The sequence below is a fragment of the Gammaproteobacteria bacterium genome, assembly GCA_028819075.1.
Classification (GTDB): Bacteria; Gemmatimonadota; Gemmatimonadetes; order Longimicrobiales; family Gaopeijiaceae; genus BD2-11.
In genome coordinates this window covers 115,343-173,013 of record JAPPMM010000028.1, presented here as the reverse complement: position 1 = coordinate 173,013, position 57,671 = coordinate 115,343, and the positions used below count along the sequence as shown (strand labels likewise).

The 57,671-nt window shown below is 69.6% G+C and carries 36 protein-coding genes (2 of these 36 running past the window's edge); 19 read left to right on the top strand and 17 right to left on the bottom strand.

The window, feature by feature from the left end; genetic code table 11:
* On the bottom strand, nt 1-1,541 hold the 5' portion of the coding sequence (locus tag OXU32_06925; GenBank protein MDE0073699.1) for a response regulator. It extends 790 nt beyond the left edge of the window; the window shows 1,541 of its 2,331 coding nt (coding positions 1-1,541); its start codon is at nt 1,539-1,541; the stop codon falls past the left edge of the window.
* A gap of 219 nt (nt 1,542-1,760) precedes the next feature.
* On the opposite strand from OXU32_06925, the gene OXU32_06920 reads away from it, so the two are divergent.
* On the top strand, nt 1,761-2,912 hold the full coding sequence (locus OXU32_06920; protein MDE0073698.1) for a helix-turn-helix transcriptional regulator: 1,152 nt from the start codon (nt 1,761-1,763) through the stop codon (nt 2,910-2,912).
* Between the two features lie 43 nt (nt 2,913-2,955).
* Here OXU32_06920 and OXU32_06915 read toward each other — a convergent pair whose 3' ends face one another.
* Both OXU32_06915 and OXU32_06910 read right to left on the bottom strand, forming a co-directional pair.
* The gene (locus tag OXU32_06915) at nt 2,956-4,002 is read right to left on the bottom strand and encodes a transposase (protein MDE0073697.1); all 1,047 of its coding nucleotides are present in this window, start codon (nt 4,000-4,002) and stop codon (nt 2,956-2,958) included.
* A complete protein-coding gene (locus OXU32_06910) occupies nt 3,999-4,766 on the bottom strand; it encodes a hypothetical protein (protein ID MDE0073696.1) in 768 nt (255 codons plus the stop codon). The genes OXU32_06915 and OXU32_06910 overlap by 4 nt, the downstream gene beginning before the upstream one ends.
* A gap of 543 nt (nt 4,767-5,309) precedes the next feature.
* Between OXU32_06910 and OXU32_06905 the strand changes: the two genes are divergently transcribed.
* From OXU32_06905 to OXU32_06890, 4 genes are all read left to right on the top strand, one after another.
* On the top strand, nt 5,310-10,034 hold the full coding sequence (locus tag OXU32_06905) for a hypothetical protein (GenBank protein ID MDE0073695.1): 4,725 nt from the start codon (nt 5,310-5,312) through the stop codon (nt 10,032-10,034).
* A gap of 225 nt (nt 10,035-10,259) precedes the next feature.
* Nucleotides 10,260-13,844: an Ig-like domain-containing protein gene (locus tag OXU32_06900; GenBank protein MDE0073694.1), complete on the top strand. Its 3,585-nt coding sequence runs from the start codon at nt 10,260-10,262 to the stop codon at nt 13,842-13,844.
* A gap of 103 nt (nt 13,845-13,947) precedes the next feature.
* The gene (locus tag OXU32_06895; GenBank protein MDE0073693.1) at nt 13,948-18,150 is read left to right on the top strand and encodes a fibronectin type III domain-containing protein; all 4,203 of its coding nucleotides are present in this window, start codon (nt 13,948-13,950) and stop codon (nt 18,148-18,150) included.
* 388 nt (nt 18,151-18,538) lie between these two features.
* Complete coding sequence (locus tag OXU32_06890; protein ID MDE0073692.1) at nt 18,539-18,733, top strand: hypothetical protein; 195 nt, start codon at nt 18,539-18,541, stop codon at nt 18,731-18,733.
* Nucleotides 18,734-18,820: 87 nt separating this feature from the next.
* On the opposite strand, the gene OXU32_06885 is transcribed toward OXU32_06890, so the two are convergent.
* Complete coding sequence (locus tag OXU32_06885) at nt 18,821-19,990, bottom strand: Ig-like domain-containing protein (protein MDE0073691.1); 1,170 nt, start codon at nt 19,988-19,990, stop codon at nt 18,821-18,823.
* A 130-nt stretch (nt 19,991-20,120) separates the two neighbouring features.
* On the opposite strand from OXU32_06885, the gene OXU32_06880 reads away from it, so the two are divergent.
* Nucleotides 20,121-20,873: an ATP-binding cassette domain-containing protein gene (locus tag OXU32_06880; GenBank protein ID MDE0073690.1), complete on the top strand. Its 753-nt coding sequence runs from the start codon at nt 20,121-20,123 to the stop codon at nt 20,871-20,873.
* Nucleotides 20,870-21,988 carry an ABC transporter permease subunit gene (locus OXU32_06875; protein ID MDE0073689.1) on the top strand — a complete coding sequence of 373 codons (1,119 nt, stop codon included), beginning with the start codon at nt 20,870-20,872 and terminating at the stop codon, nt 21,986-21,988. Before OXU32_06880 ends, OXU32_06875 begins: the two co-directional genes overlap by 4 nt.
* A 22-nt stretch (nt 21,989-22,010) precedes the next feature.
* Here the strand turns inward: OXU32_06875 and OXU32_06870 are convergent, their stop codons facing one another.
* From OXU32_06870 to OXU32_06860, 3 genes are all read right to left on the bottom strand, one after another.
* A complete protein-coding gene (locus OXU32_06870) occupies nt 22,011-23,159 on the bottom strand; it encodes an NAD-dependent epimerase/dehydratase family protein (GenBank protein ID MDE0073688.1) in 1,149 nt (382 codons plus the stop codon).
* An 11-nt stretch (nt 23,160-23,170) separates the two neighbouring features.
* Nucleotides 23,171-25,015 (bottom strand): M28 family metallopeptidase, encoded by a 1,845-nt coding sequence (locus OXU32_06865; GenBank protein MDE0073687.1) that lies wholly within the window; start codon nt 25,013-25,015, stop codon nt 23,171-23,173.
* 92 nt (nt 25,016-25,107) lie between these two features.
* On the bottom strand, nt 25,108-25,677 hold the full coding sequence (locus OXU32_06860; GenBank protein ID MDE0073686.1) for a hypothetical protein: 570 nt from the start codon (nt 25,675-25,677) through the stop codon (nt 25,108-25,110).
* A gap of 190 nt (nt 25,678-25,867) precedes the next feature.
* On the opposite strand from OXU32_06860, the gene OXU32_06855 reads away from it, so the two are divergent.
* A complete protein-coding gene (locus OXU32_06855) occupies nt 25,868-26,677 on the top strand; it encodes a cyclase family protein (GenBank protein ID MDE0073685.1) in 810 nt (269 codons plus the stop codon).
* A gap of 38 nt (nt 26,678-26,715) precedes the next feature.
* Here OXU32_06855 and OXU32_06850 read toward each other — a convergent pair whose 3' ends face one another.
* The 5 genes from OXU32_06850 to OXU32_06830 are packed head-to-tail and all read right to left on the bottom strand — an operon-like array spanning nt 26,716 to nt 32,558.
* Nucleotides 26,716-28,455 carry a D-aminoacylase gene (locus OXU32_06850; protein ID MDE0073684.1) on the bottom strand — a complete coding sequence of 580 codons (1,740 nt, stop codon included), beginning with the start codon at nt 28,453-28,455 and terminating at the stop codon, nt 26,716-26,718.
* The gene (locus OXU32_06845; GenBank protein ID MDE0073683.1) at nt 28,452-30,173 is read right to left on the bottom strand and encodes a cation acetate symporter; all 1,722 of its coding nucleotides are present in this window, start codon (nt 30,171-30,173) and stop codon (nt 28,452-28,454) included. The genes OXU32_06850 and OXU32_06845 overlap by 4 nt, the downstream gene beginning before the upstream one ends.
* Nucleotides 30,174-30,186: 13 nt before the next feature.
* A complete protein-coding gene (locus OXU32_06840) occupies nt 30,187-30,456 on the bottom strand; it encodes a DUF4212 domain-containing protein (GenBank protein ID MDE0073682.1) in 270 nt (89 codons plus the stop codon).
* A 29-nt stretch (nt 30,457-30,485) separates the two neighbouring features.
* Complete coding sequence (locus tag OXU32_06835; GenBank protein ID MDE0073681.1) at nt 30,486-31,427, bottom strand: type II CAAX endopeptidase family protein; 942 nt, start codon at nt 31,425-31,427, stop codon at nt 30,486-30,488.
* Between the two features lie 6 nt (nt 31,428-31,433).
* A complete protein-coding gene (locus OXU32_06830) occupies nt 31,434-32,558 on the bottom strand; it encodes an aminotransferase class I/II-fold pyridoxal phosphate-dependent enzyme (GenBank protein MDE0073680.1) in 1,125 nt (374 codons plus the stop codon).
* Between the two features lie 224 nt (nt 32,559-32,782).
* Here OXU32_06830 and OXU32_06825 point away from each other — a divergent pair, with 224 nt between their 5' ends.
* The 6 genes from OXU32_06825 to tyrS all read left to right on the top strand — a co-directional run bounded on the left by OXU32_06825 (nt 32,783) and on the right by tyrS (nt 40,802).
* Nucleotides 32,783-34,162, top strand: a complete 1,380-nt coding sequence (locus tag OXU32_06825; protein ID MDE0073679.1) for an isochorismate synthase — start codon at nt 32,783-32,785, stop codon at nt 34,160-34,162.
* A 13-nt stretch (nt 34,163-34,175) separates the two neighbouring features.
* Nucleotides 34,176-35,999 (top strand): 2-succinyl-5-enolpyruvyl-6-hydroxy-3-cyclohexene-1-carboxylic-acid synthase, encoded by a 1,824-nt coding sequence (gene menD / locus OXU32_06820; protein ID MDE0073678.1) that lies wholly within the window; start codon nt 34,176-34,178, stop codon nt 35,997-35,999.
* A 120-nt stretch (nt 36,000-36,119) separates the two neighbouring features.
* Nucleotides 36,120-36,956, top strand: a complete 837-nt coding sequence (gene menB, locus OXU32_06815; protein MDE0073677.1) for a 1,4-dihydroxy-2-naphthoyl-CoA synthase — start codon at nt 36,120-36,122, stop codon at nt 36,954-36,956.
* Between the two features lie 10 nt (nt 36,957-36,966).
* Nucleotides 36,967-37,863 (top strand): 1,4-dihydroxy-2-naphthoate polyprenyltransferase, encoded by an 897-nt coding sequence (locus OXU32_06810; GenBank protein ID MDE0073676.1) that lies wholly within the window; start codon nt 36,967-36,969, stop codon nt 37,861-37,863.
* Nucleotides 37,864-37,888: 25 nt separating this feature from the next.
* Nucleotides 37,889-39,406 carry a class I adenylate-forming enzyme family protein gene (locus tag OXU32_06805; GenBank protein ID MDE0073675.1) on the top strand — a complete coding sequence of 506 codons (1,518 nt, stop codon included), beginning with the start codon at nt 37,889-37,891 and terminating at the stop codon, nt 39,404-39,406.
* Between the two features lie 115 nt (nt 39,407-39,521).
* The gene (gene tyrS / locus OXU32_06800; GenBank protein MDE0073674.1) at nt 39,522-40,802 is read left to right on the top strand and encodes a tyrosine--tRNA ligase; all 1,281 of its coding nucleotides are present in this window, start codon (nt 39,522-39,524) and stop codon (nt 40,800-40,802) included.
* A 47-nt stretch (nt 40,803-40,849) separates the two neighbouring features.
* Here the strand turns inward: tyrS and OXU32_06795 are convergent, their stop codons facing one another.
* Nucleotides 40,850-41,263: a hypothetical protein gene (locus tag OXU32_06795; protein MDE0073673.1), complete on the bottom strand. Its 414-nt coding sequence runs from the start codon at nt 41,261-41,263 to the stop codon at nt 40,850-40,852.
* 168 nt (nt 41,264-41,431) lie between these two features.
* On the opposite strand from OXU32_06795, the gene purE reads away from it, so the two are divergent.
* The 5 genes from purE (at nt 41,432) to OXU32_06770 (ending at nt 45,634) form a co-directional block, all read left to right on the top strand.
* Complete coding sequence (gene purE, locus OXU32_06790) at nt 41,432-41,929, top strand: 5-(carboxyamino)imidazole ribonucleotide mutase (GenBank protein ID MDE0073672.1); 498 nt, start codon at nt 41,432-41,434, stop codon at nt 41,927-41,929.
* Nucleotides 41,930-41,971: 42 nt separating this feature from the next.
* Nucleotides 41,972-42,451, top strand: coding sequence for a GreA/GreB family elongation factor (locus OXU32_06785; GenBank protein ID MDE0073671.1), 480 nt, complete (start codon nt 41,972-41,974; stop codon nt 42,449-42,451).
* A complete protein-coding gene (locus tag OXU32_06780; protein ID MDE0073670.1) occupies nt 42,451-44,283 on the top strand; it encodes a hypothetical protein in 1,833 nt (610 codons plus the stop codon). The genes OXU32_06785 and OXU32_06780 overlap by 1 nt, the downstream gene beginning before the upstream one ends.
* Nucleotides 44,284-44,399: 116 nt before the next feature.
* Nucleotides 44,400-44,624 carry an acyl carrier protein gene (locus tag OXU32_06775; protein ID MDE0073669.1) on the top strand — a complete coding sequence of 75 codons (225 nt, stop codon included), beginning with the start codon at nt 44,400-44,402 and terminating at the stop codon, nt 44,622-44,624.
* Between the two features lie 89 nt (nt 44,625-44,713).
* Nucleotides 44,714-45,634 carry an alpha/beta hydrolase gene (locus tag OXU32_06770; GenBank protein MDE0073668.1) on the top strand — a complete coding sequence of 307 codons (921 nt, stop codon included), beginning with the start codon at nt 44,714-44,716 and terminating at the stop codon, nt 45,632-45,634.
* 1 nt (nt 45,635) lies between these two features.
* Here OXU32_06770 and OXU32_06765 read toward each other — a convergent pair whose 3' ends face one another.
* From OXU32_06765 to OXU32_06750, 4 genes are all read right to left on the bottom strand, one after another.
* Entirely contained in the window at nt 45,636-46,070 is a 435-nt protein-coding gene (locus OXU32_06765; GenBank protein MDE0073667.1) for a DUF1761 domain-containing protein, read from the bottom strand.
* Nucleotides 46,071-46,158: 88 nt separating this feature from the next.
* Nucleotides 46,159-47,922 carry a hypothetical protein gene (locus tag OXU32_06760; protein ID MDE0073666.1) on the bottom strand — a complete coding sequence of 588 codons (1,764 nt, stop codon included), beginning with the start codon at nt 47,920-47,922 and terminating at the stop codon, nt 46,159-46,161.
* Nucleotides 47,919-48,407: a hypothetical protein gene (locus OXU32_06755; GenBank protein ID MDE0073665.1), complete on the bottom strand. Its 489-nt coding sequence runs from the start codon at nt 48,405-48,407 to the stop codon at nt 47,919-47,921. Before OXU32_06755 ends, OXU32_06760 begins: the two co-directional genes overlap by 4 nt.
* A gap of 60 nt (nt 48,408-48,467) precedes the next feature.
* A protein-coding gene (locus tag OXU32_06750) for an SDR family NAD(P)-dependent oxidoreductase (protein MDE0073664.1) crosses the window boundary here: on the bottom strand, nt 48,468-57,671 show its 3' portion. 567 nt of this gene lie beyond the right edge of the window; 9,204 of the gene's 9,771 nt are visible here — the last part of the coding sequence; its start codon lies off the right edge, out of view; it ends in the stop codon at nt 48,468-48,470.

The window sequence follows — 57,671 nt, the reverse complement described above, 5'->3', positions numbered from 1 at the left end:
CCCTCGCTCTCGGCGCGGATGCGGCCGCCGTGCGCCTCGACGAGCCCCTTCGCGATCGCGAGCCCGAGCCCCGTGTGGCCTCCGGGGCCGGGACGCGCCTTGCGGAACAGGCGCGGAAGCTGTTCGGGCGGGATGCCGCCGCCCTGGTCGGAGACCGAAATGGCCACGTGGGCACCGTCGCGTACTGCCTCGACCCGGATCGGCGACGAGGAGGGCGCGTGCCGCGCGGCGTTGGCGAACAGGTTGTTCAGCACCTGTGCAATGCGCTCCCGATCGGCCATCGCGAGCGGCAGGCCCGGCGGGAGCTCGACGAGCACGGGGTGCCGGATCCCGCCGCTCAGGAACGTGGTCCGCGCCCGATCCACGAGCGCAGCCACGCTCGTGGGCTCGGGCGCCACGGTGAGCGTACCCGCCTCGATGCTGCCCGCGTCCAGCAGGTTTGCGACCAGGCCCCGCATGTGGCTGGCCTGCGCGTCGATGAGCCGGAAGAACTCAATCATCTCCGCCCGGGACGCGCGGCCGGTGGCCTCGAGCACCGTTCCGGCCGAGCCCTTGATCGACGCGAGCGGAGCACGAAGCTCGTGGCTCACCAGCCTCAGGAAACCTGCCCGTTGCCGCTCGAGCTCCTCGAACGGCGCCAGGTCCTGCATCGTCACGACGACCGAGACGAGCTGTCCCTCGTCCCCGGAACGGATCGGCGTCACGTTGATCAGCGTCCGCACGCTCCGCCCGTCCGGCACCGACAGCTCGACCTCCTCGGCCCGCAGCGGGGCGGCGCCCTCGAGCAGGCCGACCAACGGAAGATCCGCGAGCGCAAACTCACGCCCGTCGGACAGGCGGCACGTCATCACTTCCAGGAGCTGCTCGGTCACCGAGCCCGCCGTGCGGATCCCTTCGACGATGCGCAACGCCTCCCGGTTCACCGACGCCACCCGCGCGCTGCCGGCCTCCAGCACCACCACGCCCACCGGCGACGTCTCGACCAGCGCCTCGAGATCGGCCCGCGCCCGCGCAACCTCACGGTGCGTCCGCGCGTTCACGATCGCGGCGGCCGCCTGCGAGGCGAACAGCATCAGGATCTCCTCGTCCTCCGGCGTGAACGCCTCGCCGTTCGCCTTGTCGCCGACGAAAAAGGTGCCGACATGCTCGTCCCGGTGGCGCATCGGAGCGCCCTGCATCGTGCGCGCGGACCACGGGCCCGGAGGAAAGCCGAGCGACTCGAAGTAGCCCGTGAGGTCCGCCAGCCGGAACGGGTGCCCGATGTCGCGCAGCCGCTCGAAGAGCCGCGGCCCGTCGGGCCACGCCATCAGCGCCCCTACCTCCTCCTCGGACATGCCCGACGTCACGAAATCCACGAGCCGCCCGTCCGCGTCCACCGTCGTCATAATGCCCTGGGTGGCGCCCGTCAGCGCACGGGCACTGTCGACCACCTCCCGGAGCACCGTGTCCAGATCCAGGCTCGAGTTGACGCGCAGCACCGTGCCGCTCAGCCGCGCGAAGCGGTCCCTGAGCGACCGGATTTCCCGCCTCAGTTCGCGCACGTCGTTCAATGGTCCTCTATCCGTTTTCGTGGCTGGATCCGCGAATACATCGTATCGACATGAGAATAGCGATGGTTTATACGTCTTGTCCATGAAAAACGCGTTAGATTTAACACCGTGCGGGGGGTTGACAATCGATGCAGAGCTGGGGGAGACCCCAGACGGGGAAGATCGTCGAGCGAAGGCGCGTTCAGGTGACGCGCGTTTGGGGCGAATGCCATGAACCCACAGGATCTATTCGAGCGCGGCGTGGTGTCGCTACAAGAGGCCGCGCTCGGCAAAGGGCGCTGGCTGGAGGCGGCGTTGCTGATCAACGAGATCAGCGGCACGAGGGGCAACGCCCTGGCGTTCGCCGACGGCCGCGCCCAGGCTGACGCGCACTTCTACTTCATGCGGCTGTGCCACGATGGCGAGCGCCGCGAGGACCTCGAGAGGGAATACTTCAGCGAATACTGGGAACGGGATGAGAGCGTTCCCCGCGTCGGCCATCTGACCAATGGGGCGTTGGTGCCCACCGCCGAGTTGTACACCGACCGGGAGAAGACGACATCGCCGGCGTACACCGAGGCTCGGCGCAAGACGGGGATGCAGAACGGCCTCAACGTGCGGCTGGATGGGCCGGGGGGATCGAACATCGTGCTGTGTCTCGCGGACTCCCTGGAACCGGGAGGCTGGAGTTCGACTCAGGTCGCTGCGGTCGGGCGCCTGCTACCGCACGTGCGCCAGTTCGTGCGAGTGCGCCAGACGCTGACCGATGCGGGGGCGGTGGGACTCTCGCTCTTCGGGTTACTCGACAAGAGCCGCTGCGGCGTCATCCAACTCGACCGGAACGCACGGATCGTTGCGGCGAACGACCGGGCCTGCAGTCTGCTGCGACAGGCCGAAGGGCTGTCGGACCGGGACGGGTTCCTGAGTGCCACGACGCCTCGAGACAACGGCGAGTTGCAGCAATTGCTGGCTCAGGCGCTGCCGCGGCTCGGCGGACCCGGATCGTCCGGCTCCATGATGATCGAGCGCTCGTCATCCCGCACAAACCTGGTGGTGCACGTCACCCCCGTGTCCGTCCACCGGCGGGACTTGCGCGCGAGACAGGTCGCCACACTCGTCCTGGTTGCCGACCCGGAGAGCCGGCCCAGGATCGATGCCCGCCTCGTGCAGGCGGCGCTCGACCTGACCCCGGCCGAGAGCAAGCTGGCGGTCATGGTGGCCGCCGGGCAACACGCGCGTGACATCGCCGCGCGCACGGGACGCACCGAACGCACGGTGCGCTGGCACATAGAGAACATCTTCCGCAAACAGGGCATCTCGGTTCAGGCGGACCTTGTACGGCGCGTATTGTCACTGGAAGGCTTTCCCGACTTCCGCCCCTGACGCTCCTTCGCATCCCCTGATTCGTTCCGGCCTTCGCAGACGGCTACAGGGCTTTCGGCCTTCGCGTCCGCGATTCGCGTTTCAGCGACCGGCTCCCCGGTCTCGGCGCGCGTCGGGGCTTGCCAGTCCCCGGTTTCGGCGGGCCTCGCCGTACCTTCAGTTGGCGGCCGTGCCACTCCGCCTTGTATTCGAGCTGGCGCAGCAGTTCGCTGCTCGCGCCCTCTACTTCGATCTCGCGGGCGTCGTGCACGACGCCGGTCGTGGTCTTGTGCTGCAGGTCCTCCTGGTGGTTCCTGACCTTCCGCGCCTGGTTGCGCATGCGGGCCAGGGCGCGCTTGCGGCCTTCGGACCCGAACGCGCATCGCTCCAGCCGCCGCTCGAGCCTCGCCAGGCGGCGTCTCGCCTTCCTGAGCACCCTGCTCTCGCGAATCACCTGGACGGCCTCCCCGTCGACCGTCACCCTGATCTCTTTGCCGTTCTGACGGACCGCTGCCTTCTCCGTGCTCGGTTCGACGGGGGTAAGCGGCGCGCACTCGAACAGGCACGAGAGCATCCACCGGTTGCCCGCATCCAGCCAGGCCCGCCCGGAGAGCAGGCCAAGGGTCTTGCGTCCGGGAGGCCCCGCGAGCCTGCCCCGCGGGAGGCTCCCGCCCTTCCAGCGCACCGAGCCGAATTTCGGCAGCCACACGCGGTTGCCCTCGAAACAGATGCCCTGGTTGCTGAAGTAGATGCCGGGCTCTCGTCCGATGCCCTTGATCTGGGGAAACCCCCTGCGCCTGCGCCTTCCCGGCTTGCTGAACCAGGTGCGGAAGGCGCGGTCGAGATCGCTGGCGACGCGGTAGGTCGCGCTGGCGGGGAATGCCCGGTGCTCCGGCTCCCGCTTCCACTCGCGCGCAAAGGCGCGCAGCTCGGCCAGCGACAGGCGGCGTCCGGTCTCCCCGTACCTGAGCTGGGAGTTGGCGAGCAGGGCGTTCGCGAGTTCGCGCAGGCCGTTCCTGCACCGGAGCAGCGCCGCATCCTGTGCTGGGCTCGGGTAGAGCCTGCAGCGCCAGCCCACGTAACGCCGGGTGGGTGATGCGCCCGCGGTCATCCGGCCTGCTCGAAGGACGCCCGCGCCGGAACCGGATCGTTCCTCTTCGACCCGTGGGCGGCTCGGGGCTCCCAGACGGAATCGACCCACTGATTGAATCGCCCGACGACCCGTTCCGGGTCCTCAGCCGCCGCCGCGAGCGTGCATCCGGCCAGCCGCATGAAGTTGATTTCCAGCGTGCGGCGCCGCAGCCCCACGTGGTCGGCGATCACGTCCCAGTCAGCTCCGGCGCGAGCGCGAACGGTCCAGAGGAGGACGGCCCAGTTCATGAACTCCTTAAGACGGCACTGGAGCGGAGCGTCCTCTTTCCAGTACTTCGATAGCGTGGCCCCGGCCAGGTGGACCTCGCCCGCCAGCCGACCAACTGAGTTCGCAGGGACGAACCGGGTGGCGGCAGCGTCGTCGTGCAGGCCGCAAACCCGGCTGATCGTCTCCCTGACCGACGGTCTGAGGGACGGGTCGGAAAGCAGCCTCAGGCCGAGGCGGCGCATCGGATCCCAGCTCGGCTTCCCGAACTCCTCCAGAACTTCCACAAGTCGGCTCTCCGCCTCGTCCGCCCATAGGACCCGCAACCCTGGGGAGCGCAACGGATCCAATCGTCGCAGGCACTCGACCGAGATCCGCGCCACGACGACGCAGGGCGGATTGAGAGGCCTGGAAGCCGACCGCAGCCACTCGATGTCGGCATCGGAGCAGGTGGCGAGTCCGTATACGACCGGACAGGCGCTGATGGACGGGGCCAGGAGTTCTCTTCTCGAACTCACCCGCTGGATCAATGCACTGGCGAGCGCGCGCTGCAGCAGGAGTCCAAGCTCGTTGTCCTTGCAATACAGCGCGTAGATGGGGCGTTCCGATCTGATCCGTGCCTCCCGGTGCAGGGCGGGCGACCGTGATTTTGTCAGCCCTTGCCCGTATGCGCTCGACTATCGCAATATGGGAGGAACACCGTTTCGTCGCGCCGGTCAGGATACCGGGTTTCATCCTGTATTTGTTTCCGGGTATTATACCGGACTTTTTACCGGGTGATCGCTTCCTGAAGTCGAAGAGCTATGCAGAACATGGTTGCCGGGATAATCGACTTTTTTTCGTATATAGCATCGACTTTTTTTCGTATCAGAAAACAGTGGTCGGTTTCGATAATCCGAGGATTTTCGTGGATGTCGAATGCCGTGGAGTAGGGCGTACAGTCCGTAACTGATTGAAAAACAAGCAGATCTCAAAGTTGGCACCACTTTTGCGAGTCCCGGGGGACGCGACTCTTTCCAGCCACTTCAGGCCGGTTTTCATTCCCAACCCCAGGAGGTTCCATGAACCGACTCAAAATCCTTGCCACGGCAACGCTGGTGGCGCTGGCCTTCACTGCCTGCGACGAGGGCACTCCACCGCCGGTGGAGCCCCCGCCGCCGCCGACTCCCGTGGGAACCATCTCCGGGTCGGTGACGATTGAAGGCACGGCCGCCGCCGGCATCACCGCCACCCTTTCCTCCGGTGCCACCCAGACGACCGGGGCGGGAGGCAACTTCGCCTTCGCGGGTGTCGAAGCCGGGACCTACACGGTCACCATCAGCGGCTTCCCCGAGGACGCGACGTTCGCCCAGGTGACGCAGTCCGCGACCATCGCGAGCGATGGTCAGAACGTGCAACTCAACTTCGCCGGTGAGTATATCCGCTCCTCGGCGGTGGTCGGCAGCGTGGTCGCGGCCGACGCCATGATGAGCGGCGGCGACGGCCAGCCCGAAACGCTGGCCGGCGTGACGGTCACGCTCGGCGGCGAGCACGCCATGGGCGAGATCATGGAGACCGGCATGGACGGCGGCTTCGCCTTCACCGGGCTCCGGGCCGGCACCTACACGGTGACGATCAGCGACTTCCCGGAGGACGTCTCCTTCGAGACGGTGAGCGTCGAGGTCGAGGTCGACGTGGGCGAGGTCGGCCAGGCCGACTTCACGGGCCACTACATCCGCACCTCCGCGGTCGAGGGCCAGGTGGTCATCGAGGGCGAAGGCCTCCAGGGCGTTTTGGTGACGCTGGCCGGCGGTCCCGCCGACGAGAACTTCACCATGATGACCGACGTCGACGGCATGTACAGGTTCGAGGACCTGCGCCCCGGCGACTACACGGTCAGCATCTCCGACTTCGATACCCGCGACTACGAGTTCGCGGCTACGTCGCAGGACGTGAGCGTGGACCTGGACGAGACGGGAACGGTGTCGTTCACGGGCGTCCTGCTCCGCACCTCCGGCATCAGCGGCCGGGTGAGCGTCGAGGGCATGGGCCTCGGCGACATCGCGGTCACGCTGTCGGGCGCGGCCGACGCGAGCACGACCACCGACGCGGGCGGCCAGTACGCCTTCGCGGGTCTGGCGGCGGGCGACTACACGGTCTCGATCGCGGTCGACGACCCCGCCTACGTGTTCGACTCGATGAGCATGGACCGGACGGTCGGCGACGACGAGTCGGCGATCGTGAACTTCGAGGGCGCGCACGCGCGCACCGCGAGCGTTTCCGGTCACCTGTTCCTGGACGAGCTCGACAAGAACGACATGATGGACGCGGGCGAGCATCCGCTGGCTCACGCCGGTATTCCGGTGGCGCTGGTGGGCCCGGGGGTCAATGACCAGCGGCTGAGCGCGACCGGGGCTGACGGCTCGTTCATGTTCTCGGGTCTGCGCGCCGGCTCCTACCAGCTGGTCGTGCCGATCGACGCCACGGTTGCGGCCACGCTCGCGGCCAACGACGTCGCGTACGGCGGACCGGGGACGGGCTACGCCTTCGCCCTCGGAGTCGGCGAGGCCATGTCCCAGGCCATTCCCTTCGACATCACCCACACGACGGTCAACTTCTCGGTCTCGCTGAGGAGCGGCGACGACATGGGTGACGCGCTTCCCGGCGCCTCCGTCACACTTTACGGGGCGAGCGACGCCAACGTCGGCAGCGGCATGACCGGTGACGACGGCTCGGTGGCGATCAAGGTCGCGCGCGCCATGACCAGCGGGAACATGGTGATGGCCGGCGTCTCTGCCGAAGGCTACGACGTGGCCGACGGCATGACGGAAGTCACGTGGGATCCGCAGATGTTTGCGACTTCGGGCGCGAACGACAACGACATCGTCAACCTGAACGTCGACGTGAGCGTCAGCGGCGCGACAGTCATGACCGACTTCGGCGGCGGCGAAGCGCTCGCCGGCTGGGCGATCAGCGTCATGATGGGCGATGCCGCGGTCGAGGGCGCGCCGACGATGCTGGGCGCTGACGGCAGCGCGGCTTTCGCGACAACGGTTGCGTCGGTCCCGGCAAGCTTCACGTTCTCGGTTGCCGAGGACCAGGACGACGATCTGGACGGCGGCGAGATGTACGAGGGGGTCGACGGCGCGTACATGCACACCGGCCTCAAGGTGGCTGGCGCCACCGCGGAAGCCGACCCGATCGTGGTGAGCTACACGACGCAGACGCTGAAGGTCTACGTGCACCACGAGCGCGACCAGGTGATGGGCTACACTGGCAACGTCCTGGGCGGCGACCAGAGGGTTTCGGAAGAACTGGTCGATCTCGAGATCCGCCAGGTGAGCGGCAACGACGGCAGGCTCACCCGTCCGATCTCGCGCGACGACTGGGACGCCAGGGAGAACACAAGCCACGCCACGGGCGAATACACCTTCGCCCACCTGCCGGCGGACATGGACATCGTCGTTCGGGCGAACGCCAGGGACGGCTACAAGCTGCTGGATCTCGACCGGCTCGATACCTATCGCAACATGGAAGAGAACGGCGTGATGGGCGGTGCGTTCGGCGACATGGGCGGCTGGGGGCACACGGTGACGCTCTGTCCGCTGACGGAGGTCGAGCCCACGGGCCAGGACTTCGGCAAGTGCAGTTCGTTCGCCGTCGTCACCACGCACAATGTGACCGCGAACGTGTCGAAGAGAGGCGTCGCGAAGTCGGGCACCGGGTTCAATACGACTGCTGCCAGTCTCAAGCGGGCGTCGGGGATCACGGTCAGCCTGACGCCGATCGAAGGCAAGAATCTCGCGGGTGACGGACGGTCCTTCACCACCGCGAGGAGCAACGACCCGACGACGGCGATCGACGAGCGCACGGACCACGACTTCGGCACCATGGCGGCCGGCTCCTACGAGCTCGGTCTTCCCGACGGATGGATGGGGATGGCGGCCGACATGAGGGCAGCGGTCGCGCTCAACCCGCTTGCAAGCGACCTCGACATCAAGGTCACGCCGTCGACCGCTACCGTCTACGGCTTCGTTCGGAGCACGGATGGCTTCGGCCTCGAGAACGTGACCGTGACCGTGAACGGTGAGTCGGCCACGACCGACGACCTGGGCCGCTACATCGTGCCCGGCATCACCGCCATGAGGGGCCAGCTCTTCGTGAATACCGCGAGGGCGGGATTCCCGGCGACCTGGGCCGATTCCACCAACAACCCGCGCTACCACGACGCCGCCAACCCGCACGACAACCCCGTGCCCGGGTTCACCGCGAACACGGTGACGCGATACGACTTCACCCTCCATGGCGCGAACAACACCGTCACGATCAGCGGCGTGGTCACGGAAAGCGGCACCGGCGCAGGGATCAAGGGCGTGCAGATCCGGGTGGACGGTGCGGCCCCGCTCAACGCGTCGGGGTCCCCGAGGAGGCTCCTGACGGGGGACGACGGTTCCTACATGGCGGTTGTCGAAGCCCAGCCATTTGACGACCCACTCGTCAACGTGAGCGCGAGCAGGTCCGGCTGGCACTTCCTGCCCACGAGCTTCCCCGTTCCCGCCATCGCCGGCTCGAGCGGCACAGCCAACTTCGAAGGCCGCAGGGCCGCCGAGATTACCGGCATGGTGACTGCGCCGGGTGGCGGACCCATGCGCGACGTTACGGTCACGGCTTGGGCAGACGCGGCCATGACGGATTCCGTGTATGCCTTCACAACCTCGGAGACCGGGACCTTCAGCGTCTTCGTGCCCACCCTTAGCGGCACCGTCTACCTCGACGCCAAGCCTCGCAGCAACTATGGGCCCTCCAGCCCGAGCTTCCTGAGGTTGAGGGACGCCGAGAGGTATGTCTGGTTCGATGCCCCCGATACCAGACCCGGTGGTGCGATCGCGGTGATCCCCGGCCAGCCCTTGAGTTTCGGCACCTTCACGGGGAATAGCGTCCAGCCTCGAATCACGAGGGTCCAGCGGGTGGCGATAGCGGACTACTATGAAGGCGAGGTCACGGCCAGCGCCATTGTGCCGAACGCCGCCACCCGTGGCTTCACTCTCCTCGGCGGGGAGCCTACGGATACGGTCAGGGTGACGTGGCAGTACGAGACCAGAAACGCTACCGGCGCGTACTCCGCCGCAGTTGGTGCTACCGTCGAGTTGACGACCGGGACCGGCACCAGCCTTGCTGCGCCCACCGGCACGCCTAACACCCCGGACGCCGACGCCCGGCCGGCGACCGCGACCGACGGCACCTCCGTAACGCACACGCGGACGACCACCTACATCCTTTCCGACGCCGGTGACGCCCCGGACTACGGTGACATCAACGTCAGGATCGGAAACACCGTGGTTGGTGCGGACGGAACAGCAGCCGCAGCCATCGCCAACAGTGCCCCCAGGGCGCTTGCCGGTGTGAATGTGGATGTCAGGAGCCTCGCGGTGACACGCAGCGGCACCTCGATCACAGCTACCTGGCGTGGAGAGGGCAGCCCGCGGTTGGAGCAGCGAATCGCGCTGCGTGTCAGCGTCAACGGCGCCCCGAGATGGGTCATCTTTGAGGGCACCAGCCCGGCGGTCGCGGAACCTGCCGAAGCGAGGGCCACCAACACAGCCACCGACACGGGCGCCAACTGGGGCAGGTGGAGTTGGACGTTTGACCTCAGCACTGGCGCTGCCGATTGGCCTGACGCCGGCGGAGGCGCCACCTACACCCTAACCGCGACCGACCTGCAGGGAGCGGACATGCTTCGCGTCGATACCAGGACGGATCCGGCGGGCACGTGGAAGACGGATCACGGCTCGGCAACGATTCCATAACCAAACCCTCCAACCCCATCAGCCTGACTGATGGCAGCAGCAACCCCCCGTCCGGTTCGCCGGGCGGGGGGTCGCTCCGTATTCAGCAATGGCAACAACAACCGGCTCCGGGCGGCCCGCCGAACGATACCCGAGCTCGTCGTGGACCCGGGGCCGAGTCATCCCGCGGATATGGAACGACGGAGCGACGGTGTCCCGAACGACCGCACACGGATTCGCGTCCCGTTGTTGGCCATCTGCGCGATCGCGGTGTGGGGGTCGTCGGGGTGCGGCGACGATGCCACGCGCCCTCCGCCCGACACGCTTCGCGTGGCCAGCGTGACGGTCACGCCCGCGGCCGCGTCGCTCACGACGCCGGACCAGACCGTGCAACTGAACGCGCTCGTGCGCGACGGCAACGGGCGGGCGATGTCCGGGGTGGCGGTGATCTGGACGAGCGTGCGCCCCGAGGTCGCCAGGGTCGGCGCGTCGGGGCTGGTCGCGGCGGCCGGCAACGGGACGACCACGATCGCGGCGACGGTCGGCGCGGTCGCGGGCACGGCGACGGTGACGGTGGCGGTGGAGCATGGGGACCGGGCGGCGCTGGCCGCGCTCCACGCGGCGACGGACGGGCCGAACTGGGCCGACGACGAGAACTGGCTGGGCGACGGACCGCTGGGCGAGTGGCGCGGGGTGGAGACGGACGCCTTCGGCCGGATCGTGCGCCTGGATCTCGGCGGCCGCCAGGACGGGGAGACCGGCGAGTGGGTGTCGCACGGCCTGCGGGGCCCGCTCCCGCCGGAACTCGGGAGTCTCACGGGCCTGACGTCACTGAACCTGCGGGCCAACGCGCTGGCGGGTCCGATTCCGCCGCAACTGGGGAATCTCGCCCGTCTGGAGGAGCTGTGGCTCGACGGCAACCAGCTCGAGGGTCCGATCCCACCGGAACTGGGGCGTCTCGCGGGCCTGATGTCGCTGAGCCTGAGCGGGAACGCGCTCGACGGCCCGGTCCCTCCGGAGTTGGGCGCCCTCGCCGATCTCGAGGGGCTGTGGCTCGACGCCAACCGGCTCGAGGGTCCGATCCCACCGGAGCTGGGGCGTCTCGCGCATCTGAGGGGGCTGTCGCTGAGCGGCAACGCGCTCGACGGTCCGGTCCCCGTGGAGCTGGGCGGTCTCAGGCGCCTGGAGTTCCTGCACCTCGATGGCAACGCACTGACGGGCGCGCTCCCGCGGAGCCTCGTGCGGATCGACGGGCTCGTGCGGTTCCGTTTCGAGCGGAACGACGGTCTCTGCGCGCCGGGCACCGCCGAGTTCATGGCCTGGCTGGACGGGATCGGGGAGCTTGGGAGAGGCCCGTTCTGCAACGAGACGGACCGGGCGGCGCTGGCCGCGCTGCACGCGGCGGCGGGCGGCGAGAACTGGACCGACTCGGAGGGCTGGCTGGGCGGTGTGGCGCTCGCGGGGTGGCACGGAGTCGAGACCGACTCGCTGGGCCGCGTCGCGACCCTCGACCTGGCCGGCAACGGACTCGCGGGGCGGCTCCCGGCGGGTCTGGGCGACCTGGCGGCGATGACGGCGCTGCGCGTCGGCGACAACGCGCTGTCCGGACGGCTGCCGCGCACCTTGCTAGATCTGCCGCTGGGCGAGCTGGACTACTCCGGCACGGAGTTGTGCGCGCCGGCGGACGAGACGTTCCGGACGTGGCTGGGCGCCATCGCCCTGCTGTGGGGCACCGGAACCGAGTGCGCGTCCGCCACGGACCGGGAAATCCTCGAGATGCTCCACGACGCGACGGGCGGGCGCGACTGGATCGACGCGAGGAACTGGCTCACCGACGCGCCGCTTGGCGAGTGGCGCGGGGTCGAGGTGGACGACCAGGGCAGCGTTATCGAACTGCGGCTTTGGGACAACGGGCTGGTGGGTCGGCTGCCGCCCGAGCTCGGCGCTCTGGTCCACTTGGAGTACCTGCGCTTGAGCGACAACGGTCTCACGGGCGCGATTCCGCCGGAGCTCGGCGGCCTGTCCGGCCTCACGCACCTGGTGCTCGACGGCAACGCGCTCTCCGGCCCAATTCCGCCGGAGCTCGGCGGCCTCCCGGCGCTGGAGGAGCTGCGGGTCGAGAACAACGACCTGTCGGGCCCGCTGTCGCCGGAACTCGGCGGCCTCGCGAGCCTGCGCGGGCTGGGCCTCACGGGCAACCCCCGGCTGTCGGGCCCCCTCCCCGTCGAACTGACGTCGCTCGGTCGGCTCGAGCGGCTCCTGACCGGTGGCACAGGGCTGTGCGCGCCCGCGGACCCCGCCTTTGCGGCCTGGCTCGACCGGGTCCACACGCGCCGCGTCGTCCCCTGCGCCGAGCGGGAGGCGCCGGCGGCGTACCTGGTGCAGGCGGTGCAGTCGCGCGCCTTCCCGGTCCCGCTGGTCGCAGGCGCGCGGGCGCTGCTGCGCGTGTTCCCGACGGCGGCGCGGGCCGCGGGCGCCGGCGTTCCGGCGGTCCGGGCCCGGTTCTTCGTCGATGGACGGGAGACGCACGTGGAGGACGTTCCGGGCAAGTCCGGAGCGATCCCGGCCAGAGTCGACGAGGGCTCCCTCGCCACGTCGGTCGGGGCCGAGATTCCGGGGAGCGTGGTGCAACCCGGTCTCGAGATGGTCGTCGAGGTCGACCCGGACGGGACGCTGGACCCGGCGCTGGGCGTCGCCCGGCGGATCCCTGCGACCGGGCGGCTTGCGGTCGACGTGCGGGCTCTGCCGCCGCTCGAGTTGACGGTCGTTCCGTTCCTGTGGGCGCAGGCGCCGGACTCCTCGATCCTGGACGCGGTCCGGGGGATGGCGGCGGACCCGGAGGGCCACGCGCTGCTCGCCGACGCGCGTGCGCTGCTCCCGCTGCGCGCGCTCGATGTGACGGCGCACGAGCCCGTGCTGAGTTCAAGCAACGACGCCCGCCGCCTGCTGGAGGAGACGGAGGCGATCCGCGCGCTGGAGGGCGGGGGCGGCCACTACCTGGGCACGATGGCGGGCCCGGTGACGGGGCCATCCGGGACGGCGTTCCTCCCCGGCCGGGCGGGCTTCTCGATCCCGCGCCCGGGCACCGTCGCGCACGAGCTCGGCCACAATCTGGGTCTCCGCCACGCCCCGTGCGGCGGCGCGGGCGATCCGGACCCGTCGTTTCCCCACCCGGACGGATCGGCGGGGGCCTGGGGCTACGACTTCGCGCGCGGCGCACTGGTGCGTCCCACGACGCCGGACCTGATGTCGTACTGCGGCCCTCCCGACGGGATCAGCGACTACCACTTCGCCAACGCGCTCCGCTACCGGCTGTTCGAGGCGCGCGAATCCGCGGCTCCGGCTGCCGTTTCCGCAACGTCGCTCCTGATGTGGGGCGGCGCGGACCCCGACGGCGCGCCGTTCCTCAACCCGGCCTTCATCGTGGAAGCGCCGCCGGCGCTCCCGGACTCGGCGGGCGCGTACACGTTGACGGGCCGGACTGCTGGCGGGACGGAGCTCTTCTCGATCCGCTTCGCGATGCCCCGCGCGGCCGACGGCGACGGCGGCTCGGGCTTCGCGTTCGTCCTGCCGGCGGAGCCTGGCTGGGCGGGCGAACTCGCCGGCATCACGCTCGCCGGCCCCGGCGGAACGTTCGCTCTGAACGACGACAGCGACCTCCCGACGGCCATCCTGCGCGACCCGCGCACCGGCCGGGTGCGGGGCATTCTGCGCCAGGTGCCGCCCTCGGGCCGGGTCGCCATGGACGCGGCGGAGCGGTCCGCGGCGGAACCGGAGTTCGAGGTCCTTTTCAGCCGCGGGATGCCCGACGCGGCGGCGTGGTGGCGATGACGGCGCCACGGGGGGCCGGGGCGAAGGTTCGCCAACCCATCGCGATGGATTTCACACACAGACGCGTCCACGTCATTCCCACCGCGCGGAAGGAGGCAGCAGGATGACTCGGAACAGACTGGGCCCGCTGGCCCGCTTCCTCATGGTTGCCACCGGGGTGGCCTGCTCGATTCCGTGCGTTCCCGCGCCAGCCGCGGCTGCGCTTCCGGTTCAGAACAACGTCACCACCTCACCGCAGAATCTGACGGCGGTCGCCGGGCTCACCAGCATCAACCTCGTCTGGGGCCCACCGACCGCGACGGGCGGGAACACGATCACCGGTTACCAGGTGGAGGTGTCGGCGACTGGCGCCGCCCCGTGGACGCTGCTGACGACCACGAGCGCCACCGCGTTCGGGTATCAGGATCCGGGTCTCCCGGCAGGCGTCACCCGCTACTACCGGGTCAGGGCGGTGTACGACACCACCCCACCCTCCTTCGGGACCTGGGCGTACGCGAACGCCACCACGGTGGCAGAGGGCGTACCCGGAGCACCCCTCTACCTGACGGCGAAGCACGACGGCCCGTCGGTCATCGACCTCGCCTGGGACGAGCCGTTCTCGCCCGGCGCGACCGCGATCATCGACTACCAGGTCGAAACGTCGGCGACTGGCGGCGTTCCGTGGACGCTGCTGACGACCACAGGCCAGACCTCGTTCCGCCACACGAGTCTTGCCGCGGGCGACATCCATCACTACCGGGTCAGGGCAAGGAACGCGAACGGCCCCGGGCCCTGGACGTCCCCGGTGAGCGCCACCACGGCAGAAGGAACGCCCCCGGGGCCGCCCCGTGACCTGAACGCGACCGCCGTCGGTTCCTCGGCGATCGAGCTGAGCTGGTGGGCCCCGCTGAGTCCCGGCAGCAGCGAGATCATCGGGTATCGGATAGAGGGGTCGAGCACGCGAACCGGCGGGTGGGAGGATATCGAGGCCAACACGGGCGAGACGCGCACCACCTACGAGGACACGGGCCTCGCGCCGAACACGACGCGCTACTACCGGGTCTCGGCGATCAACTCCTTCGGCACGGGCCCCCCCTCGAACATCGAGGGCGACATCACCCCGCTGCGCGTGCCGGACGCGCCCGGGTATTTGACGGCCGAGCCCCTGGGGATGTCGGCCATCGAGTTGGACTGGCGGGCGCCATCGCCCAGCGGGACGGCCGCGGTGGACGGCTACCGGATCGAGTGGTCGAGTTCGAGAACCGGCAGATGGCGGATTCTTGTGGCCGACACGCGTTCGACGACGACGAGGTACACCGACGACAACGGCCTGTCGCCTGGCACCAGGCGCTACTACCGGGTTGCGGCGATCAGCGTGGCGGGCATGAGCGACTGGTCGAACGTCGCCGACGCGACCACCGACGATCTCACCGTTCCGGGCGCGCCCAGAAGCCTCACGGTGAGCCCGAACGGCCTCAGGGGAAGCACCGAACTCCGGCTCACCTGGACGGCTCCGGCCTCGACCGGGGGCAGTCCGATCACGGGCTACCGCATCGAGAGGGCCGCCACCCGCGGCGGCCCCTGGATCATCCACGAGGCCAGCACCGGCAGCGCCAACACCACCTACCTGCACCCCGATCTCGCCCCCAACACGACCCGGTTCTATCGGGTGCGCGCGCTCAACGCCCAGGGGCACGGGGACCCCTCGAACGTGGCCGAGGGCACTACCAACGCCGCACGGCCCGGCCAGCCCCGGAACCTGCGCGCGCGGGCGGCGGGACCCACCAGCATCACGCTCACGTGGGAGGCGCCGGCCAGCGACGGCGGGGAGCGGATCACCGGCTACACGATTCGGATGCGCGGCCCCAACGACGGCACCTGGATCACGATCCCGCGCAACACGGGTCCGCAGGAAACCACCTTCACGCACACGGACCTCCAGCCGGCCAGCGCCTACCGGTACCAGGTGGCGGCGATCAACCGCGTGGGAACCGGCCAGTGGTCGTTTGAGACGAGCACGAGCACGTACCCCGACACTCCCGGCGCCCCGACCGGGCTGACGGCCCGGGAGGTGGGCACCTCGCGCATCGATCTGTCGTGGAGCGCGCCCCGCAACACCGGCGGCGCCCCCATCCTCGGCTACCGAATCGAAGCTTCGAGCGACGGGGGCAGGACCTGGAACATCATCGTCCGCCGCAACACCAACTCGAGAGGAACGACCGCCTCCGACGTGAACAACCTCGAGCCCGCGACCACGCGGCACTACCGGGTTGCCGCCATCAACACCGCGGGGACCGGGCCTTTCTCGAACACCGCGCACGCGACCACCGAAGCCACCGTGCCGGGCGCGCCCCGGAGTCTCGACGCGGAAGCCGACGGAACCTCGCGGATCGAGCTCTCCTGGCGAGAGCCCACGAGCAACGGGGGCTCTCGCATCACCGGCTACCGCATCGAGGTGTCCGAAGATGGCGGCGTCCGCTGGGATGACCTCGTGGCCAACTCGCACAACACGCGCACGACCCACGTGCACCCGGGACTGGAGCCGGCCACCAGGCGCCACTACAGGGTCTCGGCGATCAACCGGATCGGCGTGGGCCGGGCGTCGCGGGTAGCGAGCGCCATTACCGACGCGACCGTGCCCGACGCGCCCACCGGGCTGACGGCAACCGCGGTCACGTCCACGCAGATCGACCTGTTCTGGCTCGCGCCCGCATACAATGGCGGTGCGCCCGTCACCGGCTACCGCATCGAGGTCTCGGAGAACGGCACCGCGTGGACGGATCTGAGGACCAACACCCAGTCCAGGGCCACCGCGTTCCAGCACACCGGCCTGATGCCGGGGAGCACGCGCCACTACCGCGTCTCGGCGATCAACCGGGTGGGCCCCGGCGCGCCGTCGGATACCGCTTCGGCAGCCACGGACGACCCCATCGGGCGCGCGGGACGGCTCAACACGCGCGTCCTGCCGCACGTGGCGTCGGCGATGATGTCGAGCACCGTCTCGGCGATCGCCCGCCGCGTGGATGCAGTGGCCAGCGGGATGGGGATGGCGCGGCGCGTCGAGACGAACGGGCTCTCGTCGATGGCCGCGAGCCTGTCGGCGCCGGACGCTGGCGGTCTCGGTCTCGCGCAGGGCGACCAGGCCGGCCTCGCCGCCCTCTTCGGCGGCACCTCCTTTACGATGCCCCTCGGCACCTCCGACGCGCAGCAGCAGTCCGCCACGGCCACGCAGCTCGCGGGTTGGGGCGCGGGCGAGTACCACCACCTCGGCGAACCGGGCCAGAGCGCCCTCGACTGGAAGGGCAACATGGTGAGCGCCCACGCCGGCATCGACACGCGCGTGGGGCCGGACATCCTGGCGGGTGTCGCGGGCTCGTACTCCTCGGGCAGCTTCGACTTCACCGACAAGACCGGCGCCAGTCCGGTGAGGGGCACCTACGGCGCCACCATGGCCAGCGTGCATCCCTACATGGCGTGGTTCTCAGGCGGGAGCGGCGCCTCGGTGTGGGGTTCGGCCGGGCTCGGCCGGGGCGACATCGAGGTCGACGACGAGCGCGAAGGGTTCCGCACTACCTCAGCGAGTCTGTTGACGGGGGCTGGGGGTGCCAGCTACACGCTGCTCACGCGTGGCGTGGGTGGCGTGCGAATCAAGGCCGAGGGCTGGTACGGCGAGGTCACGGTCGACGGCGGCGGACAGATCGAGGAAGTGACGCTCGAGATGCGGCGCGGCAAGCTCGCCCTGGAGCTGACGCAGGGCTTCCGCACCGGCACCGGGAACGAGCTGGCGTTCGTGCTCGAGGGCGGGACGCGCTACGACGACGGCGACGGCATAAACGGCGCCAGCGCGGAAGTCGGCGGCGGGCTGCGCTACACGAACCCGGGATTGGGGCTGACCGCGGAGGGCCGCGGCCGGTTCGTGATCTCGGCGCGCGCCGGCTACGAGGAATGGGGCATGGGCGGCACGCTCATGTTCGACCCGGCGACCCCAGGCCAGGGCCTCTCGATCCGGGTGGCGCCGTCGTACGGCGACCACCTGAGCGGGATCAACCAGCTGTGGGAGCGCGGGGTGCACGACGCGGTGGGCGGCCACGGCATGGGCATGGGTCCCAACGTGGACGGTGAGATCGCATACGGCATCGCCGGCTTCCAGGGGACGCCCTACAGCGGCTTCTACCTGGCGGACAGCGGCATGCGCGCTTTCTCGAGCGGCGTGCGCTACGGCCTCGGGTCAGGGCTCGGGCTGCGCCTTGAGGGCACGCGGCGCGAGAGTGGGCTCGGCGGAGCGCGACACACCGTCGGCATCCGCGGGAGGATCAAGTTGTGGTAGGGACGGGGGGATCGTCCTGGAGAGCGGCGGAAGGCGCTGCTATGAACGCCGTGGCGGGCCTCACCTCGCGTGCGCGAAAGGGGGGGTCACGATGGCGGCCGGCAAAGACCGACTGCGTCTCCACAACGTTGGGGACGCCCTCTATTGGACGGTAGGCTCAAGGGCAAAGGAATCATCACGGGAGGGAAGTGATGGCGGCATCTCGCACGGGCGGGAGCACCAGTTTCCGCGTCATGTCTGTGAGAGAGGGTGATGTCAGGTTGGTCGTGATCGCGGCGTTCCCATGGGCAACTGATCGCCCGCACTTGCCAGACCTCCAGCAAGAGTTGGGCGCGCTGGAGCAGGCGGCGCGCGCCGTGGCCCGTGAATTCGACAAGCGAGCGACAGAATGAGCAACCCGAAATACAGGTTCATCGCGCTTGTACTGGAGCGCCACCGCTACCACAAATCACGGAAAAAGAAGGAGAAGTCAAAGATCAAGCGGCTGTTGGAGCAGCAAACGGGCTACTCTCGGGCGACGATCACCAGGTTGATCCGCCAGCACCGCGAGACGGGTAAGATCATCGACCGGAGGGTTGAGTAGATCCCGTACGCGATCAGCCGCGCTTCCAAGCCATCGAAGCGCTTGTCCATCGCGTCGAAGCGCTCCGTGAACGGGCCGGAGCTTCCTCTAATCCCACCCAAACCGGTAGTGCGTCTCCAGGAAGAACCTGAGCGACCGCGCCAGAGCGCCCGCGAATCGCCGGCGATTCTCCTCGGTATCCCGGATCCCCGGGCCATGGAGTTCGATCTGCACGCCGTCGATGACGCCTCCATCCAGTGACCCGTGGCGGCGTGTGCTGTAGCCTCCGCTGAAGAAGGGCTCCCCATGCGGATCGGGAATCAGCGGGCTGGGCACCGTCGTGACCCGCTCGTCGAACAGCAGAGCGCCCAGGCTCTCGGGTCCCCGCACGATGTCGGCGAAGGAGAGGTCGACCCGGCGGGCGAGCGAACGGATGCTCGACTGCTCCGGAAAGCGCGGCGCGTTCAACTGGGCGTCGGAGCGGCTCAGGTCGCTCCCGGTGAGGAGGTATCCCAGCTCGACCCGCGGGGTGGGGTGCGAATGGCCGTGCAGGTCCACGTAGAATCCGCGGCCGTGGTCTTCCGCGACCCGGTCGCGCGCGATCGCGATGAAGCGGTGGTATTCGCGCCAGGCCTGCTCCGCGAACTCGCTCCCCTGGGCCGCCTCCACGATCTCCCGGTTGGGGTCGAGGCGCGTGCGCCGGAGCCGGCTGATCACGATGTGCGGCTGGCCGCCCCCGAAATGGGCGATGATCGAGTCGCGGACCGCGCGGGTCGTTTCCTGCGTCCACGAGTCCCGCCCGAGGGTTCCGTACGTGCGGCGTGGAATCTCGTCGGGCTCCTCGCCGCCCCCGTGCCCCGCGCTCACCACCAAGGGCAGGTCGCCGGCGATGTACTCGACGTACCGGTTGCGCCCGAAGTAGGTCCGGCCGGGGATGTACTCGGCGACGGGCTGGGAGATGTAGACTTCCAGTGTGGCCGTGCCGGACGCGTCTCCCGCCGTGGCCCGAACTTCGGTGCCGCCCGTCGCGACGGCGGTGGCCTGCCCATTGGCGTCGATGGTCGCGACGGAGGGATCGGCGACCGACCAGGCGACCTCCGCCCCGGCGATGGCCGCGCCTCGCGCATCGGTCACCCGGGCTTCGAAGCGAATGGTCGAGCCCCGCTCAAGCAGCAGCTTCTGTTGCGGCGAAACGGCGACGTAGGCGGGAGGCGAGGGCGAGGTGCCGCCGTCGCATGCCAGGACGGCGAGCAATATCGCGGAAAGCCATGTGCGCATTTAGCTTCTCCGGGTCCTCTCCCGCGAACTTCCCCTGAATAGTGATCGCCTTCGGCATCGACGATCAAGGGCAGGAGGCCAGTGCCCGCGCCGGAGCCGGGACGCGAGGAGAACCGCTGAAGAGAACGACATGATCTGCACCGAGGCGCTCAGCAAGGAATTCCGGACTCGCGGGGCCAGGCGGGTGCAGGCGGTGGATCGTCTGGACCTGAGCTGCGACCCGGGCGAGATCTACGCGCTCCTAGGACCCAACGGGGCGGGGAAGACCACGGTGCTGCGCATTCTGAGCACCCTCATGGACCCGACCTCGGGCGAAGCCTGGGTGCGGGGACACTCGGTGCGCACGGAGAAGGCGGCCATCCGCGCCCTGATCGGCTTCGTCTCGTACGAGACCCGCGTGTACGAGCGCCTCACGCCGCGCGAGATCGGCCACTTCTTCGGCCGCCTCAACGACATGGCCCCGGCCGCCATCGAAGAAAACCTCGCGTACATCTTCGATCTGCTGGACATGACGGAGTTCGCCGACGAGCGCACCGATACGTTCTCGACCGGCATGAAGCAGAAGACCGTGCTAATGCGCGCGCTGGTGACCAACCCGCTGATCCTCATCTGGGACGAGCCCACCTCTGGGCTCGACGTCCTCACAGCCAAGCGTGTGATCGACTACATACGCCTGCTGAAGGGGGAGGGGAAGACGGTCCTGTTCTCGACCCACATCCTGTGGGAAGCGGAGAAGCTCGCCGACCGCATCGGCATCATCCACAAGGGAAGGCTCAGGTCCGAAGGGACCCTGCAGTCGCTGAGGGCCCGCACCGGGCTCGGGGACCTCGAGGACATCTTCTTTTCCCTCGTCGGGGCCGACGGGGAATCGAGCGGCCCATGATCCGCAAGGCGCTGCTGATCTACGGCAAGGAGATGCGGGTCCTGAGGCGGGACTTCCGGCTCATCGGAGGGATGGTGGCGAGCGCGCTCGTCTTCTTCCCCCTGCTGATGGGGCTGGCCAGCAACCTCGATCGGCTCGGCGGCGACGACTCCGGGCCGGTCCCCGTGGTCGCCCCGGGTGGCGACGATGTCCTGCGCCGGCTGCTCGACGCCAATCCGCTGGTGCGCGTCGCGACGCTGGAAGAAGTGGCGGAGGGCGGCGAAGCCCACGTGACCGTGCTGCGGGAAGGGACCGCGTACCGGATCCGGGCGGCATCCGCCGAGAACGCGGTCTGGGCCGCGGCGGTGTCGCTGCGCCGGGATCTGCAGGCGGTTCAGCAGCGGGCCGTCGAGGACAGGCTGGCCGAGCGGGGCCTGCGCATGCGTGATCTGCGTCCGTTCGAAGTCGTGCTGATCGATACCTCGGGCGGCATCGGGGGAGCGCTCAGCCTCCTGATCCCCTACATGGCGGTGATCCTGCTGGTCACCAACGCGGCGCGCGCGCTCTACGTCGCGGTCGGGGAGAAGGAAAAGAACACCCTGGCGGCGCTGCTGGTGTCGACGGTTCCGCGTCCCGCGATCGTGATCGGCAAGAGCCTGGCCATCATGACGTTCGCGGTGGCGGCGTCGCTCCTGCTCATCGTCGGGATGATGATGGCGGCCCGCTTGGGGCTCGCGCCGGAGGACTTCGCGGGGCCGGGCGAACTGTCGCTGGCTCCTGCGCAGGTCGCGGCGCTGGCCGTGAACCTGGCCGCGCTTGCCCTTTTGGTGTCCGCCCTGGTCATGGTGATCGGCACCTGGGCGCGCTCGCAGCGCGAGGCGGGGATGTACACTGCCCCGCTGGTTTTTCTGTCCGTCTTCCTGGCCATCTTCGCTCTCGCGCCGGCCTCGTTCGGAGCAGCGGTGTATGCGGTGCCCATCCTCGGCAACGCGCTGGCGATGCGGGAGGCCATACAGGGGCAGGTCGACTGGCTGGCGCTGGCGCTGCTGGCCGGCGTGAACGCCCTGGGCTTCGCGCTGCTGACCTGGTGCTCGATCCGCCTCTACGGGCGCGAGTCGGTGCTCTTCCGGGTGTAGGCCGGGTCTTCCCGGATTCAGGCTACGCCTTCCACTCCTCCAGGAGCTGCCGGTCGCGCTCCAGGTTGAGTTGAAGCTGGTTGCGGCGGTCCTCGGAAAGCGTCCTGAACCATTCCAGCGTGTCGAGGGCGGTGACCGCGATGGGGCGGAACTTGAGCCCGCTGGCGACGGCCCTGTGGGACCTGACGCGCGAGATTCCGCGGACGGCGCCCTCCGTGGGCGGATACCAGAGCGGGAACCGCGCCTGCCGGTCGGCGAGGAATGGCTCGTCGATCCAGGTGAAGGACAGCGGAGTGCTCGTGATCGCGCGGATCCCGTAGATGAACTCGGCCATCGAGGTCGGGGCGAGGGTCGGGCCGGCGGCGTTGAAGGTGCCGCCGATGTCGCGCTCCAGGCACAGGATCATGAACTCGGCCAGATCGCGCACATCGATGTACTGGACCGGTGTGTCCCGGCTCCCCGGTGCGATGATCTCACCGCCGTGGTCGATGCGCACGGGCCAGTAGGTGAAGCGGTCGGTGGTGTCGCCGGGCCCCGCGACGACATGCAGCCGCACCACGGTGCCGCGTTCCCGGTAGGTGTCGGTGACCGCGTTCTCGCACAGGATCTTGAGCGGTCCGTAGTAGCGGTCGACGTCTTCGCTTTCCGGGTCCTCGATGGGGAGGAGCTCCGAGTCCTCGGTGAGCTCGTCCTGGTCGAAGCTGTACACCGATCCGGTCGAGGTGAAGAGGTATCGGCCCACCGAGTCGCGCAGGAGCGCCGCCGAGTCGCGCACGTGGCGGGGCACGTAGCCGCTGTTGTCGATCACCGCATCCCAGGTGCGGCCCTCAAGGGCGCCGAGCTGGCCGTCTCGGTCGCCGATCAGCGTCTCCACGCCGGGAAAGAGGTCCGGGGCGGTGCGTCCCCGGTTGAAGATGCTGACCTGGTGGCCCCGGTACATGGCGTACCGCACCTGGTGCGGGCCGATGAACCCGGTGCCGCCCAGGATGAGGATGCTGAGGGGGCGCGGTGACGGTTCGGGGGCCGCGGGCGCCGGGAGGGCCCGGGTCGGATCGGCCGGTCCCGGGGAGGCGGCCAGGGCGCGGGCGGGTCCAAATGCGGAGGGTCCGAGTGTCGCGGCGCCAGCAGCGGCGGCGGACGTGGCCAGGAAGCGGCGGCGAGAGTGCGTCATGTCAATAGCTCCTAGCGGATCCCCGGTGACGCGAGCAGGGCGGTCGCGCGGCGGTTCGATTCGGTGATGGCCTCCATCAGCCGGTTCCGCTCGCGCACCAGCGTGGCCATGGCGAGGCGGTAGCGCTCGCTGCCGGGCGCCGCTTCGGCGAGGGTCCGCGTCGGGGCGAGGCCGGGAAGCGGGCCGGGGACCGCGCCCGCGTCCGGGTGGTGCGGGGTGAGCGGGACGTAGAGTACCCGGTGCAGCGGCCGCAGCACGTCCACGAGCGCCATGTCGAGCTGGGGTGAGCCGGTCGCGCGGGGGAGCGCGGCCTCCAGCCGGCCCGCCAGCGCGAGAAGTTCGCCCTGGGCCTCGGAGGCCTGTGAGAGATCGAACTGACCGCTGCCCAATTCGGAGCGGGCGGCGATGGCGGCGCCCAGAGCCTCGACCTGGCCCACCAGGTCCACCGGCAGCACTTCACGGCCGAGCAGCGCCGAGAGCGCGATCGCGTACAGGTAGGTGTCGCCCTCCAGGATGTCGAAGTCGATCTTGTCGAACGTGTCCTCGGGGGTATGCCACCACCAATATCCGCCGTCCTCTTCCGCGCGGTTGCGGTAGAGCTGCAGGAGCGGCAGGCCGACTCCGTTGAACGACTGGTCGGAGTTTCGTCCCGGCCGGGTCGGCTGGATGTTGGCGTCCACGCCGCGCTGCATGGCGAAGCGCGCGACCTCGGCCAGCGAGGCAGTCGTCGCGGCTGCGAAGAGGCGCGCGCCCATCTGTCCGATCCCGTCCACGTTCACGTGCGCTACCGCGCGTGAGCGCAGCTCGTCGAAGAAGTGGTCGGCGAACCAGGTCGACCCGCCATAGCGCGCGTTCGAGTGCCCGGGCCACCAGGCCACCACCAGGCCGCGCCGCATGCGTTCGCGCTCAGCGTGGAAAGCGAGGGCCAGGTCGAGCATGGCCGCGTTCGACGCGCCCTCGTCAGTCGCCGCGTAGTGCCATCCGTCGATGTGCCCGCCGAAGAGGACGTAGGGGCTCTCCGGCTCGGGTCCGGGGATGCGGGCGATGGCGAGCCGAAGCTCCTTCCACCCGGCGTCGGCGCGCGCCGAAAGTTCGACCTCGAGCGGTCCGCGGGCGAGCAGCGCCCGAAGCCGCTCTCCGGCGCTGCGCGCGATGTGCGCGACGGGCATGTCGGGCAGGCGGTGGTAGTTGAGCAGCGAAGGGGTGCCCCAGGTGGAGGTGACGATGAGGTCGTTCACCCGCTCTTCGGGGTGCGCGAAGATGACCCCGACGGCGCCCAGCCGGTCCAGAATGATGACCGGCAGGTTTCTCGGCTGCCCGTCCACCAGCACGATGGCTCCTGCCACGTCGGGAAGGGCGCTTGCGCCGGCTCCGCCCATTCCTTCCCCGGCGAGCACGATGCGCTCGCCCGTGCCGACCTCAACGGGAGGCAGATTGGCAAGCGGACCGAGGTCGACCAGCGGGGCGCGCAGCGAGCCCACCGTGGCGGAGAACGACGACGTGATGGCGCTGAATGTGGGGCCGTCGGGCACGGACACCGATGCCGAGATCGGATCGGACACATAGGTCTCGAACGCGTGCACTTCCACCGGCACGCCGGCAGCCTCGAGCGTCGCGACGACGTAGTCGATCGCAGCGTTCTCCCCCTCGCTCCCGGAGAGGCGGTCGTGCTCCACGATCGCGCGCGCGTGGGGCTCGAGCGATGCCGCGGAAATGTGCGTGCGCACCGCGGCTGCCAGCAGATCCGCGTTCATGTCCGCCTGCATGCCCGACCGCTCGCCGGGCCCGCAGGTGGTCGTCAGCCATGGCGCGAGCGCCAGCGCGATGAGGGCAACACGGTGTACGGATCGAGGCATGGGGCGTTCCTCCGGGACCATTGGGGCAACGCCATGGATGATGGAACAGCGTCCCGGGCGACGCCAGCCTGTGGGCGGTTCGGCGGGTGCGATCAGCTGTCCCCGGACCCGGACCTCGAACGCTGGCCCAGGAAGGCTCGTTCTTCCAGGAAGCGAACCCGCGTGTCCACTTGGCGAAAACCGTCCCGCACGTCCCCTCGGGGGGCGCCGAGATCCTCTCGCATCTCGGTCCTGAAGGCACTGAGGTCCTCTCGCACCTCGGTCCTGAGGGCGCCGATGTCCTCTCGCACCTCGGTCCTGAGGGCGCCGATGTCCTCTCGCACCTCGTCCCTGAGGGCGCCGATGTCCTCCCGCACCTCGGTCCTGACGGTAGCGATGTCGTTCTTCAGTTCGGTCCTGACGGTAGCGATGTCGTTCTTCAGTTCGGTCCTGAGGGTGCCAATGTCGTCCTTTAGCTCAGTCCGGAGCGCCGCCGTCTCGCTCCTGAACTCGGTTCTCAGCACGCCCATGCCGTCGGTCATCTCAACCCGCAACGTCTCCAGGCCCGCCTTGGTGTCGGTCTTGAGCGAAGCGACGCTGGCCCGCAACACGCCGGCGATGCGCAACTGGAGGCCGGCCAGCGCTATGCCGACCGTCAGGATTGCGATCAGGTCAGTGCTCACGGGCCTACCCCGCCGACGAGGCTTTCCCACCGCATATCTTCGGCCCAGGTTGAGGTTTACCGGCCACCGCACAATCATCGATTGTCTGCGGGCCAGTGAACGCCGGAGGCGTACATGCATGATACTCTCCGAGGCCGGGCGATGGAATGTCGATTTGGGCCGATCACGCTTCTTCCCGGGAGGAGTCTTCATGAAGCGAACAACCGGACTTCACATCCTCGCAGTACTCGCGCTGGCTTCGTCATGCGCGCCGGCCGACCCTGACTATTCGGCCGTATTCGACGGCACCGCGGGCCGCTGGATCGACCTGACCCACGACGTGTCCGCCGACGCCGTCTTCTGGCCCACCGCGGATCCGTTCGTGCTGGACACGGTCGCCTACGGCATGACCGAGGGAGGGTACTTCTACGCCGCCTTCAACTTCGCGTCGTCCGAACACGGCGGCACCCACGTCGACGCGCCCATCCACTTCGCCGAGGGAAGAATAACCACCGCGCAGATCCCCCTTTCCGCCCTGATCGGGCCGGCCGCCGTCATCCGCGACCCTGCGGGGGACAATCCCGACCACCAGGTGGGGGTGGAGACGATCGCCGCGTGGGAGGCACGCCATGGTCCCATCCCCGCGGGGACGACGGTCCTGCTCGACACCGGCTGGGCCGACCGCTGGCCGGACCCCGTCCGTTACCTGGGGACTGCCCTGCGAGGCGAGGAGGCGATTCCGGAACTCCACTTCCCCGGACTGGACCCGGAGGCGGCGCAGTGGCTGGTCGACAACCGTGACATTGCTGCGCTGGGCCTCGACACGCCCAGCCTCGACTACGGGCAGTCGAGCGACTTCGAGACGCACCGCATCCTCTACTGGGAGAACATCCCGGGCTACGAGAACGTGGTTTCACTGCCGGAACTCCCCGAGTGGGGCGCCTTCGTCGTGGCGCTGCCGATGAAGATCGCGGGGGGCAGCGGAGGGCCGCTGCGCATCGTGGCCTTCGTGCCCGACTGAGGAACGGCGACCGGACTAATCTAGTTTAGTCCAATTAGCTAATTACCTCTCCAGCCCGGCCCGCGCACGAAACGGCCGGACATCGCGCCGGTGGGTTCGGAGTCCTCGAGCACCATCACGCCGTTGACGAACACGTGCGTCACCCCGGTGGCGAGCTGGTGGGCGTCCTCGTAGGTGGCGTGGTCGATGATGGTGGCCGGGTCGAACACCACGACATCCGCGAAATAGCCTTCCGCGAGCCGCCCGCGGTCGGAGATGCGCAGGTTGGCGGCCGGAAGCGAGGTGAGCTTCCGCACCGCCTCTTCCAGCGGGATGACCCCTTCCTCGCGCACGTATCTGCCCAGCAGGCGGGCGAAGTTGCCGTACGCGCGCGGATGGGTGCTGTTCTGCAGGAAGACGCCTTCGGGCGCCATGGACCCGGCGTCTGAGTCGAAGGAGACCCAGGGCAGCGCGATCTGGCGGCGCACGTTCTCCTCGGACATGAGGAAGTAGACGACCTGCACCCGGGTGCCGTCCTCGATCACCAGGTCGATGGCGGTCTCCTCGGGCGGCGTGCCGCGCTCCTCGGCCACCTCGGCCAGGGTCATGCCCTGGTAGCGGCGCAGCTCCTCGTTGCGGAAACCGACCAGCAGCGCCCCCTCGGGGCCGGACGAGAGCAGCAGGTTCTCCCACTCGTCGGTCGGGGTGCGCATCTCTTCCACCACGCGCGCGCGTATCTCCGGATCCCGGATGCGCTCGGCCCAGGCGTCGTAGCCGCCCTCCTGCACCCAGGGCGGCATGGCGGCGTCGAGCCCGGTGGAGCCGGCGGTGTAGGTGTACATGTCGGCGGTGATGCCGAGCCCCTCGGAACGCACCTGCTCCACGCGCGCGATCACGTCCTCCAGCTTGTGCCAGTTCTCGCGCCCGGCCGCCTTCAGATGGTAGATCTCGGCGCGGATGCCCGCCTCGCGGGCGATGGTGATGAGCTCCTCGACCGATTCCAGCAGCCGCGCGCCCTCGCTGCGCATGTGCGAGATGTACATCCCGTCGTACTCGGCGGCGACCTCGGAGAGCGCGATCAGCTCGTCGGTGTCGGCGAAGAAGCCGGGCGTGTAGATGAGCGACGAGCCCACCCCCATGGCGCCCTCCTCCATGGCCGTGCGCACGAGGGCGCGCATGCGCTCCAGCTCGTCTGCGGTGGGGGGGCGGTCGTCGTAGCCGATCTCGTGGATCCGCACGGTGGTGGCGCCGATGAAGGAGCCCACGTTGGTGGCGACGCCCTTGCGTTCCAGGAAGCTCAGGTATTCGCCGAGCGTCGTCCACGGCACTTCCAGCGGTGCATCCGGCGGCAGACCCAGGGCGCGTGCAGCGGCTTCCGTCCCGCCCAGCCAGGACACGAAGTCATCGAGGAAGTCCGCCTTCATGGCGTCGTTCGCAGGTCCCATCGATGTGCCTTCGCCGAAGATCTCGAGCGTCACTCCCTGGCGGATGTCGCCGAGCGAGCGGCCGTCCACGATGAGCGATTCGGTGGCCCAGCTGAGCATGTTGATGAAGCCCGGGGAAACCGCCATTCCGGAGGCGTCGAGGACTTGCGCGGCCTCGGCGCCGGAGAGGTCGCCGAGCGCCGCGATCCGGTCTCCGCGGATGCCGACGTCGGCCACCACCGGGGGTGAACCGGAACCGTCGTAGACGGTGCCTCCACGGATCACGACATCGTACCCGGTCCGGTCGCCGGCGCATCCCGCCGCCAGCGCGCCCAGGCAAACGACCGCCGCCGGCCTCCACCGCAGGGCGTTCATGCCGACACCTCATGCGCAGGTCCGGATCCCTTCGGCACCCGGATGCTCTCCACGAGCCGACCCACCTCCTCGGGCGGCGCCGCGCTCGACCGCGACACGATGCCCGCGACCACGAAATTGATCAGCATGCCCACGAAACCGATGCCCTCCGGCGAAATCCCCAGGAACCAGTTGTCGGCCGTGTTGGCGGCCGGATTCACGTAGTTGAAGTAGATGATGTAGGCGGCCGTGAACACGATTCCCGAGATCATCCCGGCGATGGCGCCCTCGCGGTTCATGCGCCGCGAGAAGATGCCGAGGATGATGGCGGGGAAGAACGAGGCCGCGGCCAGCCCGAAGGCGAAGGCCACCACCTGGGCGACGAAGCCGGGCGGGTTGATGCCCAGATAGCCGGCCAGCACGACCGCGAAGGCTGCGCTGATGCGTGCCCAGACAAGCTCTCCGCGCTCGGAGATGCCGGGCCGGAACACTCCCTTGAGCAGGTCGTGGCTGATGGCCGAGGAGACCACCAGAAGCAGGCCCGCCGCGGTGGAGAGCGCCGCCGCGAGCCCGCCCGCCGCCACCAGCCCGACGACCCAGGCCGGCAGCCCGGCGATCTCCGGGTTGGCCAGCACCATGATGTCGCGGTCGATGGTGAGTTCGTTCTGCACCGGCTGCCCGGAGGCGTCGACGGCATCGGGGCCCACGAACTGGATCAGCCCGTCCCCGTTGTGGTCCTCGTAGGCGATCAGGTCCGTGTTCTCCCAGGTGGTGAACCACTCGGGGACCGCCTCGTAGGGCTGCTCCGACACCGTGTTGAGCAGGTTGGTGCGCGCGAACACGGCCACTGCGGGCGCCGTCGTATACAGGATTGCGATGAAGAGCAGCGCCCATCCCGCCGAGATCCGGGCGTCGCGCACGCGCGGCACGGTATAGAAGCGGATGATCACGTGGGGCAGCCCCGCCGTGCCCACCATGAGCGCGGCCGTAATGGCGAAGATATCCAGCGTCGACTTGGAGCCGTCCGTGTAGGCGGCGAAGCCCAACTGTTCGTGGAGCCCGTCGAGCCGGTCAAGCAGGTATTCGCCGCTGACCAGGTCGGCGCCGCCAAGCCCCAGCTGCGGCACGGGATTCCCCGTGATGAGGATCGAGAGGAATATGGCGGGCACCATGTACGCGAAGATGAGCACGCAGTACTGCGCCACCTGCGTGTAGGTGATGCCCTTCATCCCCCCGAGCACCGCGTAGAAGAAGACGATCGCCATGCCGATCGCCACGCCCCACTCGATCGGCACCTCGAGGAAGCGGCTGAAGACGATGCCGACCCCGCGCATCTGCCCCGCCACGTAGGTGAACGAGATGAAGATGGCGCACACCACCGCCACCACCCGCGCCGTCTTCGAGTAGTAGCGCTCGCCCACGAAGTCGGGGACGGTGTAGCGCCCGAACTTGCGCAGGTAGGGGGCCAGCAGCAGCGCCAGCAGGACGTAGCCGCCCGTCCACCCCATGAGATACACCGAGCCGTCGTATCCGAGGAAGGCGATCAGCCCGGCCATCGAAATGAAGGATGCGGCCGACATCCAGTCGGCGGCCGTCGCCATTCCGTTCGAAAGCGGATGCACGCCCTTGCCCGCCACATAGAAGTCCCGCGTTGTGTTCGCGCGGGACCACACCGCCACGCCGATGTAGAGCGCGAAGGAGATCGCGACCAGGGTGAAAGTCCAGGCCTGAACGTTCATCGAGCCGCCCCCCTCATTCCTCCTCCACCCCGTACTCGCGGTCCAGGCGGTTCATCAGCCGGACGTAGACGAAGATGAGCACCAGGAAGGCGTAGATGGCGCCCTGCTGGGCGAACCAGAACCCGACCTTGAATCCCGTGCCGGGAATCCGGAAACCGTTGAGCGCGTCCGCGAACAGGATTCCGCAGCCGAACGACACCAGGAACCAGATCGACAGCAGGATGGCCAGATAGCGCAGGTTGGCGGTCCAGTATCCCGGTCGGACGGATGGCGGAGAGGTCATCGGCGGATCCTCGCGCGGAGCGATGAGGTTCAGGCGAGCGCGCCTGGGCGGCGGTAGAGATCTTCGGGCGGGCGGGCGGCCTCGCGGAACGTGCGCCGCAGCAGCAGATAGCCGCCCACGGCGAACGCCACGCCCACCGCGTTCAGCCAGAAGGGCTGGAACTGCACGGCATCCTCCATTCCGCTCGTGAAGCCGGGAATCTCCACCGTGGTCATCCCGGCGAGCCAAGCCGTGCCGTTGGCGACCGCATGCGCGAACAGGCAGGGCAGCAGCGATCCCGTCTCGATCAGCAGCCAGGCCAGCAGCACGCCGGCGACGAAGGTGGCAATGAACTGCCAGGGGTTGGTGTGCATCACGGCAAAGAGCAGCGCGGAGAGCAGGATGGCGCGCCTCTTCGAATAGTTGGCGAGGAAGCCCCTCAGAATGAGGCCTCTGAAGAGCACTTCCTCGGTCACCGGTGCGACGACCACAAGCAGGAAGAAGCTGCTGAAGGGATAGTCCGCCGCATTCATGATGCTCTCGAACGCTTCGATCAGCGCCTGCGGAGGCGGAAAGACCGACCGCGTGAGATTGTCGATGTCCGAAAGCAGGATGACCGTACCCAGAATGAGCACGGCGGTGAGCGCGAGCACCCGAATGGAGACGGCCGAGAGCGGGTAGGGCTCGCGGAAGCCTGCGCCGCTGCGCCGTGTGGCCACGACGATCACGATGCCGAAGGCGAGCAGGTTCGCGACGCCGAGCGTGAGCGGGTGTTGGCTGTAGGTGCCGGAGGTCGGATCCAGCAGCAGAGCCAGCAGGCCGGTAACGGTCTGAAGCACCAGCACCAGCACCACCAGCCAAAGGGCTTTCCCGAAGGTGGGGAAGGAGTGCGTGGAGGGGCTCCTTCCGCGGGCCTCCCCTTGCGTGTTATCCGTAGGCAGCCCGGCCTCCGGATCGGCCGGATGCTCGGATGTGTCCTGGCTGTCGGTCACGGGCGACTACACCCAGCCCTTGCTGCGGAAGTCGCGCAGGGTCTCGGCCCACTGCTCCATGTGCTCGGGGAGGGAGAAGGAGAGGCGGTTGTAGCCCAGCATGGGCGGGAACCTGCGGCCGACCAGGAGCCCGGCGTCGCTCATGCGGTTGATGTAGGTGTCCAGATCGCCGCTGATGCGGTGCATCAGGAAATTGCAGTGGGTCGGCAGGTACTCGAGGCCGAGTTCATCCAGGCAGGCTTCGGTGACCTCGCGGGCCTCCCGGTTCACCTCGCGGCTCTTCGCCATCAGCTCCTCGTCGCCGAAGCACGCGATGCCGGCCGCCAGCGCGAGCTGGTTGGCGCTGCTGTGTATGGCGAAGTCCTGCAGGCGCCGGACCGCGAGCGGGTGCGCGATGCCGAAGCCCAGGCGCAGCCCCGCCATTCCGTAGATCTTCGAGAAGGTGCGCACCACGATCACGTTGGGGCGGTCGTGCACCCACTTGAGCGCGGACCAGTACGCGGGGTCCTCCACGTACTCGTAGTAGGCTTCGTCCATGAGGAAGAGCACGTGCTCGGGCGCGTCCGCGATCCAGTTGTCGAGTTCGGCGCTGGGCGTGATGGTGCCCGTCGGGTTGTTGGGGTTGCAGATGTAGACCATCGCCGGGCGGCCGTCTTTCTCGGATTCCTCGCGCATACGGTCCAGGTCGTGCTCGTACCTGGAGTTGAGGGGGACGGTCGCGACGTCGTACGGATAGGTGTCGCGATAGTCGTTCACGTCCTCGAAGGTGGGCTCGGCGAGCACCAGCTTGCGAAGCGGCGACGCATACGCCTGCACGATCATCTGCAGGATCTCGGTGGATCCCGCCCCGAGCACCAGTTGATCGGAGTTGATGCCGTAGTAGGAGCACATCCTGTCGCTGAGCTGCCCGATCAGATCGCCCGGATACCGGTTCGCGAGGTCGAGGTTGTCGATGACCGCCTGGCGGGCCGCAGGCGAGAGCCCCAGCGGGTTTTCGTTGGAGTTCATGCGGATGGCGCCGGCCCGGAGCCGGGGCGACCATGTGGCGTTTGCGAAGCGGGGGAAGCCCAGGCCTCCCATGCCGAGGGCGCCCAGTGTGGCGCCGGATCGAACGAAGAGTCTGCGGTCCATCGGGTTCCTCACACGGAGAGATGGGACAAGGCGAAAACCCGGCTGATGATAGACGCGCGCGGAGTGCGGGGCAACGCGCCCCTTGCACGTCATCGCAAGCACAGTGAACGTTTTCCGGCGCTGTGGCCGCTGGCCGGTCGCCAGCGCCGCATGGCGAAGCACAGGCCACCGCCGGAAGGTTGCCGCGGGGGCCACCGGGACCACGGAAATCACCTGCCGGAGACATGAGACTACAGGCACCCCCGCGCTTCGTGCCGGTTCGCGAAACCGTCGAGGACAGTGGCCTCGAGCCCGGTGCATTCCTGAGATGGGGCCGGGGCCGCGCGCGTGGCTTCTGGGCGAGAGGCCGGGGATGGCTGGCTCACGTGGGGGAACTCGACTCGCTCGTGGTTCATTCCGGATCGGGGCCGCGGAATCGCTTCCTTGAGATCCAGGACCGTGCTGCACGTCGCGCGGGGCGCGGGAACGGGAACGGGTGGCGAGGAGCGGGGCCGGAGCCCGTGCTGCGCTTCTACGGAGGCTTCTCGTTCCGGGACGATCACGTGCCGCGGGATTTCTGGGCCGCGTACCCGCGCGCGCGTTTCGTTCTTCCGGACCTGGAGCTCGAACATGACGGCGAGGCCGTGCGGCTCAGCGCCCAGGAGCTGGTGGCCCCCGGGGAAGACGTGGCGACGGTGCGCGGCCAGCTGCGGGCGCGGCTCGACTATACGCTCAAGGGTGTGGCCCGGGCTGCACGAAAAGGGGATCATCGGGCGCTGCATCCCGCCGCCCGACTGCGGTCCGGGCGCCGGAGCTGGCAGCGGGCGGTCGAGGAGATCCTGGCGGCCATCAAGGACGGCCGGATGGAGAAGGCTGTGCTGGCGCGGATTCTCGACGTGTCCACGACGGGCGCCATCGATCCGGTGGACGTGCTCGCGTACCTGCGCGGCGAAAACGCCGACGCCCATGTGTTTTTCTTCGAGCCCGAGGCCGGGTCGCCGATCGTGGGTGCCACCCCCGAGGCGCTCGCCCTGGTGCGGGGCGACCGTTTCCGCGCGACCGCCGTGGCCGGTTCGGTGTCCCGCGGCGAGACCGACGAGGAGCAGCGCGCCCTGGCCCGTCAGCTCCTGAACAGCGCGAAGGACCGGGTCGAGCACGCGTTCACCGTGAGGGACATGGTCGCGCGCCTGGAGCCGCTGTGTCGCAAGGTGGAAGCCGAGGATGAACCGCACGTCCTCACGCTCGCCCGCATCCAGCACCTGGAGACGCGCATCGGGGCGGTTCTGCGGCCCGGCGCCTCGGTGCTGGATCTGTTGGCGGCGCTCCACCCGACGCCCGCCGTGTGCGGTCTGCCCCGGGATGCGGCGCTCGACCTGCTCTCCAGGAACGAACCCTTCGAGCGCGGATGGTACGCGGGCCCGGTGGGGTGGTTCGACACCCGCGGCGACGGGGTCTTCGTGCCGGCGCTGCGCACTGCTGTGGCGCGCTCGACCACCTGGCGGCTCTTCGCCGGCGCCGGGATCGTGCCCGGTTCGGATCCCGACGGGGAGTGGGACGAGACCGGGATCAAGTTCGAGCCGGTGCTGCGCGCGCTGGACGCGGCCGGGGCCCGCGGGATCCGCTGAGCGGCGGCGGAAGTTGACCGGTCCGAACCGGAACCTGATGTGGGCCGGCGTCCTGCTGGACGAACTGGCGCGCGCCGGCGTGCGCGAGGTGGTGCTGGCGCCCGGGTACCGCTCGGCCCCGCTGGTGATGGCCGCCGCCGCGGACGCGCGATTGCGCGTCTTCACCCACCTGGACGAGCGGTCGGCGGCGTTCTTCGCGCTCGGAGTGGGCAAGCGCGCCCGCCGGCCGGCGGCGGTGATCACCACCTCGGGGACCGCGGTCGCCAATCTCCTTCCGGCCGTGGTGGAGGCGTCGTACAGCGAGGCGCCCCTCCTGCTGCTGACCGCCGACCGCCCGCACCGGCTGCGGGGCGCGGACGCGAACCAGGCGATCGACCAGGCCGGGATCTTCGGCAGGCACGTCCGCGACTTCGTGGAGGCTGCTCCACCCGAAGCGGAGGAGGCGGCGCTCGTCCACCTGCGGGCGCTGGCGGCACGCGCGGTCGCCTCCTCCCTCGGTCGCCCCGCCGGCCCGGTGCATGTGAACCTGCCCTTCGCCAAGCCGCTCGCGCCCACCCGCGTCCCCGGCGACGTTCCGGACGGGTTCGCGGCCGCCCATCCGCTGGCCGCACGGGGCCGCCCGGAGGCGGCGCCCCTCACGCGCATCGCGGTGCGCCGCTCCGCACCGCCCGCCGGCCAACTGGCCGAGCTGGCCGCGCGAGTGCGGGAGGTCGATCGCGGCCTGATCGTGGCCGGCCCCTCGCCCGAGCCCGAGCGCGACGGGCCCGCCGCCAAGGCCCTCGCCGCCGCCACCGGCTATCCGCTTCTTACCGACGCCCTCTCCGGGGCCCGCTTCGGAGACGCCGGCGGGGCGCTGCGCATCGGCGGCTACGACCTCTTCCTGGAACGCACGCGCACCCGGGAGGCGCTGCGTCCCGAGCTGGTCCTGCGTCTCGGCGCAAGCCCCACCTCCGCGAATCTGCTGTCGCTCCTGAAGGAAGCGGGAGGCGAGCAGTGGGTGATCGACGCGGGGGATCGCTGGAAGGATCACGTCAATGTCGCCAGCGACTATCTGCGCGCCGATGTGGCGGCCTTCGCAGAAGCGCTGTGCGCGGCGATGGGCGCCGGGTCCGTGCACGCGGGTGGCGAGGCCGCCTCGAAGGCCGAGAGGCTGGAGCGCGCCGGCGCACCCAACGAGTCGAAGAAGCGGTGGTCCGCCGTCTGGCGCCGGGCGCAGGAGGCAGCCGCGCGCGGGGTCGCCGAGGCCTCGGAGGGCGAACTGTTCGAGGGCGCCGTGTGTGCGCAGGTGGTGCACGCCGCGCCTCCCGGCAGCACCGTCTTCGTGTCGTCGAGCATGCCGGTGCGCGACCTGGACGCCTTCGCCTTCCCCCGCCGGAAGCCTCTTCTGGTTTACGGCAACCGCGGAGCCAGCGGCATCGACGGCATCCTGTCGTCGGCGGCGGGCGTCGCGGCCGGGGGAGAGGGCCCTGTGCTGGCCATCGTCGGCGACGTGGCGTTCATCCACGACATGAACGGGCTCCTGAGCGCGCGCGACCACGCCGAGGTCATCTTCGTTCTGGTCAACAACGACGGCGGCGGTATCTTCCATTTCCTGCCCATCCGGGACTTCGAACCGGCGTTCACCCGGCACTTCGCGACGCCGCACGGGCTGGACTTCGCTCACGCGGCCGCCCTCTACGGGTTGCCGCACGAGCGGGTGCGGACGCGGGCCGAGCTCGGATCTTCGCTGGAGCAGGCGATCGCGCGGGGAGGGAGCAGGATCATCGAGGTGGACACGGACCGCGAGCGGAACCGGCTCTGCCGCCGGGCAGTGTATGAAGCCGTCGATCTGCCCTGAGCGCCGCTGCCGGGGTGTCCGGGCACGACATTCCGCGGGATGGCCGGAAGAGGCGCCCGAGCCTGGGGCCAACGTGAATGCCGGGGGGTCGCGCATGAAGCAGAGACCGGGAGATCGTGAATGAAAGAGCCGGATTGGAAACAGGTCCGCGAATACGGGGACATCACCTATCACAAGAGCGGCGGCGTGGCGCGCATCGCCTTCAACCGTCCCGAAGTGCGCAACGCCTTCCGCCCGGAGACGCTGTTCGAGCTGCAGGAGGCCTTTCGGGACGCCGGGGAGGACATGGGCATCGGCGTCGTGCTGTTCACGGGCAACGGTCCCGCGAAGGATGGGAAGTACGCGTTCTCGTCGGGGGGAGACCAGCGCGTTCGCGGCGACGCCGGGTACGTGGGGGGCGACGGGGTTCCGAGGCTGAACGTGCTCGAGCTGCAGCGCTACATGCGCACGATGCCCAAGCCGGTCATCGCCCTGGTGGCCGGATACGCCATAGGCGGCGGCCACGTGCTGCACGTGGTCTCGGATCTGACGATCGCCGCCGACAACGCGGTCTTCGGCCAGACCGGGCCCATCGTGGGCAGCTTCGACGGGGGGTACGGCTCGTCGTATCTGGCGCGCATCGTGGGGCAGAAGAAGGCGCGCGAGATCTGGTACCTGTGCCGGCAGTACAACGCCGCCGAGGCGCTGGAGATGGGGCTGGTCAACAAGGTCGTGCCCGTCGAGGAGCTGGAGATGGAAGGCTGGCGCTGGGCGCAGGAGATCCTGGACAAGAGCCCGCTGGCGATCCGCTGCCTGAAGGCCGCCTTCAACGCCGACGTGGACGGCCAGACCGGGCTCCAGGAGTTGGCCGGCAACGCGACCCTGCTCTTCTACATGACGGAGCAGGGGCAGGAGGGCAGGAACGCCTATCTGCAGAAGCGCAGGCCGGACTTCCGCAAGTATCCGTGGCTGCCGTAGCAACTGAGGCATGACCGGCGGGAGCATCTCCCGGACGCAGGCCTGGATGATGGCCTGCCGGCCCCGCACCCTCACCGCCACCATCGCGCCGGTCGCCGCCGGCACGGGGCTGGCGCACATGCACGGCGGCTTCGCCCTCCTGCCCGCGCTGGCTGCGCTGGCCGCGGCCGTGCTGATCCAGGTCGGCACCAACCTGGCCAACGACTATTACGACTACCAGAAGGGGGGAGACAGCGAGGGGCGGCTGGGTCCCGTGCGCGTCACCCAGGCCGGGCTGATCGAAGGGAGGGACGTGCTGCGGGGGGCTTGGCTGGCGTTCGCGCTCGCCATGGGCGCGGGGGTCTTCCTGGCGCTGGTGGCGGGGTGGCCGGTGGTGGCCATCGGGGTGGCCAGCATCGCCGCGGGAGTCGCGTACACCGCGGGCCCCTGGCCGCTGGCGTATCACGGGCTGGGCGACCTGTTCGTCTTCGTCTTCTTCGGCCTGGTGGCGGTCGCGGGGACCTGCTACGTGCAGGTGCTGGAGTTCCGCCCCGACTCGCTGACCGCCGGCGTTGCCCTGGGAGCCTCCAGCACGGCGATTCTGGTGGTGAACAACCTGCGCGACATCGAGACCGACGCGCGCGCGGGAAAGCGCACCCTGGCGGTGCGCATCGGGGGCCGGTGGACGAAGGTCCAGTACGTCCTGCTGGTCGTGCTGACCGCAGTCATTCCCCTGGCGGGGATGGCGCTGCACGGCTGGAGTACCTGGGTTCTGCTCTCCCTGTGCGCGCTTCCGGCGGTGGCGGGGCCGCTGAGGCTGGTGCTTGCCCACCGTGAGCCCGCCGTCCTGAACCGCGCGCTGGCCGGGACCGCGCGATTCGTGGGGCTCTTCGGGGTCCTGCTTGGGCTCGGGTTCGCGCTCGGGTGAAGGGCCAAAGGGCTATGACGCGCGCGTGATCGAGCGCCCGGTGCAGGACGTGGTCGCCGCGGGAGCACGGGCGCATCCGGGCCGGATCGCGCTCGACGATGGCGGTGCAGGGCTGAGCTACCGCGACCTGGACGCGGCTGCCGACCGCCTGGCACGGCGCCTGGTGACGCTCGGCGTGAAGCCGGGGGATGCGGTCGCAATGCTGGCGTCGCCCGGCCCTTGGGCGGTGGCGGCGATGTACGCGGCGCCGCGGGCGGGGGCGGCGCTCGCCCCGCTCAGTCCGGCGCTGGCACGCCGGGAGATGACGGATGCCTTCGCGCTCGCGCGGCCGGCGGTCGTCTTGTGCGACCCCCCTCACCTGGCGCTGGCGCGCGATTTGGTTGGGGCGGTGGGCGGGGGGGAGTCGCGGGTGTTCCCGCTTCCGAGCCGCGAGGCCCCGCCCGGGGAACGGCAGCCCGGCGCCGGCCATCCCACCCCCGACGACATCCGCCGGGTGGTCCCCTGCGCCGAGTCCCTCCCCGGGCTGACCCCGGATGACGTGGTCGCCGTCCTGCGCACCTCGGGGACCGGGGGACGGTCGCGGTCGGTCGCGCTCACCCGGCGCAACTTCCTCGCCAGCGCGCGCGCCGTGCGCGCCCGCCTGGCGCTGGGGCCTCACGATGCCTGGCACGCCTCCCTGTCGCTCGCCCACATCGGCGGGATGGCGCTGGTCGACCGGGCGCTGGCGGCCGGCAGCCGGGTGGTGACGCGCGGCGAATGGCGGCTGGAGGCGCTGGTCGAGCTGCTCGAGGCGGGCGCCATCAGCCATGTCTCCCTGGTGCCCACCATGCTCGGCCACCTGCTGGACGCCGGCCTCCCCCACCCCCACCCCGCCTCCCTGCGATGCGTGCTGGTGGGCGGCGCGGGCGCCCCGCCGGCCCTGCTGGAGCGCGCGCTCGCGGCCGGAGTGCCGGTGGCGCTCACCTACGGCATGACGGAAACCTGCTCGCAGGTGGCGACCGCCCCGCCAGCCCTGGTGCGCGCCAAACCCGGCTCCGCCGGCGCTCCCCTCGACGCCGTCGAGGTCCGCATCGCGGCCGACGGCGAGATCGAGGTGCGCGGCGACATGGTGGCGCGCGCGTACCACCGGGGTGGTCCAATCGCCGGTCCGCACGGCTGGCATCGCACCGGCGACCTGGGCCGCCTGGACCACGACGGCCACCTGTGGGTCACCGGGCGCAAGGCCCGCCGCATCGTGAGCGGAGGAGTCAATGTCCACCCCGCCGAAGTCGAACGGGTGCTCGCCGCGCACCCCGCGGTGGCGGAGGCGGCGGTTGTGGGGCTGCCCGACCCCGAGTGGGGAGAACGGGTGGCGGCCGCGATCGTCCCCGCCGTTGCCCGCGAGCTGCACGTCCAGGCGATCCACCGGCACTGCCGGGAACTGCTCGGCCCCGCCGCCCGCCCGCGCGCCCTCGTGGTGCTCGCCCGACTTCCACGCAACCCGAACGGCAAGATCGACCGCGTCCGCCTCGCCGCCCGCCTTTCCGGCACGACGCCCCCTTGACCATGGTAGAACGCTGCTCGACCCTGTAGCTTTGGCCGTCCTGACAGCCCGCGCGCACCGGCCCGTCCGCCATCGTTCACCCGCAGCCCCGGCGCCGTCCCGCCATCCCCGACCCATGAACCTGCTCGACGAATACACGTGGCGCGGCCTGCTCTACGACGCCACCGACGGCGCCGCGCAGGCGTTCGCTTCCAGGCCGCGGGTCGCCTACATCGGCTTCGACCCGACCGCCTCCAGCCTGCACGTCGGCAGCCTGCTGCCCATCATGGGGCTGGTGCACCTGCAGCGCGCGGGACACACCCCGGTTGCGCTGGTGGGCGGAGGGACCGGCCTTATCGGCGACCCGTCCGAGAAGGCCGCGGAGCGCGCGCTGCTGTCGAAGGAAGAGGCGGAAGCCAACGCCGCCGGCATCCACTCCCAGCTCGCGCACTTCCTCGATTTCGAGGTGAGGGGCAATCCCGCGCGCATGGCCAACAATCTGGACTGGCTGGGCCGGGTGGGGATGGTCGACTTCCTGCGGGACGTGGGCAAGCACTTCTCCATCAACGCCCTCCTCGGCAAGGACTCGATCCGCAGGCGCGTACAGGATCCGGAAGCGAGCATATCGTTCACCGAATTCAGCTACGTGCTGCTGCAGGCCTACGACTTCCTCGAACTGCACGACCGCATGGGGTGCACCGTTCAGATGGGCGGCAGCGATCAGTGGGGAAACATCACCGCTGGCATCGAACTGATCCGGCGCGTGCGCGGCGCCCGCGCGTACGGGGTCACCTTCCCGCTCCTGACCACCTCCTCGGGCACCAAGTTCGGCAAGACCGAGAGCGGGACCGTGTGGCTGGACCCCGCGCGCACCACGCCCTACCGGTTCTACCAGTTCTGGATGAACACCCCGGATGCGGACGCGGGGGCCTATCTGCGCCTCTTCACCCTGTTCCCGCGGGAGGAGGTCGAGGAACTGGAGGCGTCCATCGCGGCTGAACCGCATCGGCGTCTCGCGCAGAAGGCGCTGGCCGCCGATGTCACCCGCCGTCTCCACGGGGAGGACGGACTGGGCCGCGCGCGCAAGGCGAGCGAGGTGTTGTTCGGGGGCGAAGTCGAAGGGCTGGACGCCGCGGAGATCGCGGACATCTTCGCGGACGTGCCCTCCAGCCGGATCTCGGCCGGAGACGTTGCGAGCACCGGCCTCCCGCTCGTGGATCTGCTACACCGTTCCGGCCTGGCGATCTCGAAGAGCGACGCGCGGCGCGCCATCGCAGGCGGGGGCGTCTACCTCAACAACCGGAGGGTCGCGGAAGCCTCCGCACGGGTGGCGCCGGACGACACGTTGCACGGGGAGTTCGTGGTGCTGCGGCGCGGTAAGAAGCGGTATCACCTGGTCCGTGTCATCGGCCCGTAAGTACGGTGACCGCCGTGCCTGGCTGACGCCGGCCGGGACGCTCGACCCTAGACGATCTCCACGTCATAGCAGATCCGCCAGTTGCTCATCGCCTCCGGGTCGGGCGGCCCCTCGTCGCCCGGCCGATGACGGCCCACCCAGGATTCCACGGGGCCCGAGAATTCGCGTGAGTAGCGTTCCAGCTCGTCGTCGGCCGAGAACCTGTCCGTCTCGACGCCGCGGAGCTCGATACACAGCGAGTCGCCCGCCTCGCCGTCATACATGACCTTGTTCAGATGGTCGAGCTTGTTCCAGCGGCGATGGTCCGAAATGGAATAGTGGCCCTCTTCGGGGAACCGACGGTCCTGCGTGCTGTCTCCACTGGTGACTTTGGTCCAGAAGACGAACTCGCCCTTGTTCTTATACCAGGGTTCGAGCTTGTCGAGTACCTGCAGCCAGCGAAGCGTGACCCTGATGTTCATTCGGTTTCCCCTGTTGATCCTGAGGTGATGTTCGGGACGGGCGCGGATGCGACAGACGAGACAGTAACTCCGGGTTCGGCGCCAATTCAACCCTTGACCCCTTCGCGGGGGTTCTGCATCGTGGGCTCTCCCTTCCGACTTCTCCCCAACAGCATCGGTCTCGTACGCATGGACTCCAATGGCAATCCCAAAGTCGGCGTGATCATGGGCTCGAAGAGCGACTGGCCTGTGATGACGCATGCCGCCGCCACCCTCGAGTCGCTCGGCGTTCCCCACGAAGTGCGGGTGATGTCCGCCCACCGCACCCCGGAAGTGGTGCTCGACTACTCGCGCACGGCCGAGGAGCGCGGGCTGGGCGTGATCATCGCCGCCGCCGGCGGAGCCGCGCACCTGGCTGGCGTGGTGGCGTCGAGCACCGCGCTGCCGGTGCTGGGCGTGCCAATGAGTTCGGCGCTTGACGGCCTCGATTCGCTCCTCTCCACGGTCCAGATGCCGGGGGGCGTGCCAGTGGCGACGCTGGCCATCGGCAAGGCCGGGGCGGTGAACGCCGCGATCCTGGCCACGCAGATCCTCGGGGTCGCGGACGCCGGGTTCCGGGAAGCGGTCAGGGCGGACCGTCAGGCCCGTCGCGAGGTGGTCTTGGCCACCTCCGACCCGCGTGCCTGAGGGCGCGCCGCTCCGTCTTCCCGTTTCGTCCGGAGGGGCCGCATGCTGAACGAGATCAGGCAGAAGATCGAAGACGAGATCGAGGCGCTTTCCCGGGAACTGCAGTTCGAGCTTCCGGTGCGCATTCGCAAGGCCGTCGAGCTCGGAGATCTGCGCGAGAACTCGGAGTACAAGTCGGCGCTGGAGCGGCAGCAGTTCGTGAACGCGCGCATCGGCCATCTGACGCAGCGGGTGGCCGAGTTGTCGCAGATCGACGTGGAGGGCATGCCCGCCGACAGGGTTGGCTTCGGTTCGCGGGTTACGGTACGTGATTGTGTACGGAAAACCGAGGTAACGTACACGATCGCGGCCGGCGACTACATCGACATCGAGGCAGGCCATGTATCGATGGCCTCCGCGATCGGCCGCGGCCTGATGGGCGCGCGCCCGGGAGAGGAGGTCGAGGTGAAGCTGCCCAGGGGGGCGCGCCGATATGAGATCGTCGCGCTCGAGACCCTGCCACAACGAATGGGGATGGCGTAATGACGATAGCGGCGACCGGTGGACCGGGGGGCCGAAAAGGCGTGGCCGGTTGCGTCCGTCCTGCCGTCCGGATCCCCTCCGTCGCGCTTCTCGTGCTTGCGATCGGCGGGTGTGCCGAGGGCCCCGCAGCGGAAGCGGGCCTCCCGCCCCTCCACTACGTCGCCTCCGCGGAGCAGGTGGGACCGGTGGCCTACCGCGACCCGCTCGGCGTGGTGTCGCCCGATGGCCGCTGGCTGGCCTACACCGAGCGCGACCGCCTGCATGTGGTGCCGGCCCGGGGTGGCGCGGAACGCGTCATGGGATCGGGCGGCGCGTCGATGCGCTTCCTCGCCTGGCTGCCCGACAGCCGCCAGGTCGCCGTGCGGGAGCGCGTCTTCGACCGCAGCCGGCAGGAGTGGTGGCTGTACGACCGGACGGATGGCGCCCGGGAGCCGCTGTGGCCGGGCCGTGACCAGGCGCCTGACCTGCTCGCGCTGGACATGCTCGCCTGGTCGCCGGACGGCACCACCGTGGCCGGCGTTTCGTCGGCCGGAGGCGAGGCCGCAGTGTGGCTCCTGGACGCGGACGGCGGCAGCGCTCGGGCGACCGCGACCGGAACCCGCCTTTCCTTCCCCGCGTGGTCACCGGACGGGCGGCTCGCCTGCCTGTCCTTCGAGGACGACCATCAGCGGCTGCACCTGCCCTGCGACTCACCCGAGCCGCTCTTCACCGACCAGGAGGCGTACGGGCCGCTCGCTTTCTCACCGGACGGCGGCCAGGTCTACTACGCGGCACCGGGCGAAGGCGGTTTTCTGGATCTCTGGGCCAGACCGGCCGCGGGCGGGGCGCCCACCCGCCTCACCGGTTTCGTCCGCGACGCCTATGCCCCCTCGGTTGGGGCCGATGGGCGCATCCTGTTCAAGTCGCAGGACTACCGCGTGTTCGTCGCGACCGCGCCGGCTGCAGGGGGGCCGTCCGCCCCGCTGACCACTTTCCAGTCGGAAACGCCGACCTGGAGCTGGGACGGATCCGAAGTCGCCTTCACCTTCGGCAGTTGGCGCCACGTCACGGACGACTTCCACTACCCCGACATCGCACAGCACATCGGCATCGTCGGAGGCAACGCGAGCGAACCGCACGACGCCCCCGAGCGCGTGGTGCGCCAGTCCTACTCCGAGGACCAGGGCATGCACACCTCGCCCAACGGGCGCTGGATCGCCTTCCATACCCACGAGGAATCCGACGACATCTGGCTCATGGCCGCCGATGGAAGCGGCGAGGCACGCATGATCAGCGAAGACGGCCACGAGACGGGATGGGCGCGCTGGTCGGCGGATGGACGCTGGATCCTCTTCCCCAGCTATCGCGTGGACGATGCCGGCGCGCGCCGCGCGCACCTGTTCGTCATCGGCATCGACCAGGAGACCGGCGAAGTGACGCAGCCCCAGACCCGCATCGAACTGGAGGGCTTCGAGCAGGACGTGATCCAGGGAGAGTGGGCCGACGCGGGCGAGACGGTCATCTTCGAGGCGGCCGAGGCGGTTGGGCGCAAGAGCCTGTGGCGCGTTTCCCGGACGGGTGGAACGCCGGAGCGCTTCCACGACTATGGCTCGGACCAGCTCCACTCGGGAATCGGCGTCTCGGCCGACGGGCGCTGGGTGGCGTACGTCGACCGGGCCGGCGACGGGTTCTTCCAGATCTTCCGGGTTTCCGCCGGGGGCGGAGCCGCCGAGCAGCTCACCTTCGACCCCTGCCACAAGACCCAGCCCGCCTATTCGCCCGCGGGGGACCGCATCGCCTTTACCGTCTTCGACTACCGGGTTCTATTCTGGCAGATCGAAGCCGCGTTCTGACGGAACGCGCCACTGTCCGGAAGTGAGCCCGTGGCTTGACATCACCGTTGCCGAGTTAAAGAATCGACCGGCAGCACCTTCACCAGATTACCCACTACCCAAGGATCCGACACAGAATGTCTACGACCGAAGCACGCCTCCGCGCCCTCATCGACGAGCACCTGGATCTGGACCACGAACCGGACTTTGACCTGGCGTTCGGCGAAGCCGGGGTTTCTTCTCTGGACTGCGTCGCCTTCGTGAAGCTGGTGGCCAGCGAATTCGGCGTCGAGATTGCCCCCGAGGAGTGGATGGGCATCGGATCTCTGCGCGGTCTGGCCGCTCGCATCGACGCCAACTGATCGGGGCGCATCCCGTCTCATCGCGCACCCGCCCGGCCGGGCGGGTGCCGGTTTCGACATAGCGCATCGGGGGTGTAGCGGCCGCCAGCATGAACCGGGCAGCCAGATGGGAGATCCCCGAGCCGCGCTCCGTGTGCGAGGTTCGTCAGGACGACGGCAGCGTCACGATTCTGCGCAGGCATGGGAATCCGGCCGGCCCGCGTCTTCTGCTGGGCCACGGAAACGGGCTGGCCATGGATTTCTACTACCCGTTCTGGTCTCTCCTGACGGGTGAGTTCGATGTGCTGCTCTACGATCTGCGGAACCATGGCTGGAATGCCGTCGGGGCACGCCCGGAGCACAACATGCCCAACCTGGTCCGGGATCAGGAGTGCGTCATCGAAGCAGCGGCGCGCCGGTACGGGGAACGGCCCACGACCGGGGTCTTTCATTCGCTTTCCGCGCTGACGGCGCTCCTCTCATCCACGCTGGGGACGGGTGGGTGCGACAGGTTGTCCGCGTGGGTCCTGTTCGATCCACCCCTCTACCGGCCCGGTCCCAAGGACCCGGATTACGACGCGATCGCCGAGGCGGCGGCCGGGATGGCGAGCCGCCGCGCGGACCAGTTCCGGAAGAGGGAGGACTTCACGGAACTCCTCAGCTTTCTGCCGCTGCTCACCAGGGCGGTTCCCGGAGCCGCGGATCTGATGGCTCGAACGATCCTGCGGGAATCGTCAGGGGCAGGGGGCTACGAGCTTCGTTGTCCTCGCGACTACGAGGCGCAGATCATCGCCTACGTGAGGACCTTCGCGTTCCTCGTGGACTTCGGGAATCTTCCGTGTCCGACGAAGGTGATCGGCTCCGATCCGACGTTGCCCTACGCGTATCTGCCCACCTTCGACCTCAGCCACATCGGGACGGTGGACTACGACTTCATTCCGGAGACGACGCACTTCCTCCAGGTGGAGAATCCGGCGGATTGCGTCGCGATGATGCGGGGCTTCCTGGAGGAGAGCGGGCTGCTCGAGTAGGCTACACGCCCCAGGCGGCAATGACCATCGCCTGGCCGATGAGCGCCACCCCGTTGTAGCCGATGTTCAGCCACGCGAGCCCGGCTTTCCGGCCCTCGAACGTGACTCCCTGGTGCGCGACCGGGAGTACGAATGCGACCAGCGCCATGAGCCCCACATGAACGCCGACCATCGCGGATGCGCCGCCACCCAGCGAGGAGACGTCTCCGGGAGCGATATCGGCGATCAGTTGGGCCAGAATGAAGGCGGTGACCAGCGAAAGCAGGAAGCTGATGCCGTAGGTCTTCAGGGGATTGAAGCCCTCCCGGATCTCCTCGGGCGTCGTCTCCATCAGCGCCAGCCAGCGCTTCCCGAAGAGCGGGCCGTACCAGAGCATGCCGACGATCATCGGGACGATCCCGGCGACCAGGACTGCGAGCAGGTTGACATCGTGCATGGGGTGGTTCTCCCGTGAGCTGAGGTTGGCGGTGTTTCTGCGATCCGGTCCCGGGCGAGATTCGGCGCAGCACTCCTGCGACGACCCGTCAGCCGGAGTCGCGCGGGGCCTCCACGCGAACCGTGATGATGTCCGTGTCGTGGTATTGCTGATGGCGAACCGAAGACGCCAGATGGCGGAGCAGGCGCAGCGACACCTCGCTCTCCATGGAGGCTTCGTCGGCGGATTCTCCGAGCAGGGCGATCCGGTCCTGCAGGTTTCCGGTCCCGGGGCCGACAACGAACTCGAGCACGGCGCCGCCCTGCTCCCTGCTGGCCGACAGCCGGAGGCGCCGGCGGCCCCTGGCCCCCTCTCGTCCCGAATCCTCCTCGCGCGCGAGTGTGAGCAGAGCCTCCTCGGCGGCGGCCCCCAGCCGGCCGGCCATCTCTTCGTCCCACCCGCTGCGGGACGCGAAATCGCCCAGGAACCGGCGGATCGCCGGGAGTTCCGCGCTGCCGGGTCCCGTTTCGATGCGGCTCGGGCGGGGCTCCGTCAGGCGGAGGAAAAGGGTCATGAGGATGGCGCTGAATCCGCCCGCGTTCATGCCGTTCTCCAGCAGGCCGCCCGCGAACCGGGACGCCTGCTCGGGGAAGATCAGCCCGTACTGAAAGCCCGTTCCGGCCAGGAAGGCGATGCCGACGACGAGGCCTTCGCGGTATCCCAGCCCACCCTGCAGCACGATCTTCATGCCGATCGCGAACAGCATGGCGAGCAGGATGACGAGGTAGCCGGCGAAGACCGGGTCGGGGATGGCGAGCACGGCGGCGAAGGGCTTGGGCAGGAACGCGAAGGCGACGAAAGCCGCGCCGGCCACGACCCCGACCGCGCGCGTGGCCACACCGGTGAGCTGGGTCAGGGGGACGCTCGTGGTAGTGGCGCTTCCCGGGACGGTCCCGGCAAGCCCGGCCAGCAGGTTGCCCACGCCGTCCACCGCCATGGCGCCCTGGACGGCGCGGAAGTCGACCGCGCGGCTCCTGCGCCGCCACGAGACGCGCTGGACGGCCACCGCGCTGCTCATCGTGCGGATGGCGGCGATCACGGCCACCAGCAGGAACGAGGGCAGGAGGGTCCAGAACGCGGCGCCGAAGCCGAGATCGAGACCGGGCGCCTGGATTCGCGGAAGATCGACCCAGGAAGCCGCATCGACTCGCTCCAGGTCGTAGAGGCCGTACCCGGCCGCGATCAGCGAGCCCAGGACCACGCCGATAACCGGGGCCCAGAGCCGCAGCGCTCCGCTCGCCTTGAGCGCGAGGCCTCCGATGACGAGCACGGTCACCAGGAAGCTGAGCGGCGCGCCGGGGGGAGGGCCTGCGCCGGACAAGCCGGACAGGAGGGTCGAGATGAACGGCATGACCGTGACCGGGATGAGCATGATCACGGTGCCCGAAACCGCGGGTGTCAGGACGCGCTGAAAGAGGGAAAGCCGCCAGGAAAGCAGGAGCGGGACCAGAGCGGAGATCGCGACCAGCGTGGCGAGCAGGGCAGGCCCCCCCTGGTCGAGTGCCATGATGGACGCCGGGATGAACGCCCCCGAGGTGCCCATGACCATCACGTGCCCCATTCCGATGCGCCCCCCGCGCCGTGCCTGCAGGATGGTCGCCACGCCGCAGATGGTGACCGACGCGAGCACGGCCCACGAGAGGTAGGCGTCGGTAACGCCGGCGGCCCGCATCACCACCATGGGGATCAGCATCACGGCGGCGATGTTGAGCACCGCGAGCTGCAGGCCGACCCCGAGCGAGAGCCGGAGCGGGGGCTTCTCGTCGGGCTGGTAGCGAAGCGCGGGTTCGCCGCCAGAACCGTGATCGCTCACCTGGCCGGACCGACCCAGTGGCGCCTGCGCTGGAACGGATAGCCCGGGAGAGAGATCCGGCGGCGCGCCTCCCCGGCGAACAGGCCGGCAAACGAAATGGGCAGTCCCGCCTCGTAGGCGCCTACCACCGACTCCGCGAAGGTGCGGTCGGGGCGGTCGGCCGCGTCCGACCATTCGCGCAGCAGGGTGGGCCCCGGTCCCGGGCGTGGACCGATCTCCAGGACGAGTTCGGCGTCCAGTCCCGCGAGTGCTCCGGCCAGGGCTCGGTAGGCGGGTGCGCTCGCCTGCCGGCGCCAGTATGCGCCGTCGAGCACCTCGTCCGCCGCCGGGGTGGTGCCGGTCGCCTGGCTGACCATCACGACCTCGGGGCGGGAGAACGACATCCCGGCGCATGCCGCTTCCAGTTCGGCCAGCGGATCGCGGTCCCGAGCGGCGGGATCGTCGACCGGCGCGGCGGCCGCCATCCGCACCTTCGGCCGCGCCATTGCGGCGCCGCGGGCCGCGGCGAGGCGCAGCCCGTCTTCCAGGGTAAATACGCCCGCTGCCTAGGCGGCGGCCAGCTCGCCGACCCCGCGGCCCGCCACCACCCCGGGGCGCACGCCCACGCTCGCCCAGAGGGCCGTGCGCGCGCACGCAAGCGAATAGATGGCCGGCTGTGCCCACTCCGGGTCGTCCAGCCTGCCGGCCGCGCCCGCCCGCCCGAACATGACGTCGATCAGGGAGGCTCCGCCGCGCTCGGTCGCGAAGACGGCGTCGCATCGATCCAGCAGCGCGCGCACGACGGGCTCGGCTTCGTACAGATCCTGCCCCATGCCGATCTGCTCGCTCCCCTCGCCGGCGTACACGAACGCGGTCCTGGGGGGCGCGGGGGGCCTGGGCATTCCCCTGGGCTCGGGCCCCAGGTCGGCGTGCAGCACGCCGTTCAGGCCCTCCCGCAGCGACTTGGCGTCGCGGAAGACCAGACCGGAGCGGCGCGCGAAGTGGCTGCGTCCCACGCCGGCCGTCCAGGTCATGTCGGCGAGCAGTGACCGCGCCGTGCCATCTTCCGCGGAGAGAACTTCCTCCTGCTCGTCAAGCCATGTCAGATACCGGTGTGCAACATCCCGCAGCGCCGCCGGAGACTTCCCGGAAAGGGGCAGGACGCGCGTCTCCCGGGGAGCGAAGTTGCCGCGCGGGGCCGGTAGTTCGACCGCCCTTCCGGGCGACTCGGCTGGCACGGTGCGCGCGGGACCCGCGGCCCACGGCGCGTCCGTAAGCGCCGAAGCATCGCCGCCTGCGGCGCCCGCTTCGACGACAACGTGCGCGTTCGTCCCCGAAAGGCCGAAGGAGCTGACGCCCGCGCGCGCCGGCCGATCCGGACGGGAAGGCCAGTCCGTGGGCTCCGAAATGACCCGTACCGGAAGCTGGTCCCATTCCAGGTGCGGGGTCGGATTGTCGAAATGAAGCTGTTTCGGGATGCTGCCCCGGTTCATGGCCAGGACGGCCTTGATCAGGCTGGCAACGCCCGCCGCGCATTCCAGGTGGCCGATGTTGGTTTTCACCGAACCGATCAGCAGCGGCCGCTCCGGGCTCCGCTGCCGGCCGTAGACGGCGGCGGCAGCCTGCACCTCGATCGGGTCGCCCAGGTCGGATCCGGCTCCGTGCGCCTCCAGATAGTCCACTTCTCCGGGCTCGATGCCGGCGCGCGCAAGGGCTTCCTCGATGACCCGTTCCTGAGCCGGCCCGTTCGGGACCGTCAGACCCGCGCTGAAGCCGTTCTGGTTGACGGCGGATCCGCGGATCACACCCCAGATCCGGTCGCCGTCCGCCCGCGCCTCGCTCAGGCGCTTCAGCACGACGACCCCGCAGCCCTCGCCGCGCACGAAACCGTCGGCCTCGGCGTCGAAGGTGCTGCAGCGCCCCTTTGTGGACAGCATCCCGACTTCCTTCATGAAGGTCGTGATTTCCGGGGAAAGGATTGCGTTGACCCCGCCGACCAGGGCCATCTCCACCTCCCCTTGCCGCAGGGCGGAAGCGGCCTGGTGCACGGCCGCAAGGGAGGACGCGCAGGCCATGTCCAGAGGCACCGCCGGGCCGGTCAGACCCAGCGCAAAGGAGATGCGCCCGGCCGTCACGCTCATGGTGGTGCCGAGGTATCCGTGGGCCTCCCCGCTGATGGCGGCCACATCCCGATAGTCGCCGTTGCCGACCCCGGCATACACACCGGTGTTGCTTCCCGTGAGTCGCCCGGGATCCATCCCCGCGTCCTCGAGCGCGTGCCAGGTCGTCTCCAGCAGCAGGCGCTGCCGCGGATCCATCATCCGCGCCTCGATCGGCGTGATGCGGAAGAACCTGGCGTCGAACTTGTCGATGTCCTCGAGGAAGGCGCCCCGGCGGGCGGCGCTGTCCGCGCCGTGCGGATCCCCGGCGACCCCGTTCCAGGGGCCGGGGTCGCGGCGTCCGTCCGTTACCAGGTCGGCGCCGGCCTCGAGCAGGCGCCAGAACGATGCCAGATCGGGCGCTCCCGGAAATCGACAGGCCATCCCCACGATCGCGATGGCGTCATCCTCGTCCTGCACGCGGGGTTCGCGTGCCGGCTCCGGTGCGGCTTCGGAGACGGGAACTCCTCCGTCTTCGACCAGTTCCCCCGCCAGGTGCTCGGCGAGCGAGCCGATGTCCGGGTAATCGAAGACCAGCGTGTTCGGCGCCGTGTAGCTTCCCGCCAGGGCTCGGTTGAGCCGATTGCGCAACTCGACGGCCATCAGCGAATCCATCCCCAGATCGAAGAACCCGACCGTCGCCGCGGGGGCCGACGGCAGCCGCAGCACGGCCTGCACCTCGCCCTGGAGGAAGGACACCAGCACGTTCTCCCGTTCGGCGGCCGGAGCCTCTCTCACCTGGGTAAGGACGTCCTTCGGGGCGGCCGCGGAGTCCGCCTCGGCATCCGACGCCGCGGACAGGAGCTCCTCCAGCAGGGGAGGACGCTCTTCCACGGCCTCTTCAAACACCGACCAGTCCATCGCCATCACCACGGACGTCGTCACATCCTGACGCACCAGGCGATCGAATGCCCGGAGTCCCTGCTGAGGCGTGAACCAGCGCCCGCCGAGCGCCGACCGGCGCTGGTCGATCCGTTCGCGCTGCTCCGCCGCCTCGCCGATCTCCGACCACGCCCCCCAGGCGATCGCCTGTCCCGCGAGCCCCAGCGCGCGCCGGTGTCCGGCCAACTGGTCCAGGAAGGCGTTGGCGGCGGCATGGTTCGCCTGGCCGGGATTGCCCATGACCCCGACCCGGCTCGAGAAGAGGACGAACATGTCCAGGTCGCGATTCACCGTCGCGCGGTGCAGATGCCACGCACCCAGGATCTTGGGCCCGAGCACCTGTTCGAACCTCTCCCAGGTCTGGTTGGTGAGGGCGCCGTCGGAGAGCACGCCCACGCTGTGGATCACGCCCGCGAGCGGGGGCAGCCGCCGGTCCATGTCGGCCAACATGCGGTCCAGCGCGGCCGCGTCGGCCACATCCGCCAACGCGACCTCGACCGTCACCCCGCGTTCCCTGAGCGCGCGGATGGTCTCCTCGGCGGCTGCGTCCGGCGCGCGGCGCCCGTTGAGCACGATCGCCCCTGCGCCCCGGTCCGCGAGCCATTCGGCCACGGCGCACCCGATCCCGCCGAGGCCGCCCGTCACCAGATAGGTGCCATCCTGGCGCAGCCGGCCACCGGAGAGCGGGGGCGCGGTCACGACGATCTTCCCGAGATGCCGGGCGGAGCGCATGAAGCTCAGCGCCGCGCCCGCCTCGGCCAGCGGCCATCGGCTGTGGACGATCGGTTCGAGATCTCCGGCGGCAATGCGCGCCATCACATCGCGCAACACCCTCCCGACCCACTCCGGATCGGTCTTCTTCAGGACGTCCAGCTCCAGGATGTCGTAGGAGACGTCCGGACGGGCCGCCGCCATCTCGTGCTCGGTCAGAATGTCGCGCCGGGCCATCTCCACGAAGCGGCCTCCGTGCCTCAGACAGGCCAGGCTGGCGTCGATGAAGCCCTCACCGGTAAGGCTGTTCAGCACGATGTCCACCCCGGCGCCGTCCGTCGCATCGAGGATCTCTTCGCCGAACGCCGTGGTGCGGCTGTCGAACACATGTCTGACGCCGAGCGACCGCAGGTACGCCTGCTTGGGGGCGCTCGCGGTGGCGTAGACCTCCGCGCCCGCAGCCTGCACCCACTGGATGGCGGCCAGACCCACGCCGCCCGCGCCCGCGTGAATCAGAACCCGCTCGCCGGGCTCCAGTCCGGAGTACTCGAAGGACAGGGCAGCCGAGACGAAGGCGCTGGGGATGGTCGCGAGTCCGGTCTGAGAGATATCCGTCGGCGCCGAAGCCACCAGTTCCTCGTGGGTGATCATCATTGGCCCGAACGCGCCAAATCCCATCCCGACCACGTGGTCGCCCACCGACACCCGGGACACCTCGGCCCCGATCTCGACGATGCGGCCGCACATCTCCCTGCCCAGCAGCCCCTCCTCGATGAACCCCAGGGAACGGAACACGTCCCAGAAGTTGAGCCCGGCCGCGCCCACGGCGACGCGGACTTCCCTGGGCTCCAGGGGACGGGCCGGCAGCGGCTGCACGTACGGCCGGTCGAACACCCCGCCCTGATCCGGAGCCAGCACCCAGTCGGGTTCCTCCGGCAGCGCCAGCCGTTCGGCCTCCGACTCCGCGCGGATCAGGCGAGCGACCCGCCGGCGCCCGAAGCGGTGGATGACGTGGTTCTCGGAGTCGGGATACAGGAGTTCGTTCACGAGGTCGGGTTCGGGCGCCATCTCTCCCGGATCCAGATCGATCATCCGGGGCTGCAGGTGCGCCGCTTCCCGGGCCACGCCCTTGCCGAAGCCCCACAGAACCGCGCCGGCCAGCTCCCCCCCGCGCTCACGCTCCAGCACCTGCGCTCCGCGGGTCACGAACCAGATGCCCTTTTCCGGGGTCAGGCCGGAGTCCGCCACGCCCTGCGCCAGGGCCAGGGCGGTAGCGCCCATCCGTTCAATGTCGTCGGCCACGTCGCCGGTCGTCGCGTCCTGACCGGCACCCTCGAGTGCCATCAGGTGCGCGACACCGCTGAAGGGTACGTCACCCGGAAGGCTGTCGATCAGCGATCGCCAGGACTCGCGCCGCTGCATCTCGACCGTCGCGGCAAAGACGCCGGGGCCGTTCGGCTCGGGCAACTCAACGTCCGGTTCGCCGCCGATGGCCAGCACCACCGTCTGGTTGCGAGCCGCCAGGTCGGTTGCCAGCTGCGCCGCCGCGCCCCCCTCGTCCGCCGCCAGGATCCACGCGCCGGGCGGCTCCCGCACCTCGGCGGGCCCCTGCGCCACGATCACGCCCTTGTCCGGGGTCCGGTCCGTGTCGGCTTCGTCCACCCCGAGCACCTCGACCCCCTCGAAACCGGCGTCGCCGAGCGCGCGTCGCCATACCGCCGGGCTCGCCAGGGCATGATGCGGCCGGTAGTCGTCGGCGAACCGCCACCAGCCGTCGAGCTGCCCGAACGTGAGGTCCATCCACCCCAGGCCGCTCAGGTTTTCGAGCGCGACCAGCTGTCCCGAGGGCGCGAGCAGCCGGCGGCAATGCCCCAGCGTCTCCTCCAGGTATCGCGTCGCATGCAGGACGTTGGACGCGAGCAGGAGGTCGTAGCCGTGGGCCGCAAACCCCTGCTCGACGGGATCCTTTTCGATGTCCAGCGGACGGTACTCGATGCATCCGCCCCCATCTCCGAAACGGGCCTCCGCTTCCGAGAAAAAGCCTGCCGAGATGTCGGTGTACATGTAGTCGAATCGTCCCTCGGGCAGCAGCGGCAGCACGGAGGCCGTGGCCGAACCCGTGCCCGCCCCGACCTCGACCACCCGCAGGCGGCGTCCTTCGGGGAGGGCGTCGACGAGTTGCCGGACCGCTTCTTCGAGCAGCCGGTTCGCCGCGCGCGCGACGGGTGCCTTGAGATACAGGTCGGCGGCGGTCGGCTCTCCGCTGCTGAACAGCAGGGTGAGCGGATCCTCGCGGCCGCGCAGCACCTCGGGGAGGGCTCCGCCCGACCGCCTGAAGAGCCCCACCTCAGTCAGGCCGTGGGGATGTCGCCGGGCCATCACGGCGGCGTGCGCGTCCGGTTTGGGCGGAAGGACTTCCGGCCACGGATCTTCCGATCCCAGCACCACGACGAAGCCGGATCCCTCCTCGACCAGCACACCCGACTTGGCGAGCATCTCGAGCATCCGCCGAAATACGCGGCTGTGCTCCGGCATGACGCGGAGTTGCTCCCGCAGAGCCTCCGGATCCACGGCCGCGCCCCGGCTTCGCCGCCATCCCAGCGCGTCCAGGGTCGCGAGCGCGTACGACCAAGACCAGTGCTCGAGATCGGTCAGCAGGGCATCCCGGTCATCCGGATCGACTCCCGCCTCGATGAGATGTTCCGGGAACAGGCGGGAGGCCGATTTCACGGCTGCGGGGCTGGGGAAGAAGTCCGCCGGGGGCATGCCCGGCGGAAGGGCGCGTTCCCGCCACACGACCTCGTAGAGCAGGTCGTTGACGCCCTCGACCGTCGACAGCAGCGCCGCGCGCGTCGCCCGCTTCACCGTGTAGCCGCTCAACCCGCCAAGCAGCCTCCCCTGCGGGTCGTAGATGCGCAGCTCACCGGTCAGGACCTCGGGCGTTTCGTCCGCATTCGCTTCCGCCGCGACGGACCCCTCGTTCAAGCGTACATGGCACAGCACCTGGTCGGGCAGGCGTCCCGTCGTCAGCCAGCAACGTTCCCAGCCGAAGGGCAGGTAGGTGACCGAGCCGTGCGGTCCGGTCAGGTCGCGGGCGGCTCCCACGACCTGAAAGCAGCCGTCCAGGACCAGCGGATGAACGTCCAGCGCGTTCGAGCCCAGATCTTCCGGAAACGACACCTCGCCCAGCGCTTCCCCCGGAGCGGACCACGCTCTGCGCAGCGTGCGGAAGGAGGGGCCGAGCTCGACCCCGGTCCCTGCCCGGGCGCGGTAGTAGTCCGCGACGTCCATGGGCGAGAGGCGGGCTTTCAGGCTGTTCAGGTCGATCCGCCCGGGGGCCTCCGGCGGAGACCCGTCGGGTGACACGCGCCCCTCCACGTGCATCGTCCATTCGTCGTCACCGCCCCTGCTGAAGAGCTGGAATCGGCGCGATGCCAGCGGATCGCCGGCGTCCAGCACCAGTTGCATCCGGCGCGCGGGCTCGCTCCTCCCGTCCCCGGAGTCCTCCTCCGTGAACACCAGCGCGTTGTGCAGTTGCACGTCCTCCACGGCCGCGGTCGCGCGCCCCTCGACGCGCGAGGCCGCCACGGCCATCGCCCCGTACAGCGCGCCCGGCGCCACGACCCGTCCGAACACCCGGTGATCGTCCAGCCACTCCGGATCCGAGGGGAACAACTCCGTCTCGAACGTGACCTCGCCGCGCGCCGTCTCGTGCCGGGATCCCAGCAGGGGATGGCCGGCTCCGAGCACCCGCCGCCTGGGGGCCTCGAGCCAGTGGCGCCTTCGCTGGAACGGATAGCCGGGGACCGAGATCCGCCGCCGGACCTCCCCCGCGAACAGCCCCTCGAACCGGATCGGGAGCCCAGCCTGATAGGCACCCGCGACCGCCTCCGTGAAGTCGCCGCCTTGGGGCGCCGCCGGGTCGTCGGAGGGTGGGCTCAGCGTCGAAATCACCGCGGGCGTCAGAGTCCCGGCCGACTCCGGCCAGGCCGACAGCGCCATCGGGGCCAGCACCGAGCGTGGCCCGATCTCCACCACCAGATCCACGCCCAGCTCCGCGAGCGCTTCCACGCCGCTGGCGAACGCCACCGCCTCCCGGGCGTGGCGCCTCCAGTAGGAGCCGTCGAGGGCCTGGCCGGGCTCGACCGGCCGGCCGGTCAGGTTGCTGACCACGGTCAGGGAAGGGGAGGCTACCGCCACGCCCTCCAGGGACTCTTCCAGCGCGGGGAGGATGGGCTCCACCAGGGCGCTGTGGAAGGCCTTCCTGGTGTTCAGGCGCCGTACCCGAATCCCCTCGGAGTCGAAGTTCGCGGAGATGGTTTCGATCTCCTCAACGGGACCGCTGACCACCTGGTGGGTGCCGTTGTCTCCCGAGATGCTGAGTCCGATGCCGGCGGACGCGGCGTTGTGCGCCTGCACGGCCGCCGCCACGCGCGCAGAGGGCGCGAACACCGCGGCCATGGCCCCGTCCGCCATCCCCGACATCAGCGCGCCGCGCGCACAGGCGAAGCGCATGCCGTCCTCCAGGCTGAACACGCCCGCCGCCTGCGCCGCCGCCAGTTCGCCGACGCTGTGACCCACCACCACGGCGGGGCGCACTCCCACGCTCGACCAAAGGGCAGTCAGCGCGCATCCCAGCGCGTAGAGGGCCGGTTGCTCCCAGGCGGTGTCGCCCAGTTCTCCCCGCGCCCCGCCACGGCCGAACATGACATCCAGCAGAGACGCGCCCCTTTCGTCGCGGACCACCGATTCGCAGCGGTCGAGGACGGCCCGCGCCACGGGCTCCGTCTCGTACAGTCCCCGGCCCATCCCGACCCACTGGCTTCCCTGTCCGGTGTAGGCGAACGCCACCTTTCCGGCGGCGCCCGGCCCTGGAATGTCCCCGCCTTCCGTCACTGCCTCCAGCTGCCGGCGGAGTGACGCGGCGTCCCGGAACACCACCCCGGCGCGATGGTCGAAATGGCTGCGTCCCACGCCCGCGGTCCAGGCCATGTCCGACAGGAGCGGTTCCGCGTCGGCTCCTTCCATGGCCAGCTGGTCAGCCCGTTCCTCGAGCCACGAAAGATACCGCCCGGCCGATTCCCGCAGCGCGGTCTCCGACTTGCCGGACAGAGGCAGCAAACGCGCCTGGCGCGCCTGCAGGTCCCGGTCGGGCAACTGCAGATGCCCCAGAGTCGCGGGAAGCGCCACCTGGACCGATTGCCGCGATCCCGCCGCCAGGGGACCCTCTTCATCCGCAGCCCCGTTCGGGCCGCGATACTCCTGCACTACGAGGTGAGCGTTCGTTCCGGAGATGCCGAAGCAATTGACCCCGGCCACCCGAGCGCGGCCCGGACGGTCCGGCCAGTCCATGGTCTCCGAAGTGACGCGCAGCGGCATGCGATCCCAGTCCACCGCCGGGCTGGGATCGTGGAAATGCAGGTGCTTCGGGATGATGCCTCGCCTGACCACCAGCGCCGCCTTGATGAGCCCGACGACCCCTGCAGCCGACTCCAGATGGCCCACGTTCGTCTTCACGGAGCCGATCAGAAGCGGGTCGCGGGCGTCGCGTCCCCTGCCGTAGACGCTGGATACGGCGTTCAGCTCGATCGGGTCGCCGACCGCGGTTCCGGTTCCGTGCGCCTCGACGTAGTCCACCTCCAGCGGATCGACCCCCGCCTGGAACAAAGCGTCCTCCATGACCTGTTCCAGAGCGGGCGTGTTCGGCACGGTCAGGCCGACACCGGTCCCCCCGTGGTTCACCACCGAGCCCCGGATCACCGCCCAGATCCGGTCCCCGTCCGCCACGGCGTCGCTCAGGCGCTTGAGGACTACGACGCCGCAGCCCTCGGCCCGAACGTAGCCGTTCGCGGAGGCATCGAAGGTCTTGCACTGCCCATCGGGGGACAGCATCATCGCGTCCGCGCGCAGCTCGTAGATGCGCCCGTTGAGGATTGCCTGAACGCCACCCGCAAGGGCGAGGTTCGCCTTGCCCTGCTGCAGATCTGCGACCGCGTCGTTGATCGCCACCATGGCCGA

Excerpts from the sequence above, each read along its gene's own strand:
- OXU32_06785 (MDE0073671.1), top strand. The coding sequence starts at position 41,972 with ATGCTGAACGAGATCAGGCAGAAGATCGAAGACGAGATCGAGGCGCTT.
- OXU32_06765 (MDE0073667.1), bottom strand. The coding sequence starts at position 46,070 with ATGCACGATGTCAACCTGCTCGCAGTCCTGGTCGCCGGGATCGTCCCG.
- purE (MDE0073672.1), top strand. The coding sequence starts at position 41,432 with ATGGACTCCAATGGCAATCCCAAAGTCGGCGTGATCATGGGCTCGAAG.
- OXU32_06850 (MDE0073684.1), bottom strand. The coding sequence starts at position 28,455 with ATGAACGCCCTGCGGTGGAGGCCGGCGGCGGTCGTTTGCCTGGGCGCG.
- OXU32_06915 (MDE0073697.1), bottom strand. The coding sequence starts at position 4,002 with ATGACCGCGGGCGCATCACCCACCCGGCGTTACGTGGGCTGGCGCTGC.
- OXU32_06845 (MDE0073683.1), bottom strand. The coding sequence starts at position 30,173 with ATGAACGTTCAGGCCTGGACTTTCACCCTGGTCGCGATCTCCTTCGCG.
- OXU32_06780 (MDE0073670.1), top strand. The coding sequence starts at position 42,451 with ATGACGATAGCGGCGACCGGTGGACCGGGGGGCCGAAAAGGCGTGGCC.
- OXU32_06905 (MDE0073695.1), top strand. The coding sequence starts at position 5,310 with ATGAACCGACTCAAAATCCTTGCCACGGCAACGCTGGTGGCGCTGGCC.
- OXU32_06755 (MDE0073665.1), bottom strand. The coding sequence starts at position 48,407 with ATGGCGCGGCCGAAGGTGCGGATGGCGGCCGCCGCGCCGGTCGACGAT.
- tyrS (MDE0073674.1), top strand. The coding sequence starts at position 39,522 with ATGAACCTGCTCGACGAATACACGTGGCGCGGCCTGCTCTACGACGCC.
- OXU32_06880 (MDE0073690.1), top strand. The coding sequence starts at position 20,121 with ATGATCTGCACCGAGGCGCTCAGCAAGGAATTCCGGACTCGCGGGGCC.
- OXU32_06885 (MDE0073691.1), bottom strand. The coding sequence starts at position 19,990 with ATGCGCACATGGCTTTCCGCGATATTGCTCGCCGTCCTGGCATGCGAC.
- OXU32_06840 (MDE0073682.1), bottom strand. The coding sequence starts at position 30,456 with ATGACCTCTCCGCCATCCGTCCGACCGGGATACTGGACCGCCAACCTG.
- OXU32_06920 (MDE0073698.1), top strand. The coding sequence starts at position 1,761 with ATGAACCCACAGGATCTATTCGAGCGCGGCGTGGTGTCGCTACAAGAG.
- OXU32_06825 (MDE0073679.1), top strand. The coding sequence starts at position 32,783 with ATGAGACTACAGGCACCCCCGCGCTTCGTGCCGGTTCGCGAAACCGTC.
- OXU32_06890 (MDE0073692.1), top strand. The coding sequence starts at position 18,539 with ATGAGCAACCCGAAATACAGGTTCATCGCGCTTGTACTGGAGCGCCAC.
- OXU32_06795 (MDE0073673.1), bottom strand. The coding sequence starts at position 41,263 with ATGAACATCAGGGTCACGCTTCGCTGGCTGCAGGTACTCGACAAGCTC.
- menB (MDE0073677.1), top strand. The coding sequence starts at position 36,120 with ATGAAAGAGCCGGATTGGAAACAGGTCCGCGAATACGGGGACATCACC.
- OXU32_06770 (MDE0073668.1), top strand. The coding sequence starts at position 44,714 with ATGAACCGGGCAGCCAGATGGGAGATCCCCGAGCCGCGCTCCGTGTGC.
- OXU32_06775 (MDE0073669.1), top strand. The coding sequence starts at position 44,400 with ATGTCTACGACCGAAGCACGCCTCCGCGCCCTCATCGACGAGCACCTG.
- OXU32_06855 (MDE0073685.1), top strand. The coding sequence starts at position 25,868 with ATGAAGCGAACAACCGGACTTCACATCCTCGCAGTACTCGCGCTGGCT.
- OXU32_06870 (MDE0073688.1), bottom strand. The coding sequence starts at position 23,159 with ATGACGCACTCTCGCCGCCGCTTCCTGGCCACGTCCGCCGCCGCTGCT.
- OXU32_06830 (MDE0073680.1), bottom strand. The coding sequence starts at position 32,558 with ATGGACCGCAGACTCTTCGTTCGATCCGGCGCCACACTGGGCGCCCTC.
- OXU32_06865 (MDE0073687.1), bottom strand. The coding sequence starts at position 25,015 with ATGCCTCGATCCGTACACCGTGTTGCCCTCATCGCGCTGGCGCTCGCG.
- OXU32_06810 (MDE0073676.1), top strand. The coding sequence starts at position 36,967 with ATGACCGGCGGGAGCATCTCCCGGACGCAGGCCTGGATGATGGCCTGC.
- OXU32_06875 (MDE0073689.1), top strand. The coding sequence starts at position 20,870 with ATGATCCGCAAGGCGCTGCTGATCTACGGCAAGGAGATGCGGGTCCTG.
- OXU32_06895 (MDE0073693.1), top strand. The coding sequence starts at position 13,948 with ATGACTCGGAACAGACTGGGCCCGCTGGCCCGCTTCCTCATGGTTGCC.